Raw genomic sequence first — 57,671 nt, forward strand, 5'->3', positions numbered from 1 at the left:
TTTGCCATTTGCTTCCTTCAGATTTCACCTCACGATGAACACCCTTGCATAGGCTAACGGTTCCCGCTCGACTGAGCCCGTAGAGGACTTTCACCTCCTAGATCAACGCCATGCTCGGCGCACAAACGCAAAAAGCTGGCCTGAGCCAGCTTTTGTAGACTATGTAGGATTTAAGCGCTAACTGGCTCAGCGACCACCGCCGCTTTACGCTTAGCACCAATCGGTAATACGGTTCGGCCATATTCATTATTGATCACTTGCGCCATGGCAAAATAAATCGCGCTCGCACCGCAGAAAATACCTTCAAAACCAGCAATCGTACCAATCAGCTCACTACCGGTAAAATCACGCAGCGCCAGTAAAGCAAACAAGATAGTTAACGAACCAAACACCACTTGTTTAGCGACTGGGTAGCACAGTGAACCAATAAACATAAAGCCAGTAAAAATGCCCCACAACGTTAAATACCAGCCCATAAAATGAGCCGGGCTGGCTGGCAGTCCCATATATGGCATCACCAATAAACCCACTAAGGTTAACCAAAATAAACCGTATGAGGTAAACGCAGTGGTACCAAAAGTATCGCCGCGTTTAAAGCACATGATGCCAACAATCACTTGGCTAAGGCCACCATAAAAGATCCCCATTGCCAAAATCATTGAATCAATAGGAAAGAAACCAGCATTATGGATATTAAGTAGAATTGTTGTCATACCAAAACCCATCAAGCCAAGCGGCGCAGGGTTAGCAAGTTGCGTCGACATTCACATTACCTTCAAAAATGTTAATAAAAAATTACGCGCGAAGTTTAGTGAACAAGTCGTCAAAAAGGAAAAACCATTAATGAAAACTTAGATTACACTTATACACTTTTTGTTACATGTAAAAATAGATAGCCAAAGTCCTTGAAATAAAAGGTTATTGGGTAAGTAAGTGCGTTTCCATGAACATAGCTATACGATGTGATGTGTGATGTGTGATGTGTGATGTGATAAGTACCAACGAACGTAGCCACTTCAAGTAGTAAGGGATGATATCCCTGATTTCCCTGATTACTCAGAGACGGGCAGTCAAGGATGGAGCTGACGTCTAATCATCGACCAGTCTCCGTCCTCAATTCATGACCGAGAATAACTCAGCTTAAGTCATTTTAGCCCTCTGGTTCGGCGGCTTGAGCTGAGGATGAGCCGCGAGTTAGCAAGGTAAAGCAAGCTTGTGCAATTAATACAAACGTAAACGGCAGTGCCCCTGCGATGGCAATCTGTTTATTGAGATCAACATCGTTAATCGTAACCAAGGCAATCGCTAAAGTGACCACAATCACTGACCAACTGATCTTACTGGTCAAACGTTGATCATTGGTCAGCATGCCAGCGGCATAGATAGCCGAATCAGCACTTGAAATAACAAACGTTAGTAACAATACCAGCGCCACTATCGCTAATAGATTGCTCGCAGGAAGATGAGAGAAAAACACGAATAAGCCTTTGGTGTAATCATCACTCACTGCTGTGATGACTTCTTGTAGATAAAGACTATCGAATATTGCACCAGCAAAGCCAGAGAACCACAAAACAGAAGCAAGTGTAGGGATCAGCACGGTACAACACAAAAATTGTCGAATACTTCGTCCGCGGCTAATGCGAGCAATAAATGGCCCAACAAACGGCGTCCACGCTATCCACCAAACCAGATAAATCACCGTCCAATTTTGACTCCAGCTTTTATTTTCTCCCAGAGCACCGAACGAGACTTGCGGTAGAATGTTGATATAAGTGACTAAAGAACTCAATAGACGCTGGATAACCGCTAAGGTATCAACATAAACAAACACCACGGCAAATAAAACCAACATGAGCAAGACGTTAAAACGGCTGAGTTGCTTAATGCCTTTTTGTAAGCCTAACGCACTTGATGCAGTAAATAACACGCCAAGTAACACCGTCAAACCAATCCGCAATACGGTTAAATCCCCTTGATAACCACTAACACTACGTATCCCTTGCTCAACCAGTGCCATGGTATTAGCCAACACACCAGCAATCCCAAATAAAATCGCCAATACTGCAATTAGGTCAATGTTGGATAACCACCCCGCTTTATTGTGACCAACAAATGACGCACTGACTCGCATCGGTCTTTTTTGTACATAAGCTAGCCACGCCATCATCAAGCCAGCGAGGGCATACAAACTCCAAGCATGAATTCCCCAGTGAAAATAAGTTAAGGCTAAAGCGAGATCTTTTTGATCGCCTTGATAATCGATACTTGGCAGATGATTAAAATGGAAAATCGGCTCCGCAACGCCCCAAAAAATTAACCCCGAACCCATCCCGGTGGTAAAGAGCATGATTAACCACGTCGTAAAAGAAAACTCTGGCTGACCATCACCGAGTGTTTTTTTACCGATTGGACTAAAACAAAGTACGACGCACAAGACAACAGCCAAGCTGGAAAGAAGGATAATTTGATCGTCAAACTGCTCAATACTCCATTGGGTTAATTGAGCAAGTTTAGCCACGCTGATGCTAGGAAAAGCGACAAAAAAAACCGCAATCAAAGCGGCAAAAAAATCAGGCGGTGGGAAGGTTGTGGTAAAAAAGTCATGAATATCAGGTATCAGTCAGTCAATCGGCATGACCTAATACGCAATTAATCCGCTAATAGGTCATCAGAAACCATTGTTAAGTACGATCCCAAAACCATGCTGAGAATATACAAAAACCGTGGCATATGTTGACCTAGCTTAACACAATTTATTTTCATTTTTGCAACCTTGATGCTCCTCTCCTGCCTTTTATCGAGAAAAGCAGCAGGCAATATGAGTTAATCTATATCGCCTGTTACTTTAAAGATAACGCTATTTATCTAGGGCTGTGTAATCGCCATCCAAGGATCACCCGCTGTTGGTACATCACCTTGCGACCACCATTTCACCTGATACACCACTCCTTGATAGGTCACACGATCACCAGCATAGTAAACCTTACTGGCTTGCCATAGCTCAGTTCCTTCAACCGGTGGTTCATCTGGCTGTTCAGGCTCGGTTGACTCTAATTGTTCTACCACCCGCACTTTAGGCCAACTGGCGTGAGACTGATAATAGTTGGTCACACACTTTTCATAATCGCCTTCAACCAGAGCTGAATAGGCGGTTTGAAAGCCGACTAAATTACACTCAAAAGAGTAACCACCGGGACGATCAGGATAATAACGCCAATTGCCGTCCCAATTGGTGTAAAGGACATCCGTTGCACCATTCAAATTTAAACTGCCATAAGGCGTTTGTTGCCAACAAGTATTCAGCTCATCAGTTTCAATCGGGATCTGATAATGCTCAGCCAAACCTTCCCAATAACGAATCCGGTTAACCGGCTGACCTTTATCTTTATTTTGCTCGCCACACTCAATTCCACCATTAATGACATTGATGGTGGTACCAAATCCATAACCAATTCCTGCATCGATTTCACGTTGAGAAGGCGTCCAAGTACGGTCGATAACGTGCAACATTGCTGGTTTAGGTGCTTGAGGGGTTAAAAAGAACCAAATCGCAGAAGCAAGGTTAAGCCAAGAGTCCGCGACTAATCCGGGATTATTCAATAATACAGAAGCATCCCCATCAAACATCACTTCTGAAAAAGCACCGTAGTTAAAATGATAAGAAAGCTGTTTGGCACCGCGACCAAAATAACCTTGTCCATCACCACACGGCCATTTCCGGTTTTGCCAGTCATTTTGTCCACATCCTGTGGTATAACCAAGTTGCCCTTCCGACCAGCCCATTTCCCGAACATGGACAAGCGCTTGCTGCCACTCTTCCAGTCCGAGTGGATTATCAGAAATATTATCTTTCGCAATATGGCCCCCGGTCTCTTGAGCAAAATGTGCAAAAGCCGTGATCACCGACTTTTTACAAATAGCATCGGCATCACGTCCATCATCATAATCACCACAAAAGGCGGGGAACTTGCCGATGGCTCTTAAAAATCGGGTATAGGTGTATTCAGGTGCGGCCATATGAGTGAGGAAATTCCACTCATGTTCAGGAAAAACCCTTTCCACCCGTTTTACATTGTCTGGATTACTCACCAACCCCGGCTCAATACTGTCGACTAAACTATTAGGTGCTGTTCGTAAAGCCTGTGACCAAATCGCATACATAGGATCCGCCGCTTTTTGCTGTTCAATGGCTTGTAACTCCACGCGAGATACCACGTATCCGGAGCTGTCGAGAGGATCGACTTGAATCGTCATTGCATAGCTTGGGAGTGCACAAATAAGACTCACCCAACAGGCCGTTTTATTGAGTATGAACATGAAAAAAATACCTCTTATTGATAAACGCCACTTTAGGATAGAGGCCATTCATCTGCTTTTAAGCAAAAACAAACGATGATAAGACGGTTTTGCGAGGCATTAGCGATCATCCTACACCTATGTTGCATGGTGACATTTTTCTTGGAAGCACCACGACAAATGTGGCCCAATAAAAAACCTCAGGCAGAACCTGAGGTTTGATAAACAGTAAACTCAAAAAACCAATACTGGGAAATCATTCCCACTCGAATATCAATGAGCAGAAAATAAATCTATATAACAGCTAGTTAGAAAGGAGACTATTAACGATACCATCATCTGTACCATGCGCAGAATTTTTTTGATTTTTTGCTGATCGTCGACGTATTTTATAACATTCCAAACTTATACCATAGTAGCTTGTTCCGTAGCCCCTTTACGACTACCAACCATCAAAGCAAGACTTAGCAGCGTAATTAATGAAGCAGATAAATAAAGCGTACTAATATTCCAATGGTCTAAAATTCCTGCTCCTAATACGGCCCCCATACCAAGAGCGCCATTGAAAATAGCAGCATAAATAGCTGAAGCTGGTAATGCATCGTCTTTAGCTAATCGGATGATCCATGTTTGAAGACCAACGAATAGTATCGCAACACCAAGGCCCCATCCGGAGACGATCAGTAGTGTAATTATTTTACTGTTAACAGTCGGAAGACTAATTAACATCAAACACAACGAAATAAGTAGAAGCCCTGTGCTAAGGACTCTCTTTAAGTAGTTGTCTATATACATTCCACACATGAAGTTACCAACTATACCAGCAACACCAAATGTCAACAGACAGATAGAGATCCAACTGTTTGGCAGGGCAATCACTGAAGAAAGTAACACCTCAATATAAGTAAATGCAGCAAAGTGTGAAACGATACCACAAACCGCAATGAGGTAGACGATTCTCAACTTCGAATTTCGAAACACAGAGAAGAGTTGACCCCTTCCCAAACGCGGTGTACCTGATACATGCGGAAGGCTTAGAGCCAGAGTTAATGCCGTAACAACAGATAATATTGCTAAAAGTAAAAATGATGATCGCCAGCCAGCATCAGAGCTTATCCAATTAATCAGTGGGACACCTAAAACACTCGCGGTTGAAACGCCGCCGAAAATAATGGCAGTGGCTTTCCCCACGCTACTTTCTGAGACCAGCTGTGCGCCCAAAGTGCCAATCATTGCCCAGAAAGCACCATGAGCAAGAGCACCGACAAGCCTGGCAGCTAGCAATACGCTAAAACTATGACTGACAGCTGCCACACCATTAGACAGCCCCAATAATAGCATCAGTCCGACTAACAATGGTCGACGGGGTAAATGGCTAATCATCATGACTGAAATTAAAGCGGCAGCGGCACCAAGCCATGCATACAAAGTAACCACTAACCCTGTAGAACTAGCACTCTGCTGCATATCCTGTGCAATCGAAGACAACATACCTATTGGTGCTAACTCAGTAGCAACAACCGTAAATGACGCAATACCAAGCATAAAAACAGCGACCCAGCTGCGCCAATTTGTGTGGTTTAACGGGCTCAAGCGTTCACTCCTTTCATACCTTCAGTTGTATAACGCTCCCCTGCGGGCTGAAATTCTCGCACTGCTGATTCAATGCGGGCCAAATCGGCTGCCGTTAATACGACATCAGGAGCTCCCAAATTATCAATCAAATGCTTCATTTTCTTTGTACCCGGAATAGGTACGATGTCAGGTCCCTGTGCTAATAACCATGCCAATGCAATTTGTGCCGAAGAGCATGACTTACTACTGGCCATGCTAGCAACCACCTCTGTTAGCGGCCGATTTGCTCTTAGGTTATCAGGCGTGAATCTCGGTAATGATTGTCTTGCATCTTCAGGAGTAAAGTCACTGTCAGGCGTAATATTCCCTGTCAAAAAACCACGCCCTAATGGAGAATAAGGAACAAAACCAATACCTAATTCTCTACAAGTTGGCAAAACATCTTGCTCCACATCACGGGTCCACAGTGAATACTCGGTCTGCACGGCACTAATTGGATGAACAGCATGCGCTTTTCTCAGTGTACTTGCGCTGACCTCAGATAAGCCAATATTTGCAACTTTCCCCTCCTTAACCAATTGAGACAACGTAAAAACGGTTGTTTCTATAGGCACATTAGGATCTAATCGATGGATATAGTATAAGTCGATGCATTCAACACCTAAGCGGCGTAGTGAACTCTCGCAAGCACGACGAATATAATCTGGACTATTATCAATTACTCGTTGGTACTCCCCAGGACGACGCACAATTCCACACTTAGTCGCAACTTTAATTTCAGCACGGCTTTCTTTCAAAAACTCCCCAAGTAGCTGCTCGTTATGATAATGGCCATAAGTATCTGCGGTATCTAAAAAAGTGCAGCCAAGATCAATAGCTTTATGGAGTACCGACTTGGATTCGGCGTCATTTCTGGGCCCATAAAATTCACTCATGCCCATACAGCCTAACCCTATCTCGGAGACTTCAAGACTTTGACCTAATACACGTTTCTTCATAATTAATATCCCTTGGTTTACGTTGAGATATTCATTATGCTTTCCGAAAGTGGAGATTTATATGCACACAAACTGCAATCAGTTTTCCGAAAATGGAAACAAGAACACCCCCCCGTCTTTGAATTGGGATGATGCCAGGATATTTCTCGCCATCGCTAGAGAAGGCACATTAAGTCGCGCAGCAAAACGATTAAATTTGGGGATTGCCACCACTTCTCGACGTTTAGAACGTCTGGAGTCTGCTCTACAGACTCGCTTATTTACGCGTGATCAACAGGGCTATACATTAACCGATGAAGGCAGAGATCTGATTTCACCGGCTGAAGCCCTAGAGCAAGCTGGCTTTGCTTTTGGAGATGCTACGTATCGTAATAATGATGAAGTGATGGGTCATGTACGCCTGGCAACAGCGCAAGGATTGGCCGATTATCTAATTATTCCAGCCATGCCAAAACTTATTGCGGCTCATCCAAATTTAACCATGGAGATAGTCACGGGCGTGTCCACAGTTAACCTACACCGACGCGATGCTGACATTGCCTTGCGTATGGTAAGACCGGAACGGGGTAATGTGAGTATCCGCCGACTAGGCACACTAGGGTTTGGGCTTTACGCCTCACAAGACTACGTAAACAATAGAAAGCGCTCAGACACCACTAGCTTATCTTTCGAACATGATGATTTCATAGGGTGGTCTGAAATGCAGCAAAATTTGCCAGCAGCACAATGGTTAACAAAAATGTTAAGAGGAAAACCTTGTCGCTTAATCACAACCAGTCTGTCAGCACAAATGAGCGCTGTAGAAGCAGGAATTGGAATGGCTATACTCCCTCATTTTATTTCTAAGAAAAAAAACTTGGTTTGTGTCCAAGGTGATGTGGGTTGTGATCAGCCTATTTGGTTGGCTATTCACTCAGATTTGGCACACTCACGTAGAGTTAGGGCTGTTGTCGATTTCCTAGATATGCTTATCTCTGAAAACCAACTATCATTATCCCTATAAAAAAATGCCAGTCAGTAATACTGACTGGCATTTTTATTTTATAAGGACTTGGTTAGTTTTTACAACTAAGCCTATTCCCACTCAATAGTCGCGGGTGGCTTACCGGAGATGTCATACACCACGCGAGAAATACCACTCACTTCATTGATAATACGGTTGGAAACCTTACCCAAAAATTCATAAGGTAAGTGAGCCCAATGGGCAGTCATGAAATCGATCGTTTCTACTGCGCGTAGTGACACAACCCAGTCGTATTTACGGCCATCACCCATTACACCAACAGAGCGTACTGGTAAGAAAACGGTAAACGCTTGCGATACTTTATTGTACAAATCCGCATTGTGCAGCTCTTCAATAAAGATAGCGTCAGCACGACGTAGCAAATCGCAATACTCTTTCTTCACTTCACCGAGGACTCGCACACCAAGACCTGGACCTGGGAATGGGTGGCGGTATAGCATGTCGTAAGGTAGACCTAACTCAAGACCAATTTTACGTACTTCGTCTTTAAACAGTTCACGTAATGGTTCCACTAAGCCCATTTCCATATCATCCGGTAAACCACCGACGTTATGGTGTGATTTAATCACATGCGCTTTACCAGTCTTAGAGGCGGCTGACTCAATCACATCCGGATAAATCGTGCCTTGCGCTAACCATTTAGCGTTTTTCAATTTCTTGGCTTGCTCATCAAAAACATCAACAAACACATGTCCGATCGTCTTACGCTTTTCTTCTGGATCGGCTTTGCCTTCTAAGGCGGCGAGGAAACGCTCTTCAGCATCGACTTTGATGATGTTTAGGCCAAATTTATTGCCAAACATATCCATCACTTGCTGACCTTCGTTCAAGCGCAGTAAGCCATTATCGACAAACACACAAGTCAGACGTTCACCAATCGCGCGGTGTACCAGCATAGCGACAACCGATGAGTCAACGCCACCAGATAAGCCAAGGATCACTTCATCATCACCGACTTGCTCTTTAATCCGAGCAATCGCATCTTCAATGATCGATTCAGACGTCCATAAACGTTCACAACCACAAATATCGAGTACGAAATTCTCGAGCATTTTGAGGCCATGTTTGGTGTGCGTCACTTCTGGATGGAACTGAACTCCGTAGTATTTTTTCTCTTCATTGGCCATGGCTGCGTATGGGCAGGTCTCGGTTTCACCAATTTTTACGAAGTCGGCTGGAATTTCCACCACTTTATCACCGTGGCTCATCCACACATCTTGAATCGCTTCAAGATCGTTAAATAACGCCGATTGACCAGAAACCGTAACTTGCGCATAGCCAAACTCGCGCTCGGTAGAGGTAGCTACGCGGCCACCCAACTGCTCAGCCATCGTTTGCATGCCATAGCACACACCGAATACCGGCACGCCTGAGTCAAATACATATTGAGGCGCGCGTGGCGAATTAAGCTCAGTTACGCTTTCAGGACCACCAGACAGAATAATGCCGTCTGGGTTAAATTCGCGAATGTCCGCTTCTTCGACATCCCAGCTCCACAACTCACAGTAAACACCAATTTCACGTACACGGCGTGCAACTAATTGAGTGTATTGTGAACCAAAGTCTAAAATAAGGATTCGTTGATCATGAATGTTCTTGGTCATAGTTAAGCAGTCTTATCAGCTAAATTAAGAAACGGAGGCGAGTCTACTCGCCTCTCAGAATGGCATCAAGGAAAAAAGCAAACGTTTACGTTTAGCTCATTCGATAGTTAGGTGCTTCTTTAGAAATTTGTACGTCATGGACATGAGACTCTTTCATGCCAGCTCCAGAGATACGAACAAATTGTGCTTGAGTACGCAAGGTTTCAATATCTGGTGAGCCAGTTAAGCCCATGCATGAACGTAACCCGCCCATCTGCTGATGAACAATCTCTTTTAATAGACCTTTGTAAGCGATACGACCTTCAATACCCTCAGGGACTAATTTGTCTGCCGCATTATCGGTTTGGAAATAACGATCAGAAGAGCCTTTTGACATCGCACCTAAAGAACCCATGCCACGATAAGCTTTGTAAGAACGGCCTTGATAGAGGATAACCTCTCCTGGGGCTTCTTCGGTGCCAGCAAACATTGAACCCACCATGACACAAGATGCGCCTGCAGCAATCGCTTTAGAAATATCGCCCGAGAAGCGAATACCACCATCAGCAATCACAGGAATGCCATATTGATTAGCGACTTCTGCAGCATCAGCAATGGCGGTGACTTGCGGAACACCCACACCAGTGACGATACGCGTAGTACAGATAGAACCTGGGCCAATACCAACTTTAACGGCACTAACACCCGCTTCAATCAGTGCTCGGGCACCTTCGGCGGTCGCCACGTTGCCACCAATAATACCAAGATCAGGGTAAGCGGCGCGTGTTTCACGAATCCGTTGCAATACGCCTTCTGAATGGCCATGAGACGAGTCAATCAGCAGTACATCAACACCGGCTTCAACTAAGGCTTTAACGCGCTCTTCATTTCCCGGAGCAGCGCCAACGGCAGCGCCGACTCGTAGACGTCCTTGAGAATCTTTGCATGCATGAGGTTTACTTTCTGCTTTGTGGAAATCTTTGGCGGTGATCATGCCTTTTAATTGAAACTCATCATTAACCACCAGAATTTTCTCAACGCGCGCTTTATGCATCCGCTCTTGAACTTCTTGGCCTGAAGCACCCTCTTTCACCGTCGCCAGACGATCTTTCGGAGTCATCACATCAGAGACTAACTTAGTTAAATCGGTTACAAAGCGCACGTCACGCCCAGTAATGATCCCAACCAGTTCGTTGTTCTCAGAGACAACAGGGAAGCCGGCAAAACCGTGTTTCTCGGTCAATGCCATGACATCAGCAATCGTTGCTTGAGGACGAACGGTGACAGGATGAGTAACCACGCCGGCTTCAAAGATTTTTACTTGGTGAACTTGTTCCGCTTGCTGTTCTATCGACATATTTTTATGGATAAAACCAAGGCCACCTTCTTGTGCAAGTGCGATTGCTAGGCGAGCTTCTGTTACTGTATCCATAGACGCAGAAATCATAGGGATGTTGAGCGTAATGTTTTTGGTAAGTCGAGTGCGAAGATCGGCTGTATTGGGGAGGACAGTAGAGTGTGCAGGGACGAGGAGAACATCGTCGAAGGTCAGAGCTTCTTTAGCAATTCTTAGCATTTGCAATATCTCACAACGTGAAGGTTAAGAGTAATAAATCGCTTTATCGTTTCGCATAATAAAGAGATTTAGATTTGATATTGCGGACGGATTATACGCCCAGAGCAATCGCTTGACCACTCATTTTTTAATTTTTTATTTGCAATTACCCCCTTGATATGTATTATATTGCCGCTAATTTCCATACTTATGTCTGGCCAAATTAGCGGTGCCCTCCTTGACTAATCCAAATATCTACACGGTTTCTCGTCTTAATGCTGAAGTCAGATTGTTACTTGAAAATGAAATGGGCATCGTCTGGCTGATCGGTGAGATCTCTAACTTCTCTGCGCCCGTATCCGGTCATTGGTACTTGACCCTGAAAGACAGTCGCGCTCAAGTCAAATGCGCGATGTTCAAAGGTAATAACCGTTCCGTTTCTTTTAAGCCCCAAAATGGCCAACAAGTGTTAGTCAAAGCTAGGCTCTCTTTGTATGAGCCTCGTGGTGATTATCAAATTATCATTGAAAGTATGCAGCCTGAAGGCGACGGACGGCTACAACAAGAGTTTGAACAACTCAAAATGCAACTGGCCGCAGAAGGGTTATTTGCGCAATCACTCAAAAAACCACTTCCCGAACACCCGCGCTGTGTGGGCGTGATCACCTCAAAAACCGGAGCTGCTCTGCACGATATTTTGCAGGTGCTGAAACGCCGCGATCCAAGTCTGCCAATCATTATTTACCCGACCATCGTCCAAGGCAATGAAGCGGCGATAAGTATCGCTCAAGCGATTGGTTGTGCGAATTCTCGCGCAGAATGTGATGTGTTGATCGTCGGCCGCGGCGGCGGTTCACTGGAAGATCTCTGGTGTTTTAACCATGAAATTGTGGCGAGAACGATAGCGGCAAGTCAAATCCCGATCATCAGTGCAGTCGGCCATGAAGTGGATGTCACTATTGCTGATTTTGTTGCCGATATGCGCGCGCCAACGCCGTCTGCTGCAGCTGAACTGGTAAGTCGAGACAATAGCAATAAAAAACAGTCATTTAATCAAAAACAACACCAACTCACCAATAGCATTCGCTATTACTTTGCCCAGCAAAAAAATCAGTTACAACAGTTGCAACACCGATTGGATAAACAACACCCAGCTCACCGTTTGCAGCGACAGCGTCAACAATTGGATGAACTCACCTTACAATTGACACAAGCGATGCAACGGCGTTTGATGTTATTAGCCAAAGGCGTCAGCCAACAGCAGTATCGCTTACAGCTTCGCTCTCCAGAAAAACAACTCAGTGCACAAAAGCATCAGTTGATGATGAGCCAACATCAGTTGCGTAAAGCAATGGAGCGTCAATTACTCGACGCACAGCATCGTTATGCCCGCTTAGTGGATAAACTCAATACCGTCAGTCCACTCGCCACCCTCTCTCGTGGCTACTCAATTACCCAAAATGAACGCGGTGAAGTGATCCACAGTAAAGACCAAGTCCAAACTGGTGAAGTGATTGTTACCCGCTTAGCACAGGGTGACATTCGTTCTACTGTTAATTAATCACCATCAACAACCAGCGAGCTTGTTACTTTAGCTTTGCGAATTCAATCTGAACACGTGATTTAGACTTAAGTTCGTTGCACGAATGACAAAAATAATTCGCCGCACCACAAGCCTGAAGCTTTTCTAACTCTGCGCTACAATCTGGGCAGTGAGCTATTTTTGTATAATTTACATCACACGACGCACAGTAATAACGACCATTCCAGACCAATTCATGCGAGCATTGTGGACAACATGTTTCCATTGCAGGTTTCCTTACTGATAACGATTACTTTACCAAGACGCTACATCACCGGCAGAGCCGAAGCCGTCGATTAATCCAACACGATACTCCGACTGGTTGACAAAAAAGGTCAACAAAGGCGGCACACATCACTGCGGCTTCAAGTAGAAAAAGGGATGGCCTAGAACAGTATAAGGCAAAAAGACACCGAGCCCCTCTTCTTCAAATCGCAAGGCCCTAGCGATCATACCGCCAAGTACTCGATAGAACAAATGGGCCATTGGTGATTTCAGCCGATCTGTCTATTTACATAAAATCACGTGAATCGTTCCACTTGCTGTGCTTTGGGATCTATCATGGATCTTTTGCTTTATCTACCTTGATCAGCGATCTACCGTAAAAAGAACATTTATATCACCACACACCGAAAGCATAAGTTACATATTCTGCATTTGGATTTTAAACAGATTAAAAATCTAAATTAAAATTCACAAACCTAAATTCACAATATTTAATAAAATGATCATTATCACTAATTCTTCCTTATAAGATCCTATTTTAAGCATAGTATAACGCCATACTCAAAGAGGAAGCGTTAACTCATCCATCAAAAACCGACAAAATACAATGACGAAAAGGGATAAAAAAAGCCCAAGCTAACAGCTTGGGCTTTTTATAATATATCGACCTAGGTCTATTTTCGACGATCTTTCACCATGGTCATTAAACGCTTACGTTTACGTTCTTGAGATAACGTCAACTTGCTCACTTTGTTCTCAAATGGGTTTTCACTACTTTGGAACTGAATACGAATTGGCGTACCCATGATTTCTAATGATTTACGGTAATAGTTCATTAGATAGCGTTTATAGGAATGGGGCAGTTCATTAACCTGGTTACCATGAATAACAATGATCGGTGGGTTATAACCACCTGCGTGAGCGTACTTCAGTTTAACGCGTCGACCACGAATCAGTGGTGGCTGGTGATCATCGGTTGCCATTTTCATGATACGAGTTAATACCGAGGTTCCCACTCGTGTCGTGGCAGAACGATACGCTTCTTGTACCGACTCAAAAAGGTGACCAACTCCGGTACCATGCAGCGCCGAGATAAAGTGAATACGAGCAAAATCAACAAATCCTAAGCGGCGATCCAACTCTTTTTTCACACGCTCTTTGATATCATTGCTCAAGCCATCCCATTTGTTGATCGCAATGACCACCGAACGTCCAGCATTTAAAGTAAAACCGAGTAGGCTTAAATCTTGATCAGAGATATTTTCACGAGCATCGATCACTAATAGCACAACGTTAGCATCTTCTATCGCTTTAAGCGTTTTAACAACAGAAAATTTTTCTACCGTTTCATTGATACTTTTACGACGACGCACACCCGCGGTATCGATCAAGACATACTCACGATCGTCACGCTGCATTGGAATATAAATCGAGTCACGTGTGGTGCCGGGCATATCATAAACCACAACCCGTTCTTCACCTAAAATACGGTTAGTGAGCGTTGATTTACCTACATTAGGTCGACCGATAATGGCCAGTTTAATCGGTTGATCTTGTAACCTTTTAAATTCTGCTTCCGCTTCTTCTTCAGTGTATTCCAACTGCTCGGGCTCATCAGTATCAACAAACTCCGTCAGATCTTCTAGATTCTGTAGATCTTCGTTCATCTGCTCTGCGAGCGGATTCAACGCGCGATCGATAAGAACAGCAACGCCTCGACCATGGGCTGCGGCAATTTGGTACATCTGCGATCCCATCCCGAGCTGCCAAAATTCAGCGCAAGCCGCATCAGCATCAATACCATCGACTTTATTCACAACCAAAATCGCGTTTTTCTCAATACGACGCAAATGCTGAGCAATGGCTTCATCGGCAGAAGTTAACCCAGCACGACCATCAACCATGAACAAGACGACGTCCGCTTCGTCGATCGCCGCCAATGATTGCTGAGCCATTTTAGTTTCAACGCCTTCTTCTGTGCCATCAATACCACCGGTATCAATCACGATGAATTCGTTTTCACCTAATTTTGCTTGGCCATATTTTCTGTCGCGGGTTAAACCGGGGAAGTCCGCTACCAGTGCATCTCGTGTACGGGTGAGTCGGTTAAATAGCGTCGATTTACCTACATTTGGACGCCCAACAAGAGCAACAACAGGTATCATAACAACCTCAATAATAATTCTTTCTTATGTAATTATACTCAAATGATTTTGCTACTCGGTACAAAAGTTTAGTATGACAAACACATTTGGGTATACAAACTCAAGGTTTATTGCAGCAAAACGGCCCCTAGCTGTATACAGCCAGGAGCCGAATGTGAATTATATCACGATTTATTGAGTGATAGTCAGTTTCTTTATTTTACCATCTCGCGAGACAATCAAGTAGCCATCGTCAAGTGCAAGGGGACCGACTGCAAAACCGCTTTTACTGACGAATTGCTGAGCCACAAATTCGCCGCTATTGCGATCCAACCAGTGAAGGTATCCCTCACTATCACCAACAACTAGGTAACCATCAATCAATTTAGGCGCCGTTAACAGTCGGTGCTGTAGCTGATTATTCTGCCATAGTTCCGTCCCGCTACGTGCATCAACGGCAACGACATGATCTTTATCAGTAACTAAAAACAGACGGCGGCCATCGCTGACCATATCCGTCGTTGACGAATAATTGCGTTTCCATACCGCACTACCTGAACGCAAATCAATTGAAATTAACTGCCCATTAAAACCGATGGCGTACAAGTTAGCTCCAATGATCAATGGCGCAGCATCAACATCAACTAAGCGATCAATTTCGGTTGCGCCTTGCGGTTGACCTATCGGCTGTTGCCAAATTAATTGACCACGTTCAATAATTGCGGCGGCAAGACGACCGTTAGAGGTTCCCCAAAAAACACCACCAGAAGCGGTAACAGGCCGACTATCACCACGTAGGGTTAAGCTGGGTACTTCGGTACTGATGGTCCATTTTTGAGCGCCATTAGTACTGTCTAACGCAAGCAATATGCCTCGACTGGTATTCACAATCACTAAGTTACTGTCTGTGGCAACCGAAGCCAGTACTTCACCGGCTACATCGACACGCCAATTCAGCTCGCCCGTTTCGGCATCTAAAGCCAGGACTTGACCGTTTTCACTGCCGATAAACAGCTGATTGTAAGCGGCAACAATGCCCCCAGATAAACGCGCTGGCATATCTTGTCTTACATTAACACGCCATAATGTTTTCCCGTCATTGGGATCAAGGGCTTTGACTTCGCCATCACGACTAGCAACAAACACTTTACCATAAGCGTATTCAGGAGTCAGATTAGAGAAAAAATGACCGACTCCCCGACCAACCGAGTTACTCCAAATGGGTTGCGGTGTAAACTCACTACTCACACTAGGTAGCGGAGCCATAATGATATTTTCTTCTTCCCCAGCACATCCGCCTAACAAACCGATTACGGCCGCAGACAAAAGCACTTTGTTGAATATTTTTTTCATCAACAGATGCCCTTATCTGGCTAGATCATCGAGTTTCAGCTGTAATGTTTGGCTAGCATTACTCGATTGTTGAGCTTGTGAATAGGCTGCATAAGCCGCGTCTTTATCTCCTTTACGGAGTGCAATATCACCACGTAATTCAGCAACACGTGCAGCCCAACTTGCCTCAGTAATCGTTGTTAATTCAGCCAGCGCGGCATCAAATTGCTGCTGCTCAGCCTGCAAACGTGCAATACGAAATGCAATGACTGGGGTTAATGCTGCGTCTTTCGTCGACTTCTTAGCCCATTCAAGTTGCGCTAACGCCTCATCTAACTGCCCGGCATCGGCTTGTGCTTTAGCAAGCTGCATCGCCGCTAAAACAGCGTATTCTGATTTCTGATGATTATCGATAAAATGCTGTAAATCTGACTCAGCTTGCGCCCCTTTAGCTGAAAAGTTAGCGATAGCTTTGCTATACGTTTCAGACGTTGTTTCTTGACCCGTCGTAGTTGAATGCTGGTAATAACGCCATCCAAACAAACCGCCAAGACCAAGTACCGCACCAAGGAGAACGGCTTTACCATTCTCTTTCCACCAATCTTTTATCGCTTCAACTTGTTGTTCTTCGGTATCGTAGAGTTCCACTTCCTGTCCTCTTAAATAAGAAATCTCAAAAACATGCGTTTAAACGAGATGAGCCAATTGGCTAGCAATATCAGTTTGAGATAACGTGGTTTGCTGACCACCAAGTAAATCTTTTAGTACTACCGTCTTTTCAGCGATCTCGTTTTCACCAAGTACCAGAGCGACCGCAGCACCAACTTTATCTGCACGTTTAAATTGTTTTTTGAAGTTACCACCACCACAGTGGTTCATCACACGTAAACCCGGAACTTGCTCACGCAGTTGCTCAGCGAGTTTCATTCCAGCCATGGTGGTACCTTCACCCGCCGTGACAATATAAACGTCTACGCTACGCCGCACCTCTGTATTACCTAAGGTTTCCATCATCAATACCAGACGCTCAAGTCCCATCGCAAAACCAACTGCCGGAGTCGCTTTCCCTCCGAGCTGTTCAACTAAACCATCATAGCGGCCACCGCCACACACAGTGCCCTGAGAGCCTAAGCTTTCTGTTATCCATTCAAAAACCGTTCGATTGTAATAATCTAATCCACGCACTAAACGTTGATTAACGGTGTATTCGATACCTGCCGCGTCAAGAAGTTCACACAAACCGCTAAAATGTTGTTTCGATTCGGCATCTAAGTAATCAGCCAATTCGGGCGCATCGCCAAGTATCGCTTGAACGTCTGGATTTTTACTGTCAAGTACACGCAATGGATTGGTATACATGCGGCGTTTACAATCTTCATCCAATACGTCTTGATGTTGTTCTAAATACTCAATCAACGCGCTGCGATAATCCGCGCGAGCCGCTAATGAACCAATCGAATTCAGCTCTAGTCGCACATGCTCAGCAATACCAAGTTCACGCCATAGACGTGCTGTCATCATGATAAGCTCGGCATCAACATCTGGGCCATCGATACCAAATACTTCAACGCCACATTGGTGGAACTGACGATAGCGACCTTTCTGAGGACGCTCATGACGGAACATTGGTCCGATATACCATAAACGCTGCTCTTGGTTATACAGCAGGCCATGTTCAATTCCTGCACGAACGCAACCGGCTGTTCCTTCAGGACGAAGGCTTAAGCTATCGCCATTACGGTCAGCAAAGGTGTACATCTCTTTTTCAACCACATCGGTCACTTCACCAATAGCGCGGCTAAAAAGTGGCGTCATTTCCACGATGGGCATACGCACTTCGCTATAGCCATAGGCACTAACGACATTTTTAACTGCGTTCTCCACTTTTTGCCAAATTGGAGATTGAGTCGGGAGGCAGTCGTTCATGCCTCGAATTGCTTGAATAGTCTTTGCCAAAATATTTACCGTAATATCGTGAGGTTAATCTTGCTCGATTTGCTGAATAGCAATACGATTTCTCGTGTCTAACTGAGCTGCTTTTGAACGGATTCTAGCTTCGAGCTGAGCAACGAGATCGTCATTATCAAAGCGCTCTTTCTGACGAACACCATCTTCATAGAAGGCACTTTTTTTATTACTGCCAGCCAATCCTAAGTGGGAGACTTCTGCCTCACCAGGGCCGTTGACGACACAACCAATGATCGAGACATCCATTGGGGTTAACACATCTTCCAAACGCTGCTCAAGTGCGTTAACCGTACTGATCACATCAAATTCCTGACGAGAACAACTTGGACAAGCGATAAAGTTGATCCCACGAGAGCGAATGCGCAGTGATTTCAGAATATCAAAACCGACTTTAATCTCTTCAACAGGATCGGCCGCTAAAGAAATCCGTAGCGTATCACCGATACCTTCAGCCAACAGCATCCCTAAACCAACTGCCGATTTAACTGAACCAGCTCGGGCACCACCCGCTTCGGTGATCCCTAAATGAAGAGGTTGATCGATTTGTTTAGCCAATAACCGATAGGAATCTACTGCTAGAAAAACATCCGAAGCTTTAACACTGACTTTGAACTGATCGAAGTTTAGCCTGTCGAGAATATCGACATGGCGCATCGCAGATTCAACCAGAGCTTCAGGTGTCGGTTCACCATATTTAAGCTGAAGGTCTTTTTCTAATGAACCACCATTAACGCCGATTCGAATCGGAATGCCTTTATCACGGGCGCAATCGACTACCGAGCGGATCCGAGCTTCATTACCGATATTACCAGGGTTAATCCGTAAACAATCAACACCATACTCGGCCACTTTTAAAGCGATTCGATAGTCAAAATGAATATCTGCCACTAAAGGAATCGAGACCTGTTGCTTAATTAACTTAAATGCTTCGGCAGCATCCATAGTAGGAACCGAGACACGGACAATATCGGCCCCGACTTTCTCCAACGCTTTTATTTGAGCGACGGTCGCAGCCACATCTGTGGTTCTGGTGTTAGTCATGGATTGTACGGCGATAGGCGCGCCATCGCCAATAGGTACGTTACCCACATAAATACGTGTAGAGGGGCGACGCTTAATAGGAGACTTGTGTTGCATAATTTCGTCTAAGGTAAGGTGAATCTAGCTACTCTGCCTGAAGTATACCCAGAAAGGTCGACAGGTTCACTCGCAAATGTGACAGAAACACCTTCTGGTGCTCCAAGAATGACACTAATCGGGGTTTCACCACGCACATTGATTGATTGACCGGCTTTTTTAACGCCGGTAGACAGCGTTTTGCCAGTGGCATCTTTAACTTGAATCCAACAATCAGCGCTAAAAGTCATGCTGAGCAAATTACTCTCGTCAGCGTTGACCGGCGTATTTTCGGTGGTAGCTGGTGTGATGGATGGCTCCGCTTCTAAGATAGGCTCAACCCGACTATCGTTGACGGGGGACTCTTCCTCTTCTGCTTGCTCAACCGCTGATACCTCATTACCAACAGTCAGGTCACTCACCGTCGGTAGCTGATCCAAAATAGGGTCGGCCAACGCAGACTGCGGATTGGTTTGCTCAGTAATCAATGAACTGAGCTCACTCGATGAAGTGAGATTATTGTGTTGGTTATTCTGCCACCACCACAGTGATGACATACCAATAATCACCAATACAATAACCCAAGTGATCAACATGATACGACTATCGTGCTGATCACGTTTCGTTTTTTTAGAAAAGCTTTGCATCTTCTGCTCTTGAGGCTCAATCACATAGTGCAACTCATAAGCTTCGACGACTTCAGCAGCCGAGAGTCCGACGGCTTTAGCATAAGAACGCAGATAACCACGAGTAAAGGTTGCCACCAAATCAGAATCAAATTGGTTATCTTCAATGTTACGAATAATCGCCACCCGCAACCGTAAGCGATCAGCCACTTGCTTTTGACTCAATCCTAAAGCTTCTCGTTTGAGCTTAAGCAGTGTGCCGGGTTGTTGAACGTTCGGCGTTTCTTCAACGATGGTCTCTTGTTGTGTATTCATCCGCGCTATCAATCTCTTTTATTCGTGTTCGAGCCGAAGCCTACGCTGTTATTTTTGTCTCTATTCATTAGTCGCGTTTAGGTTCTCAGGGCTCCAACAGGGAAAATGGTTTCATCCAATTCACTTAAGTTTCGATAATACTAACTTCCAGACTAATTTTGCTTATACAGCGAGGAAATTGCATTATCACTCATCAAGTAAGTTGGATATCACGTTTGTTCGATTCGACCGCTACATCGAATGGGCTCTAATTAAATCATTCTAATGGATCTTAGGCGGTAAACAACATTGATTTGAAAAAGAAATTACAGCTAGGTCAAGATTTTTCGTTAAATTGACATAAAAAAGCCATAATTTGCCACTGTGAGCTAAGAATCCTACTATGCATCAAAACACCTTACGCAGCCTGTTTCAGTTAATAGCATGATTCTATCAAGGTGCTCGATGACCGATAAAAACTGAGCATCTATTGGCTTATAAACTCAAAATGTAATTCGACTTGTTTAGCCGTTTTCTCTTAACAATAACGCCAGCGAAAAGGCTGGCGTTATTAAAAAGGTTTATAAGGTTTTTACGGGAATAATCTGCTCAGGCTGCTGCTTTAATTTCGTCCGTTTGGTTCTGTCTATTACATCACCAACTAACTGACCGCAGGCAGCGTCAATATCATCACCACGCGTTTTACGTATTGTCACAGTATGCTCATATTGCATTAAGGTTTTCTGAAAACGATCAATGCGTGAATTACTGGGTTTTTTATACGGTGAACCTGGATAAGGATTAAACGGGATCAGGTTAATTTTACAAGGCGTCCCTTTCATCAACTGAGCCAGTTCATGCGCATGTTCAGTGCCATCATTCACATGATCCAACAAAACATATTCGACGGTTACTTTACCGCGATTGGCGTTAGAAGAGGCAATATAGCGGCGCACTGAAGCAAGAAAATCTTGAATATCCCAGCGATCATTAATCGGCATAATTTCGCTGCGTAGTTTATCGTTAGGTGCATGAAGTGAAATCGCTAAAGCAACGTCAATTTGCCCGGTCATTTGATCTAAACCAGAAACGACACCTGAAGTAGAGACCGTCACACGACGTTTCGACAAACCAAAACCGAGGTCATCAAGCATAAGTTCTAACGCAGGAATGAGGTTTTTCATATTGAGCAACGGCTCACCCATGCCCATCATTACCACATTGGTGATCGGACGGCGGCCTGTTTCTTTTTCCAAACCAATTTCACGTGCTGCACGCCAAACCTGACCAATAATTTCCGAAACGCGTAAATTACGGTTAAACCCTTGCTGAGCGGTTGAACAAAACTTACATTCCAGCGCACAACCAACTTGTGAAGAGACACACAATGTGGCGCGATCTTCCTCGGGAATATAGACGGTTTCGACATCTTGATCTCCGACTCGCATTGCCCATTTAATCGTGCCATCACTGGAGTATTGAGCATCGGAAACGTAAGGCGCTCGAATCTCACAGTGAGTCTGTAATTTCTCACGCAGGTTTTTGTTAATGTTGGTCATTTTTTCGAAGTCATCACAACCGAAGTGATAAATCCACTTCATGATTTGATCAGCTCGAAACGCTTTTTCACCCAATTCTTCTGCGAAATAAGTACGTAAGCCTTTGCGATCAAAATCGAGCAGATTGACTTTTTCAGTGGTCATGTGGCCTCTCCAAGATGGAACTAGAATTAAGGGCGCGAATTGTACAGCCTTTATTCAATGACAACAAGCACAGTAAAACCCTGAATTTTTTGCGACATTGTTGGGATAGGAAAGCGGTTCTAGTCGATGATTAATCCCTGATGAGGCAGGACTCATCAGGGGTCACCAATAAACACGGTGATTAACTATTTACCTTCAGCTTAACGCTTACTTTATACCGTGGTAAAAACCATAAACCATCCAGCGCTGAGTCTTGATGGTGCCATTTGGGTTCTACGGCAACTCACTCACTGCGTGGGCAAATTTCAGCGTCGGGAAAAAAGAACTCAATTTCACGAGCTGCCGAAATAGGACTATCGCTGCCGTGTACAGAATTATAACGCATACTCAGCGCGTAATCAGCGCGTATCGTGCCACATGCCGCTTCTTCCGGATTAGTTTTACCCATTAATTCACGGTAACGAGCAATCGCATTTTCTCCCTCTAACACTTGGACCATGATCGGACCTGATGTCATAAAGGCTTTTAGATCATTAAAGAACGCTTTTCCTTCATGCTCAGCATAAAAACCGCTCGCTTGATCTTCGGTTAAATGAACCATTTTTGCCGCGATAATTCTCAATCCCGCTTTTTCTATACGATGGTAAATCTCGCCGATTAAGTTACGCTTTACCGCGTCAGGTTTGATAATTGAAAATGTTCTTTCAAGAGCCATAAGATGTCCTTTTTGGATTTTGATAGTAAATAGTAAGGCTAATTGATACGTACTCCAATCGCTTGCTGCTACCTTTAGCGACAGATGAGTCTCTCCCTAACCACATAGATAACCATGTCATAGGAGCTACTCAACGACGTCAATACCGCTGTAATAGCAAAAAAGAGTACAAAACGGGGCAATCAACACTGCCCCTTGGTTACTTATTATTTGGCCTGATCTAATAAAATACGCGCAACGGTCTTAACGCCCATCGCTGTTGCCCCAGCGGCCCATTTATCACTGGCGGATTTACGATACGTTCCCGCGCAATCGACATGTAGCCAGCCTTGCTGGTAATCGTCAACAAAGTAGGATAAGAAAGCCGCTGCCGTACTTGCACCCGGTGAATAATCACCAGAACAAATATTGGAGAGATCAGCAAAGTTCGAGGGCAACATATCACGGTGAAAATCAGCTAATGGCAGAGCCCATAATCCTTCATGCTCTTCTTGAGCTGCATTGAGCGCTTGTTGACTCAAAGCTTGGTCGAAGCTCAGTAATGCGTGGTAATCATTACCTAACGCATTTTTTGCAGCTCCCGTTAACGTTGCACAATCGATGATCAATTGTGGTTTTTGCTCTGAAGCGTAAATCAAACCATCAGCTAAGACTAACCGCCCTTCTGCGTCAGTATTCATAATTTCAACGGTTTTGCCGTTTTTATAGGTGATCACATCACCCAATTTTAATGCACGGCCAGATACCATGTTCTCAGCACAGCACAAAATGAGCTTAACGCGTTTATTCAAACCGCGCATGATAGCCAGACCAAGTGCTCCGGTGATGGTTCCTGCTCCACCCATATCCGCTTTCATCGAAGACATAAAATTAGACGGTTTTAAACTATAGCCACCAGAGTCAAAGGTAATGCCTTTGCCAACTAAGCAGGCAAATACAGGAGCATTATCATCGCCCGTTGGGTTGTAGTCTAATTGCAACATGGCAGAAGTGCGCTCAGAACCTCGACCTACCGCATAAATGCCTTCCCAATTTTCCGTCAATAGGTCTTTATCTTTTACAATTCGATAAGAGACGTGATCCGGAGCTAGTGACTTAATAAACTCGGCAGCCATGGTCGCTAATTGACGAGGAGCCACTTCTTCAGCACTTTTATTGATAATATCGCGTGTCCAATCCGCCGCTTTAATCCGTGCTTCAAGTTCAGTTTGATCAGCGCTGGCTAACGACTCCCACTGTAAGGTATTTTTCTTTTTAGGATCACGATAACCTTGGTGAAATGCCCAAATCGTTTCTAAGGTCCATGCTGAACCAGATAAATGTAACGAACGCAATCCTTGGCCATCTAATTTACGTGCTGCACGCTGAATGGCATTGAGATCATTCTCTTTCGATAAATGAATGGTCGCGCCCTGCTCTGAGAATGAGACGAGGGCTTTTTCTCCCCACTGAGGCTGGGCTGACTCTAGACTAATAAATACAGGCATCTGTGTAGACATGGTTTCTCCTTGTCCTATATGGTGTGGCCCTAATAGATATATTCCTTTGTTCCGTTACACTACCGCGCGATTACCGCTCTTGTAACGAGTTGAGAATAACTACTCTCGGATATATCTGAATCACAACGAATAATCAACCTAACGATGTTAACATTTTGTCGCGTAAAAATACCCACTGGATAAAAAAACGGACCATGAGGTCCGCTTATTTTGCTTAAAATTGTTAACTCAACACTGATTTGATGGCTCGCTGCCGACTATATTATTGAGCTTTCTTTATGCATTTGCCACAAAGGCGACATATTACGCAATTGAGTCACTGCGCTACGAATATGTTCAATCGCATAATCTATTTCATCTTCGGTCGTAAAACGGCCAAATGAAAAACGAAGCGAGCTGTGTGCTAATTCATCATCCAAACCCAGCGCACGCAATACATAAGAAGGCTCTAAGCTAGCCGAGGTACAAGCACTGCCTGAAGAAACCGCAAGATCTTTCAGGGCCATTAACAACGATTCGCCTTCGACAAAAGCAAAACCGAGATTAAGGTTATGAGGAACACGCTGCTCTAAATCACCGTTGATACTCACAGCTTCGATATCTTGTATGCCATTAAGTAAACGGTCACGTAAAGTTTTAGCATGTTGATAATCATGCTCCATCTCTTGTTTAGCGATGTTAAACGCTTCTCCCATCCCAACAATTTGATGGGTCGCCAGTGTTCCTGAGCGGAAACCGCGCTCATGACCACCACCATGCATCTGTGCTTCAAGATAAATACGCGGCTTGCGACGCACAAAGAGAGCCCCAATACCTTTAGGGCCATAAATTTTATGCGCTGAGAGTGAGATAAGATCGACTTTCATTGCTTGTACATCGATCTCAACTTTGCCCGCGGATTGAGCCGCATCAACGTGAAAGATGATATTTCGATCACGACACAGCTCACCAATCGCAGTGATATCCTGAATCACACCAATTTCATTGTTGACATGCATCACCGACACTAGCACGGTATCATCACGCATGGCGGCTTGTAATTGATTTATATCGATCAATCCACGACGGTCAGGCTGAAGATACGTCACCTCAAAACCTTCCTGTTCTAGCTGGCGAGTAGTATCTAATACTGCTTTATGCTCAGTTTGACAGGTGATGATGTGCTTACCTTGTTTAGCATAAAAGTGCGCCGCACCTTTAATCGCCAAGTTATTCGACTCTGTTGCCCCTGAAGTAAAAACAATTTCACGCGGATCGGCATTAATAAGTTCAGCAACTTGTTCACGCGCCGTATCCACCGCTTCTTCTGCCTGCCAGCCATAACGATGCGATCGAGAAGCAGGATTACCAAACGTCCCATCCATCGTCATATGCTGAATCATCTTTTCGGCCACGCGCGGATCAACCGGACAGGTGGCCGAATAGTCTAAATAAATAGGCAGTTTCATTTTTTATTTTACTCCAGTGTAAACATTGCCGCTATGAGCGAACGTTAAGACCAAAGGAGGCTGCACCAATAGTGACAGATTGAGAATGCTTATTGCCATTCCCTTGGTTCGCCGCAAGGTTCATACCTTGACGGTCAGAAATTTGTAAGACTTCGTTATCAACCATCAACTCACCGAGTGTGATGTTATTTAAGAAGTCGCTAATACGTGAGCTGAGGTCACACCATAACGTGTGAGTAAGACAACGAGTGCCACCTTGGCAATCACCTTTACCATGGCATTTCGTCGCATCGACAGATTCATCCACCGCCGCGATAACCGTACCAATAGAAATGGTACTCGCTTCTGCGCCTAAACGATAACCACCGCCAGGACCACGAACACTAGCAACTAAGCCAGCTTTACGTAATTTAGAAAATAGCTGCTCTAGATAAGACAGAGAAATACCTTGTCGCTCTGAAATATCCGCTAGAGGTACTGGGTTTTGCTGCGAATTTAGCGCCACATCTAACATGGCGGTTACCGCGTATCTTCCTTTAGATGTTAATCTCATATTACACCATATCCACATCGATTATGTGGTTGAGATTCTTCCATACCCGACTAATTCAGTCAAGTATTTAATTGACTGAATTAGTCGGGTATTTAACCTTAAATTAATCAGGTGATTAGCGACAATTAAGGCAGGCGCATTTTTTTCTCTACTGCAGTCAATACGCCACGTAAGATATTAATTTCTTGCGCTTCAGGGCGAGCTCGGCTGAATAATCGGCGGAGCTTGTTCATTACCTGCCCTGGCTGTGAAGGAGAGATAAACTCACTTTCCAACAACACTCGCTCTAGATGCTGATAAAATCGGTCCAGTTCTTGATGACGAGGATAGTCCACCACTGTCGGTGATGAAAACTCACTCTGTTGATGTGTTAAATGAGCAACGCGAATCTCGTAACATAACGTTTGCACGGCCATCGCTAAGTTTAATGAGCTGTATTCGGGGTTAGCAGGAATGCATACATGATAATGACAAAGCTGTAACTCTTCATTGGTTAAGCCTGTTCTTTCACGACCAAATACTACCGCAACAGGATGGGTTTGACCTTCAATAGCAAACTGTTCGCCACACTGACGAGGATCAAGCATCGGCCACTCTAATGTACGTGAACGGGCGCTGCTACCAACGACTAACCCACACTCAGCAACCGCTTCACTCAGCGTGCTGACGATCTGCGCATTTAACGCAATATCACTGGCACCCGCAGCTAACGCGATTGCTTGAGCATCTACTGCGCATTCAGGTGCGACTAATACCATCTGACTTAGGCCCATCACTTTCATCGCTCTAGCCGCTGAACCAATGTTTCCTGAATGTGATGTGCCCACTAAAACGATTTTAACATTGTCTAACATGACGTTAATTTACCATCAATCTATCGCTAATCTCGCCGTCGATGATGACACTCACTCGTTGATTCGCGTTGACGAGCGAGTCCATCTTAACTTTAACGGTATTAAATTGGCTTGAAGGGTTGGCTAAGTAACTCGAGAATAATCCATACAAAAACGGTTACTTGGCGTTCGTTGTTCGATAATAACATAAAGAAAAATGAAATGATCAGGCCCGTTGTCGGCCGAACCATTAAGCGAGCAAAAAATAACCACTTCCTTTTTGGTATGATTTTGCTATAATCCGCTCCGCTTTTTTCGTTCTTTAACATCCGTTGGGAAACTCGTATGCATCCAATGCTAAACATTGCTATTCGCGCTGCGCGAAAAGCAGGTAATCATATTGCTAAATCTCTAGAAAACGCTGACAAAATTGAATCCTTTCAAAAAGGAAGCAATGACTTTGTTACTAATGTCGACAAAGAAGCGGAAGCGCTAATCATTGCTACCATCCAAAGCTCTTACCCTGAGCACTGCATTATTGCCGAAGAAGGCGGTCTTATCGAAGGTAAAGATAAAGACGTACAATGGATCATCGACCCACTGGATGGAACCAATAACTTCGTGAAAGGTATCCCTCATTTTGCGGTATCGATTGCCGTAAGAATGAACGGTCGCACCGAAGTTGCCTGTGTTTATGACCCAATGTTAAATGAACTATTTACCGCACAACGTGGCTCTGGCGCTCAATTAAACAATAGTCGTATTCGCGTTAAACCATTGAAAGATCTACAAGGGGCTATCCTTGCGACTGGTTTCCCATTTAAGCAAAAACAACATTCTGAATCTTACCTAAAAATTATTTCTTCTTTGTTTGTTGAGTGCGCTGATTTTCGTCGTACTGGCTCAGCCGCCTTAGATTTATGTTATTTAGCGTCTAACCGTGTCGATGGCTACTTTGAGTTAGGTCTTAAACCATGGGATATGGCGGCAGGCGAACTGATCGCTCGTGAAGCAGGCGCAATTCTGGCCGATTTTGCTGGCGGTACTAATTACATGCAATCAGGCAATATTGTCGGCTCAAGCCCACGTGGTGTAAAAGCGATTTTGCAACACATCCGTGAAAACGGAAACAGTGCGATTTTTAAATAACCGTTCTATTGTCAAACAATCAGCATGGCACCAATCATCCATGCTCGCTTGATAAAAAAAACCGCTGAATATTCAGCGGTTTTTTTGTTACTGGTGAAGACGAATCTCACTGTCACCTGTCAACCTTAAGCTAAGGCAACTCATCCAACTCAGCACCCTCTTTTTCTATAGGTGCTGGAATAAGATGCTCACGGGTAATACCAAGCTTTAACGCTAACGCCGAAGCAACGTAGATAGAAGAGTAAGTACCTACCGTGATCCCCAGCAGTAATGCGGTAGCAAAACCATGGATATTCGCACCACCTTGGACAAATAATGCGATCACCACAAACAACGTCGTGCCTGAAGTAATTAACGTCCGACTCAGCGTTTGCGTAATGGAGCTATTCATTACTTCCGCTGAATCGCCTTTACGCAACTTACGGAAATTCTCACGAATACGGTCAAAGACCACTATCGTATCGTTCAACGAATAGCCGACCACCGTTAGTAAAGCGGCCACGATCGTTAAATCAATTTCGATTTGCAGTAACGAGAAAATACCTAGGGTGATGATTACGTCGTGAGCTAGAGATAATACGGCCCCAGAGGCTAAACGCCATTCAAAACGCATTGAAACGTAAAGCAAAATACAGATCAGTGAGGCTAAAATTGCTAAGCCTCCCGCTTCTGCCAGCTCATCACCAACGTTAGGACCAACAAACTCGATCCGGCGCATCTCAACGCTTTCACCCGTTCCCTCTTTGATGGCATTCAGAATTTGGTTACCGAGCGTTTCTCCAGCGACCCCTTCACGAGGGCGCAAACGGACCATTACATCACGTGCTGAACCAAAGTTTTGTACTGTTGCATCACCAAATCCACGCTCATCAAGAGCATGGCGAATTTTCTCCAGATTCGCAGGCTCGGCAAAACCCACTTCTATCAGTGTTCCGCCAGTGAAGTCCAATCCCCAGTTTAACCATTTTGTGGATAAGGTAAAAATTGACGCGCCAATCATCAATAGCGATAAGACAAACGTAAACTTTGACCAACGCATAAAGTCGATCGTTTTCTCTGCTTTCAGAATTTGATACATAATGATTCCTAGCCTTAGATCGACAATTTATTAATACGTTTCCCGCCATACAGCAGGTTAACCACACAACGCGTACCGATAATCGCGGTAAACATCGACGTTAAGATACCAATCGATAAAGTAACGGCGAAGCCTTTGATCGCACCAGTACCCACCGCAAACAAAATAATCGCCGTGATCAGCGTCGTGATATTCGCATCAGCAATGGTACTAAACGCATTGGCGTAACCTTGGTGGATCGCTTGTTGCGGATTACGACCTTCACGTAGCTCTTCACGAATACGTTCAAAAATCAGCACGTTAGCATCTACCGCCATACCAACCGTTAACACAATACCGGCAATGCCGGGTAAGGTCATGGTTGCTCCGGGAATCATCGACATAATGCCGATAATCAACACTAAGTTGGTCAACAAGGCTAAGTTAGCAATCAAGCCAAACGTACGATAGTAGAGTGCAGTAAAGATCATCACCGCAAACAAACCCCAGATACAAGCTTGAATACCCATGTCGATATTCTGTTGTCCCATTGACGGGCCAATCGTCCGCTCTTCAACGATCGAAATCGGTGCGATTAATGCGCCTGCACGTAGTAATAACGCTAAATTTTGAGCCTCAGCCGCCGAGTTGATGCCGGTGATTCGGAAATTACGCCCCAATGCTGACTGAATCGTCGCTTGGTTGATGACTTCTTCATGCTTTTCTAAAATCACTCGGCCATCGTCGGTTCTTTCACCACTGTCTCGATATTCAGCAAATACCGTTGCCATCAGCTTACCAATATTATTTCTTGAGAAAGCCGACATCTTACTGCCACCTTCACTATCAAGAGAAATATTGACCTGTGGGCGACCGTATTCGTCGGCACTTGAACTGGCGTCAGTAATACTTGAACCACCCAAAATGACTCGACGTTTTAAAACAACAGGACGACCATCGCGATCCAGTTTAATTTCACTACCTGCAGGCACTCGACCTGCCGCTGCGGCAGCCAGATCAGCCGTAGCGTCGACTTCACGAAACTCAAGGGTTGCCGTCGCACCTAAAATTTCTTTCGCACGTGCAGTATCCTGTACGCCAGGTAATTCAACCACAATCCGACTCGCACCTTGACGCTGAACTAAAGGTTCTGCAACCCCTAATTCATTGACACGATTGCGTAAAATAGTGATATTTTGCTCAACCGCGTAGTTGCGAATCTCTTGTAAACGGGCGTCTGTAAATTTGGCTACCAAGAGGAAGCGCCCATCACGATCAGAAGCGGTAAAATTCATATCACGATGATTCGCCTCTAATAGACGGCGAGTTTCTTCAAGCTGAGCGGCATCGCGTAAAATGATCTCGACGGAATCCGCTTGACTGCGGATCGCACGGTAGCGGATCTTCTCATCGCGCAATTCACTACGAAAAGCTTCTTCTTGTTGGCTGACTAATCGCTCCATTGCCGCGTCCATGTCCACTTCCATTAAAAAGTGAACTCCGCCGCGTAAATCAAGGCCAAGTTTCATCGGCGCTGCGCCAATGGATTCTAGCCAACGAGGAGTGGAAGGCGCTAAGTTCAGCGCAACAATGGTGTCATTGCCTAAAGCTTCATTAATGATGTCACGAGCACTGATTTGGGTATCAGTGTCATTAAAACGCACCAAAATGGAGCCATTTTCGAAAGCAATGGATTTATGAGAGAGTTGCGCTTTATCGAGCGCTTCAGTGACAGCATCCAGCGTTGACATATCTACAGAGGCGCCACGCGCCCCTGTAACTTGAATAGCCGGATCTTCACCGTAAAGATTAGGAAGTGCGTATAAAGCAGAAATGGTAATGGCAAACACAACCATTAAGTACTTCCATAACGGATAACGGTTTAGCACAGCGAGGATCCTCTAGCTGTTTTACAAAGATTTAAGTGTACCTTTTGGTAACACGGCAGAAACGAAGTCTTTTTTGATCACAACTTCATTATTGTTGTTCAATTCAACAGAGATAAAATCGTTATCATCAGCGATTTTAGTGATTCTTCCCACTAAACCACCACTGGTTAAGACTTCATCACCTTTCGCCATTGAGGCCATTAGACTTTTATGCTCTTTCACTCGTTTAGACTGTGGGCGGTAAATCATAAAATAGAAAATTACCGCAAACATGCCAAGCATGATCAGCATTTCGAAACCACCACCCTGTGATGCACCTTCACCTGCTGCGTGCGCTACAGAAATTAGACTCATTGAGAAACGTCCTCTAAGTTATTGTTTGTAATATTTGTAGGTATTGGGCCGCACTAAGACAAATTCAAGCCATGAATAGACCCTTCAGGATAAATCCATCTCAGTGCTTGCCATTACGCTTGTTCGATTTGTAGCGGCGGCACTTCGCGTTGACGGCGTGCGTAAAACGCTTCTACAAATTGATCAAAGCGATCTTCGTCTATCGCTTTACGAATACTTTCCATCAATCGTTGGTAATAACGTAGATTGTGAATAGTATTCAGACGAGCGCCAAGGATCTCATTACAACGATCCAAATGGTGCAAGTACGACTTAGAATAATTTTTGCAAGTGTAACAGTCACAGTGCGGATCCAGTGGTGTTGTATCTGTTTTATGTACTGCATTACGGATCTTGATCACACCACCGGTCACAAATAGGTGTCCGTTACGAGCATTTCGTGTTGGCATCACACAGTCAAACATATCGACGCCACGACGCACACCTTCTACCAAATCTTCTGGCTTACCCACGCCCATTAAGTAGCGAGGCTTATCTTCAGGCAGCTGAGGGCAGGTGTGTTCTAAAATACGATGCATATCGGGCTTGGGCTCTCCAACCGCAAGGCCACCGACCGCATAACCATCAAAACCGATTTGTGTTAGTCCTTTCACTGACTCATCACGTAAATCTTCGTATACGCCACCCTGAACAATGCCAAAAAGTGAATTGGTATTGTTGAGCTTATCAAAATGGTCACGAGAGCGCTGCGCCCAACGTAATGACATTTGCATCGATTTTTTTGCTTCTTCATGCGTCGCAGGGTAAGGCGTACATTCATCGAAAATCATTACGATATCTGAACCTAAATCTTTTTGGATTTCCATCGATTTTTCAGCATCCATAAAGATTTTGTCACCATTTACAGGGTTGCGAAAATGCACGCCCTCTTCGGTGATTTTGCGAATTTCGCCCAAACTGAAGACCTGGAAACCACCAGAGTCCGTCAGAATCGGGCCTTGCCAATTCATAAAGTCGTGCAAATCACCATGCATTTTCATCACTTCTTGGCCTGGACGTAGCCAAAGATGGAAGGTGTTACCCAGCAAAATTTCAGCACCCGTTTCTTTAACTTCTTCCGGAGTCATGCCCTTTACTGTGCCATAAGTACCAACAGGCATAAAGGCCGGGGTTTGTACGGTGCCACGTTCAAAGGTCAACTGACCTCGACGCGCATTGCCATTTTTCTTTTTCAGTTCAAACGTTAACTTCACAAAGCCTCCAATGTCAGAGAAACAGTCTGACGATATTAAGGGATCAAGCTTAAGCCTGATTTTTTTCAATAAACATCGCATCACCATAGCTGAAGAAGCGATATTTCTGCTCTACCGCATGCTGATAAGCAGCCATAGTGTGCTCATAACCAGCAAAGGCACTGACTAACATAATCAGCGTCGACTCTGGTAGATGAAAATTGGTGATCAATGCATCAATCAATTGATATTGATAACCAGGGAAAATAAAAATATCCGTGTCACCAAAAAAAGGCGCTAACGCTGTGCCTTTCGCAAGTGCATCTTGCGCTGCACTCTCTAAAGAACGCACCGAGGTTGTCCCAACCGCAATCACTCTGCCATCACGAGCCTTGGTCGCTGCAATTGCCGCAACCACTTCTTCTGGTACTTCAACGTATTCAGCATGCATATGGTGATCATGAATATTTTCCACGCGCACAGGTTGGAAAGTACCCGCGCCGACATGCAAAGTCACATAGGCAAACTCAACGCCTTTAGCTTGAATTTGATCCAATAATGCTTGGTCAAAATGTAGCCCTGCTGTTGGTGCGGCAACGGCGCCCGGCTTTTGATTATAAACCGTTTGATAACGCTCTTTATCGGTTTCTTCATCGGGGCGATCAATGTATGGCGGCAAAGGCATATGACCAATATGGTTTAAGATTTCCAAAACCGTTTGCTGGGCATTAAATCGAATCTCAAACAAGGCATCATGGCGTGCAACCATGGTCGCTAAATATTGGTCCTGCTCACCCAGATACAGTTCCGTCCCCGGCTTAGGCGGCTTGGAACAACGAACGTGCGCTAAAATAGAGCGCTCATCGAGCATACGCTCAACCAACACTTCTAATTTACCACCACTGGCTTTACGACCAAATAAACGAGCTGGGATAACACGAGTATTGTTAAAGACTAATAAGTCTCCTGGCTCAATATAATGCAACACATCGGTAAATGTGCCATCAACCCGTTCACCGGTGGTGCCATTTAATCGCAGTAACCGACTATCAGTGCGCTGCGCTTTCGGGTAACGAGCGATTAGCTCATCTGGGAGGTCAAAGTGAAAATCTGAAACTTGCATGGCTCTTTCTTAGTTATTGATAAGGTTAGCGACGGTTCATTTCGCGGCGCAACAGTATATACCCAAGCTCCGGCAAGATACAGGATTGTCAGCAGCTAGGATACGTTCCATCGATTAAGGATTGTAATCAAAAGTGACTTAGCGGCTTCTCTGTTGCGATTACCAGTAAAAGCTGACTTAACTCTCAGATATTAACCACAAACAAACCTATACTAAATATCAACAGACCGCGCGCTACGTCACGTTCATTGGCCAGTTAAACTTGGTTACCGATCATCGAAAGGAAAAGGAGTTGGTTATGATCAAAGTTGAAGACATGATGACTCGCAACCCACATACTTTGTTGCGTACCCACACAATAGCCGACGCCCGAAATATGATGGAAGCATTAGATATTCGTCATATTCCTATTGTCGATGCCAATCGCCGGTTATTAGGCATTATTACTCATCGCGATGTATTGGCAGCACAAGAGTCGAGTCTATACAACAAAATTACCGATACCTCACATACCGAAACGACCCCTTTGTATGAGGTCATGCACACGGGCGTCATGTCGGTCGCTCCACAAGCCGGCCTAAAAGAAAGTGCTATCTACATGCAACGGCATAAAGTTGGCTGTTTACCGGTAGTCAACAAAGGCGAGTTGGTCGGGATCATTACCGATAGCGACTTCGTCGCTATTGCGATCAACTTGCTAGAATTACAAGAAAACAGCGAGCCCGACGAAGTCGATACGGATAACGACTTTGAGCAAGACGTTTTGTAGCTGGTCAATAGAATAGATAAATAAAAAGAGCATGGTAATCAATACCCTTGCTCTTTTTAGTTTTGAGATAACTTGCTATCACTCAGACAATTAATTGATGCGATAAATTTATTAAAGTTGCAGTTGTCCCCTGCAACTTTGCGTCATCAGATTATCACCATGCAGAAGTTAGAACTGCTCTTCTTCGGTTGAACCGGTTAGCGCAGTGACTGACGATTGACCACCTTGAATCGTATTGGTCATTTTATCAAAATAACCCGTGCCCACTTCTTGTTGGTGAGCCACAAACGTATAGCCTTTCTCGGCGGCGGCAAACTCTTTACGCTGAACCATTTCAACATAATGACGCATGCCTTCACCTTGAGCATAGGCATGAGCAAGTTCAAACATGTTAAACCACATGTTATGAATGCCAGCTAAAGTGATAAATTGGTATTTGTAGCCCATATTCGCTAATTCTTGCTGGAATTTGGCGATCGTTTCGGCATCCAGGTTTTTCTCCCAGTTAAACGATGGCGAGCAGTTATAAGCCAAGAGTTGATCAGGGTACTGAGCATGAATCGCTTCAGCAAACTGTCGCGCTTCTTCTAAATCGGGTTTAGCGGTTTCACACCAGATTAAGTCGGCGTAAGGAGCGTAAGCCAAACCACGAGAAATCGCTTGATCGATCCCAGCACGAACACGATAGAAGCCTTCAGCGGTACGCTCACCAACAATAAAATCGGCATCATATGGATCACAATCCGACGTTAATAGATCCGCGGCGTTAGCATCGGTTCGAGCAATCACCAGCGTAGTTGTTCCAGCAACATCAGCAGCCAGACGCGCAGCGACCAATTTTTGCACCGCTTCTTGAGAAGGAACCAGTACCTTGCCGCCCATATGGCCACATTTTTTCACCGACGCCAATTGGTCTTCAAAATGAACCCCTGCCGCACCGGCTTCAATCATCGATTTCATCAGTTCATAAGCATTCAGTACGCCGCCAAACCCCGCCTCTGCGTCAGCGACTATTGGTAAAAAGTAATCGATACCCCCTTCATCTTGTGGAGATTTGCCATTTGACCATTGAATTTGATCAGCGCGACGAAACGCATTATTGATGCGTTTAATAACGCTAGGAACCGAATCGACCGGATAGAGCGATTGATCAGGATACATCGTCCCAGCGGTATTATTGTCCGCCGCGACTTGCCAACCTGAAAGGTAAATCGCTTCGATACCAGCCTTAGCTTGTTGAACGGCTTGTCCTCCCGTCAAAGCACCAAGACAGTTAACGTAGCCTTTTTTAGCACTACCGTTTACCAGTTCCCATAATTTATCTGCACCACGCTGGGCTATGGTATTGGCTGGGGTGACTGAGCCCCGTAAATTAACGACATCTTCTGCACTGTATGTCCGCTTAACGTGTTTCCAACGTGGATTCGTTGCCCAATCTTTTTCTAGTGCTTCGATTTGCTGGCGGCGAGTTAATGTCATGTTCTGTCCCTCTTATCATTGGTTTCGCGTGGCTGATGGCACACGCCGATATCGTCCTTTTCGCCACTCACTTCGATTCAGTGAGCTTTGAAGTTCGGTTTCACGTTACTGTTATTTATTATTGGTTAAGACCGTTCTACGCCAAATAGTCGTAGCCCGGGATGGTTAAAAAGTTACCGAGGTCGTCACTGGTGGTGAGACGTTCAATCAATTCAGCTGCTTCGGTAAACCGTCCCTGATCAAAGCGTGCTTGCCCAACTTCAGCTTTAACGACTTCAATTTCTTGAGCTAAGTAATCACGAAATAACGTTTTCGTGACTACTTGTCCGTTATCTAAGGTTTTACCGTGCTGAATCCATTGCCAAATTGAAGCGCGAGAGATCTCTGCGGTCGCTGCATCTTCCATCAAACCATAAATTGGTACACAGCCATTACCAGAAATCCACGCTTCGACGTATTGCAAAGCAACACGAATATTGTGTCGCATGCCTTGCTCGCTCCGTGGGCCATCACAAGGAGCAAGCAGCGCTTCTGCAAGGATTGGCGCATCCGATAAACGAGTCACATCCAATTGATTACGACGCTCACCCAGCACTTGATTGAAGACCTCCATAGCGGTATCCGCTAATCCGGGATGAGCGACCCAAGTTCCATCATGGCCATTCATCGCTTCCAGCATTTTGTCATGACGGATTTTTTCCAGTACTTGAGCGTTAAGCGCAGGATCTTTGGCAGGAATAAAGGCCGCCATGCCTCCCATGGCAAATGCGCCGCGTCGGTGGCAGGTATAGATCAATAAACGTGAGTAAGCATTCAAAAATGGCTTATCCATCGTCACGACTTGACGGTCAGGCAACACGCGATCAGGGTGTTTTTTCAACGTTTTAATGTAGCTAAAGATATAATCCCAGCGGCCACAGTTGAGCCCCACAATGTGTTCTTTAAGAGCAAAGAGGATTTCATCCATCTGAAACACCGCAGGCAGAGTCTCAATCAATACCGTCGCTTTTATCGTCCCGGTCTCTAAACCAAAATAATCTTCGGTAAAATGGAAGACATCACTCCACCATTGCGCTTCTTGATAAGCTTGGAGTTTTGGTAAATAGAAATAAGGACCACTGCCTTTTTTCAATAACGCTTTATAGTTATTGAAAAAATACAAAGCGAAATCAAATAAAGCCCCGGGAATCGCTTGCTCAGCAAATAGGACATGCTTCTCTTGTAAATGCAGCCCTCGAACTCGACAAATCAACACGGCTGGATCTTCTTTAAGTTGATAGACCTTATCGTTATCTGGATTACGATAACTGATGGTGCCATTCACCGCATCGCGCAAATTCACTTGTCCATCGAGCAGCTTATCCCAAGCGGGTGACATCGAATCTTCAAAATCGGCCATGAAGACTTTAACGTTGGCATTGAGTGCATTGATGACCATTTTACGATCCGTTGGACCGGTAATTTCTACTCTTCGATCTTGCAGATCATTAGGAATACCAAGGATTTTCCAACTGCCTTCACGAATATCGATGGTTTGCTCTAAAAAATCAGGCAGGTGACCTTGATCAATACGCTGCTGTTGCTGTTCGCGCTCATTGAGTAACGTATTCACTCGCGATGCAAAATGACGACACAGCTCAGCTAAAAAGGTTTGGGCTTCAACAGGGAAAATGGTGCTATGTTCCGAGGATAGAGCCCCATTAACAACTAATTGATCGTGATGCTTAGCGTTTTCAATGGCTGATGACGATTTATCGGGGGTTTGAGCAAGCATGGCATCCTTCCTTAGAGAGTATCTTTATCTGTCATTTGTAAATTTAGAACTACAAAAAACACAGTAAGCGTATAACAATAATATTGGCGAGTTGTGCTTATAAGCCTGACTTAATCCATCAATGAGTCAAAGGTAAGTCAGCACGATATAACCCAACAAACTCAAGACAAACATTACCCTATAAGCCATTACAATTAAAGAGTGAAAGTTAACGCATCGTTAAATTCAACGTTTTATTCCGTTTCAAACTATCGTTTATTACTGGCCTAAAAAATGTAATTTATTACGTAATTAAATTACATTAAAAATTAACCGTGAAAGTCGTTTAAAACAGTCGTTCGATAATTAAATCGATCAGCGATATCGTATTTTCAGGGTTCAAGCAGGATAGATAACCGAATGTTGAAACAATGGAATGGGGAAAAGATGTAAAATTAACCATGTGAAGTTTTACTATTTTATGAAAGCTTCAAAACTTTATGGCTGTAAAATTTGACAAAAAAAGATTCACTAGCAGAGTTAAACTCTATTTAATTAATAAAAAATGGCAAATAAAACTAGAAAAACCGCAAATATATAGAACAGCCAAACGGCTTAACATCATTATGCTCTCCAAACGACTTGGCGCTATTAACCGCTAGCAAGCAAGTCACTGGCAAATTTATCTGGAAAAAACGTCACCAATGCCAATGAGAGCCAAAACTCGCTCTCACTGGCTCCATGAACATAGATAAATGATGGAGTTAGAGTAAACAAACGTCGCTAATATCACAGCAACTTCCAAAACGAAGAGTGTATCGCTGTCATCGTCCCTCCCTTATTTTGTCCTGAGAGGGCGTTATAATAGCTGCGCCACAACTTCGGCAAGCTGTTCGAAAGTTGGCTGGCGAGATGAACCGGGACGCCATACCACACCAATTTCTCGATAAGCCTGCTGACCGGGAGGATCAATAATCACTAAGTTTTGATTGTCTAACAGACCATGTTCAATCGCCATTTGCGGAATAAAGGTCATACCTAATCCGTTGGCAACCATTTGTACTAAGGTATGTAAACTGGTTGCCATAAAAGGATTGATTTTTTCTTTATCGGTTAACTTACAGGCAGATACCGCATGTTCAGTTAAGCAGTGCTCATGCTCTAATAAAAATACCGATTCATTAGGCAGATCATCATAAGTGATAGGTACTCGAATACGGTCCGCCTGCTGACGGCTAATCACCATCCTAAAAGGATCTCGACCAACGATTCGACTCATCATCTGACCAATGTCCATCGGTAAGGCGAGAATTAACACATCGAGCTCTCCGACTCGCAAGGCGTTTAATAGATTAGCGGTCGTATCTTCGCGTAATAATAAGTGTAACTTAGGATAACGTTGGTTAAGCTCTTGCACCAAATCACACAATAAAAAAGGCGCGATCGTCGGAATGCAGCCTAGTTTAAGCTGTCCTTCCATTGGCCCATTTTGACACTGCTGACCTAACTCCAGCAGATCTTTACCTTTCGCCAGTAATTCACGCCCTCCCTTTACCACTTGTTCTCCGGCATAAGTAAAAACCAACGGGCTTTTTTTGTCCGATTTCTCATATAAAGGGCAACCAATCAGAGTCTGCAAATTTTGAATGCCTTTACTCAGTGTCGATTGGCTAACAAAACACCGTTCAGCCGCTTCACTAAAATGCCGTGTTTCATATAACGTAATCAAATAATGTAGCTGCTTTAAGCTTGGCCATTTATTCATCGTATTCTCTTTATTCTCCACTCAAATAGCTTAAAGCGCGATTTCTCGTACCGAGTAAATTCAGCCACCAATTCTTATCGCTTTTTTCGATTAACTTAATCTATTTAATTCGCTTTTTTCTATGCTACATGGTGTACTATAGTTTGTCTCGTTTAAATGGACTTGATAAAACATGCTGTTTTATCAAGCATTAACCATCATCTTAGGAGCAAAAAAATGGTACTCGTAGGTCGTCAAGCCCCTGATTTTACTGCTGCAGCTGTTCTTGGTAACGGTGAAATCGTTGAAAACTTCAACTTTGCACAGTTTACAAAAGGTAAGAAAGCCGTTGTTTTCTTCTACCCTCTTGATTTCACTTTCGTTTGTCCTTCAGAGCTTATCGCTTTTGACAAGCGTTTTGAAGATTTCCAAGCTAAAGGCGTTGAAGTGATCGGTATTTCTATCGATTCACAATTCTCACACAACGCATGGCGTAATACTCCGGTAGAAAACGGCGGTATCGGCCAAGTTAAATACCCATTGGTTGCAGATATCAAGCACGAAATCGTTAAAGCTTACGATGTCGAGCATCCAGAAGCGGGTGTTGCATTCCGTGGTTCATTCCTGATTGATGAAGAAGGCCTAGTTCGTCACCAAGTGGTTAACGATCTGCCTCTTGGTCGTAACATCGATGAAATGCTACGTATGGTAGATGCGCTTAACTTCCACCAAAAGCACGGTGAAGTTTGCCCTGCGCAATGGGAAGAAGGTAAAGCAGGCATGAAAGCCTCTAGTGAAGGCGTAGCTGCATTCCTATCTGAGCATGCTGGTGAGCTAGGTAAGAAATAAGTTAATAGGCCACTACCGGCCTATTAATGGCTCGCGCTCAACTCGAGCCACACGGATAAAGGTTGGACACAATAAAAAGCGTTTAACGCATAAGCCAATCAGTCATAAGTAAAGTCATCAAAGCCCAAAGCCACTGGTTTTGGGCTTTTTTCATTCATGCCATCCTCAATAAACGCCAATTCCTAGGCACTCTAAATCACTCACTCACACTATTTAAGGAAAGGTAAAAAGCTTAACTTTACCTCTATTTCAGACCTTAGGTTAACAGACGCTATCGCGGCAGACTGATAAAATCAGCATCAACAACTCAAACCGTTTAAGTGAGAGATCATCATGAATTATGAACTTGAAGTCTGCATTGATAATATCGAATCGCTGCATTATGCCATTCAAGGAGGCGCGACGCGTATCGAACTTTGCTCAGCGTTAGCGTTAGGAGGGCTAACCCCCAGCTATGGCATGATGAAGCAAAGTGCTCGCCTATCAACCATTCCGGTGTATGCCATGATACGCCCACGCCAAGGCGATTTTTTGTATGACCACGATGACATCGCCATGATGTTAGATGACATTGATGCTGCAGCCGAAGCTAAGCTCCAAGGTGTCGTCATTGGGGCCTTAACCGCACAGGGGGAGATAGACGAATCACAGGTCAAGCAACTGGTTACCCGTGCTCAGCAACATGGTTTAGGTGTGACGTTCCATCGAGCAATTGATCAATGTCGGGATTTTCGTCAGGCGCTTGAACTCTTAATTGATTTAGGATGTGAGCGAGTACTTACCTCAGGACAAGCACCTCAAGTAGAACAAGGTATCTCTACATTGGCAGACATGGTCTCCCTTGCCAAAGGCAGAATTCGCATTATGGCAGGTGCAGGATTAACCGCGAATAATGTGACGCGGATTATTCAACAAACTGGGGTACAGGAAGTCCACTTATCAGGTAAAAGCGTACGGCCCAGTCACATGCAGCTCAAATCCGCTGCCGCAAAAATGGGCCAAGCGGACGTGGATGATTTTATGATCCCGGTAACGAATCCAACCGCGATTGCTCAAGTCGCTGAACTATTGAGGGGCTTGGTTTAGCGCAACGCATCGTCTATCGATTGTTTGCCTAAGTGACGAACATCTTTACCTTTTACAAAGTAAATAATGTATTCACAAATATTTTGGCAGCGATCACCGACCCGTTCAATAGCACGAGCCGACCACATCACTTGCAAAATGTGCGGTATATTTTTCGGGTCTTCCATCATATAGGTCATTAACTGACGGATCACCGCTTCGTATTCTTGGTCTAATTTATCATCTTGTTTATGCAAAGCCGCCGCCGCGACCACATCCATGCGAGCAAAAGCATCTAAGACTTGATGCAGCATGGCGATAGCTTGACGGCAGAGTGGCTCTAATGAGACTTGAAAGCGACGTTCTTTATCGGCAGGGCTTTCTATTACGATATAGGCCATTTTAGTCGCGACGTCACCAATGCGTTCTAAATCGGTAATGGTTTTAATGATGGCCATAATCAAACGCAAATCTTTGGCCGTCGGCTGGCGCTTAGCGATGATTCGCGTGCACGCTTCATCGATTGACACTTCCATTTCATTGACTTGATGGTCATCTCGAACCACTTTGCGTGCTAGCTCGATATCTTCTTTGTGCAGCGCCTGCATCGCCAAAGAGAGTTGCTGTTCCACCAACCCTCCCATGGTCAGTACATGGGTTCGAATCGATTCAAGTTCGACATTAAATTGTCCTGAAATATGTCGGCCTAACTGCATCATGCCATCCTATTTTTTGCTATTTGATTAGCCATATCGACCAGTAATGTAGTCTTCGGTCTGTTTTTTCAATGGAGAAGTAAAAATAGAATCTGTATCTGCATATTCGATCAACTTTCCCATATGAATAAAAGCCGTATGGTCACTGACTCGTGCCGCTTGCTGCATATTGTGCGTCACTATCACCACGGTATATTGTTTTTTTAACTCATGAATCAATTCTTCAATGGTTAAGGTTGAAATAGGGTCCAACGCAGAGGTAGGTTCATCCAACAACAATACCTCGGGTTCAATCGCTATCGCTCTCGCAATAACCAAGCGTTGCTGCTGTCCACCGGATAATCCAAATGCATTTTCGTGCAAACGATGTTTTACCTCATCCCACAAGGCCGCCGCTCGTAATGAATACTCTGCCGCGTCATCGAGTGTCCGACTGTTTTTTATACCTTGTAAGCGTAGACCATAGACCACATTCTCATAAATGGATTTAGGAAAAGGATTGGGGCGCTGAAAGACCATCCCGACTCGGCGTCGCAACGTCGGCACATCGACATCACTGTCATAGACATTTTTACCATGCAATTTCACAGCGCCTTCAACTCGACAACCATCGACTAAATCGTTCATTCGATTAATACAGCGTAATAACGTCGACTTACCACAACCTGAAGGACCAATAAATGCCGTCACCTGCCCTTTGGGAATACGCATCGAAATTCCATTTAAAGCACGAGTCTGTTGGTAATACAAACTGAGTTCTTCAATAGTAATCGCGGTTTGCTGATCCGTTAAATGATGAACATCTAAGGGAGGCTGATAACCTAATGTTTGCTCAACAGAAAACATATTTAATCTTGTCCTAAGGTTCGGTATTTTTCACGCAAGTTATTGCGAATATGAATGGCGGTTAAGTTCAACATCACGACCACGGTCACCAGTAAAAAGGCCGTGGCATACACTAAGGGGCGAGCAGCTTCAATATTGGTGGTTTGAAAACCAACATCGTAAATGTGAAATCCCAAATGCATAAACTTGCGCTCTAGATGTACAAAAGGAAACTCGCTATCGACAGGTAAATTCGAGGCTAGCTTAACTGCACCGACTAACATCAAAGGAGCCACTTCGCCAGCGGCGCGAGCAATCGCAAGAATCAGCCCAGTAATCATCGCTGGACTGGCCATCGGCAGCACTATCCGCCAAATGGTTTCAAACTGCGTTGCCCCTAACGCTAATGAACCATAACGCACTGATGGCGGAATGCGTGTTAACCCCTCTTCGGTGGTCACGATCACCACCGGTAAGGTAAGCACCGCTAACGTTAATGCCGCCCACAATAATCCCGGCGTACCAAAGGTGGGGGCTGGTAAACTATCGGCATAAAACACATTATCAATACTTGCGCCAATCGTATACACAAAAAAGCCCAGCCCAAATACCCCATAAACAATCGATGGCACACCCGCTAGGTTGATCACCGCAACGCGAATTAAACGCGTAAAAGCATTGTCTTTGGCATATTCATGAAGGTAAACCGCAGCAATAACACCCAGTGGCATCACAATCACCGACATGATCAATACCAACAATACGGTGCCAAAAATGGCGGGAAAGACCCCACCTTCAGAATTCGAGTCGCGAGGCGAGTCGGATAAAAAATCCCACAAATGCTTCAGCCAGCGAATCACTTTCTCGGCATGGGTCATTTCATTGGGATACCAATAATCGAGCACCTGACTCATTGGGATACCAATCATATCACCAGCCATATCTTGCAATAAGAGTCGCTGATCATCCAATATTGCCCTTAAGCTTTCTAATCGTTGCTCAGCTTCGGCCAGCTCACTCACCCATTGCTGCTCTTTTTGCTGGCGCTCTGTACGCTGGTTAGGGGTTTGTTTTAAAGAACTGGGATCTGAGAGACGAAGCGTCGTTAACTGATGAGCCAGTTCACGAATGCGCGGTCGAACTTGCTGCTCGATCTCCGCTCTTATCTGCTGAGTCTGCCCAAAAACGGTTGCTAACCACTGAGAGGGACTTAAAGGCTGCTCTTGACTGATGAGTGTCGATTCAAAACCAATCGGCTTACCATAAAACTGCCCGTCATGGGTTCGTTGCAAGACGACCCAACCATGAGCAAGGGTCGCCGGTGACAATTTAATATCAAGAATCGACAAAAAATCAGCCTGATAAATGTCTCGATTAGCCACCTTAATGTTTAATCGTTGCACGTGGCCTTGCGCAATCGCGTCTTCAGGTAGGCTTATTCCCATCTCAAGAAGATGATTGACCGTCACCTTTTCTCGAGCATAGAGCTGCCCAACTAAAGTATGACCATCTTCAGTTTGCCATTGATAGAGCGGCGCTGGCCAAAAATAAATTAATCCTTTCCAGCCAATTAATAACAATAAGCCTAATACTGAGATCAAACTGATGCTAACGGCGCCAGCCGTTAGCCAAATCCAAGGAGAGCCAGATTGAAATTGCTGGGTCAGTTTCATTTACGTGCTCCCGATTATAATGAACGATATTTGGCGCGTAAGCGCTGACGCACCCACTCAGCAAAGGAGTTAACGATAAAAGTAAAGACAAACAACAATAACGCCGCTAAAAACAGCACTCGATAATGAGAGCTCCCCACCGCAGACTCAGGTAGTTCAATCGCAATATTGGCTGAAATGGTGCGCATGCCTTGTAAAATATTCCAATCGAGAATAGGCGTATTCCCTGTTGCCATCAGTACGATCATGGTTTCGCCAACGGCTCGCCCCAACCCCATCATGATTGCCGAAAAAATTCCTGGGCTGGCGGTCAATAACACGACGTGGGTTAAGGTTTGCCATCCAGTCGCCCCAAGAGCCAATGAACCATCCGATAAATGCTTCGGAACCGAGAAAATCGCATCTTCAGCAATGGTAAAAATCGTTGGGATCACGGCAAATCCCATCGCAATCCCCACAATTAACGCATTACGCTGATCAAAACCAATGCCTCTTTGATCCAAAAAGAGCAGTACATCTCCGGCAAACAAGACTTGTTCGATGAGATGACTAAAAGAGAGCGTCAATGCCATGATAACGATCATTAATGGCACTAAGATCAGTGCTTGCCAACCGGAAATGTCATACCCCAAATAACGTTTAGGTAACCAAGACCAGATAACACCAATGATTAACGTCGAGATGGGTAAACCGATTAAAAGTGTGACTACCGCTGCTAAATTGTTTTCTACGATAGGTGCAAACCATAGCCCAGCGAGAAAGCCAATGATCACCGTCGGAAGCGCCTCCATCAATTCAATGGTCGGCTTCACCACTCGACGCATCGCGGGTTTCATAAAATAAGCGGTATAAATAGCGGCAAACACCGCTATCGGCACGGCAAATAGCATGGCATAGAAAGCCGCTTTCAATGTACCAAACGCAATCGGCACTAAACTTAATTTAGGTTCAAACTGCTCATTCGCCGCGGTTGACTGCCACACAAACTGCGGCTCTGGATAGCCTTCATACCAGACTTTTTTCCATAGTGCCGAAAAGGAAATCTCAGGATGAGGATTATCCAATTCAATGACCTGAACGATTCCATCGTCCCAAGTGGCAATATAACGCTCGTTATTCGACATCACCGCTAGCGTCGGCGCTTTAGGAAAAACCCGCTCAAACAACACCAGCTTTTCACTGGTGGTATAATGACTTTGTAGCGTGCCATTAGGATAAAAAGTATAAAAACCTTTACGCTGAGTATCCGTGAGCAAAAGCTGAATAGACGGTGCCAGCTGAAAATCACGAATCGACTGCAACTGGCGTTGACCTTGCTGTAAAACATCAAACCATTGGCTAACAACGCCATTCTCGTAAGTAATCAGCAGCGAGTAAGCGCCGGATAACAAGGTCATATTCGTTACTAAACGCTGCGGCTGACCGCGACTAAGATCCACTTGTTCACGCAGACGATACGCTTCACCATCACGCTGAATAACCGCCAATTGCGAGCCGGTACGTAAGTAAATCGTCTGGCCATCTGGAGTAATAAGCAGTTGATCCAGTTGCGCGTACCGAGTCGGTAATACCGTTTCTGCCATGGCTAAAGGCGCTTGTCGCGCCAGCCAACGAATCATTACCCGTTGGTCAGCCAAATAACTGACCGTATAAAGATAGTCAGCCGTTAGCGCAAAGTTGAACTGCTCAATCACCGCTTCCTCTGGTGCTGCAACCAGCGTAGATTCGGTGCTTAATGACTCCAGCACAGGGGTAAACTCTCGTCGCTGTTGAGTTATTGAATAATCAAACCGAGGACGAAAAAGATGCACCTGATGCGCAGCATCCAAAACCGCATACCACCCGTCTTGTGCCGTACTGGCTTCTATTTTAACAGGAACAAAAGACAAAGGCTGTCGCCATAACGGCTGATCACTCGGTTGCTTTAGCGCCCAAAATTCCGCTTCACCATATTGATCGACCACGAACAGATGCTCACCATAATCATCCATCGCCAGTACCTGAGGCTGCACAGAAGAAATCGGCTGTTTAGCAAAGTTGGCATCAAGCTTGGCATCTGCAAAAAGTGGTAGGGTGACCAACGCCAAATAAACAAAAATTAAAATCAGAGCCGCTAAGACTCCAACCCCACCACAGGTTACCGCAAAGCGAACGCAACGATCTTTCAAGCGTCGTTTATGATCTCGTTGCTGTAATGAAAATTCACTGTGGGGCATCAATTCACTCTATCCTTGTTATCTTGAGGGGGCGGCCGAGCTTAGAAAGCGGTAGTGACCAACAGCACGGAGAGTAAGAATAAGATCGCGAGCGCAAGAAGCGCATCAGAATAACCAGCCGCTTAACTATGTGAAGCGTTTCATACTTTATGGTGCTACAGGGTATACTATTTCAAATACGTGACGGTTATATTACAGCGCAGATAAGCAACTGAAAACAAAACCACTCTATATCAACTCAATTTGTAATAATTATGTCATATCATCGCTTTAGTTTGCACAATGATCATTGCGATTGGCTTATCTACAAATAACGTCGATCGTCAGATAGACGGCAGTCCGTCGCCATGAGTATAGATAAACGATGTGATTGAGATGACGTAAATTATAAACTAGGCAACAGATAAGCATGGCGGAAACCGACGCATCATCTCGTCAAGGTTTTCGAGCTTAAGCAAAAGAAAGGAATCCATGAGTACCGAAAAGTTGTACATCGACAAAGAATTAAGTTGGCTTTCGTTTAATGAGCGTGTGTTGCAAGAAGCGGCAGATAAAACGGTACCATTGATTGAAAGAATTCGTTTTTTAGGTATTTTTTCTAATAACTTAGATGAATTCTATAAAGTCCGTTTTGCCGATGTCAAACGGCGAATTTTAATCAACCGTGAACAAGGCGTAAAAGATAGCTCCAAGCATCTACTGAGTAAAATGCAGAGCAAAGCGTTTAAACTGAACCAAGATTTTGATCGTCTATACAGTGAATTGATTGTCGAAATGGCCCGGCGGCGGATTTTTTTAGTCAATGAGACCCAACTCGATCCCTTACAGCAAAAGTGGATCAGTAAATATTTTCATAAAGAGGTGTTACCCCATATTACTCCGCTATTGCTGCGTGATGATATTGATGTATTGCAATTTCTTAAAGATGAGTACGCTTACATTGCCGTTGAGCTTAAAAAAGACCAGCAATCAAGCTATGCCCTGCTCGAGATCCCAACCGATCACTTACCTCGCTTTGTCATGTTACCTGAGCAAAAAGGCAAAGGACGCAAGACCATTATTTTGCTCGATAATATTATTCGTTACTGTTTAGATGATATTTTCCGTGGCTTTTTTGATTACGACACGCTTCACGGCTACGCAATAAAAATGACTCGAGATGCAGAGTACGATTTACGCCGCGAAGTTGAGTACAGTTTACTCGAACAATTATCAGAAGGCTTAAGTCAGCGACTGACCGCGATGCCCGTGCGTTTTATCTACGAACATGATATGCCTGAAGCCATGCTGACGTTTTTATGTGAAAAACTCAAAATTTCTTATTATGATAGTCTGCTTCCCGGTGGTCGTTATCACAACTTTAAAGACTTTATCGCGTTTCCCAATGTTGGGCGCGATTACTTAGAAAACCGTACATTACCACCTCTCAAATGTGCTGATTTCGATGGTTACTTAAACGCGTTTGATGCCATTCGTAGCCAAGACATCTTACTCCACTACCCTTACCATCGCTTTGAGCATATCACCGAGTTAGTGCGCCAAGCCTCGTTTGATCCCAAAGTGATCAGTATTAAAATCAACATTTATCGGGTAGCTAAAAACTCTAAATTGATGAATTCGTTGATCGATGCAGTGCATAACGGTAAACGTGTCGTCGTGGTCGTCGAGCTGCAAGCGCGTTTTGATGAAGAAGCCAATATCGAATGGTCCCGGATCCTCACTGAAGCGGGCGTTGACGTGATTTTTGGTATCCCAGGAATGAAAATTCATGCCAAGTTACTGTTGATTACTCGTCGAGAAGAGAGTGAATTAGTGCGCTATGCACATATTGGTACCGGGAATTTCCATGAAAAAACCGCACGGATTTATACTGACTTTTCTTTACTCACCGCCGATCATGAACTCACCAATGAAGTGCGTAGTGTGTTTGCGTATATTGAAAATCCATTTCGCCCGATTAAATTTACTCACTTACTGGTTTCACCGCGAAATAGCCGTACCCAGTTGTATCGGTTAATTGATAGTGAAATTGCCAATGCCCGTAACGGTAAGAAGGCTGAAATCATGGTTAAAGTGAATAATTTGGTTGATAAAGGATTGATCAATAAACTCTATGGTGCGAGCAGCGCGGGCGTTAAAATAAAAATGATCATTCGCGGTATGTGTTCATTAGTTCCCGGTGTTGCAGGAGTCAGTGATAACATTAGTATTATTAGTATTGTTGATCGTTTCTTAGAGCATCCACGAGTACTGATCACCCATAACGATGGCGACCCTTTAGTCTATATCTCTTCGGCTGACTGGATGACACGTAACCTCGATCATCGGATTGAAGTAACCACACCCATTCGTAGCCCACGTTTAAAACAACGGATCATCGATATCATTAATCTCCAGTTTACCGATACCGTCAAAGCTCGAGTTATCGATAAAGAGATGAGTAACCGTTACGTCAAACGCGGCAATCGGAAAAAAATACGTTCACAATTGGCTATTTACGACTACCTTAAACAAATAGAAAAAGAAACACGCAAACCCAAAGGAAACCTTGAGCCACATGAAAACCCACTCTGAGATCTCTTCTCCAGACAGTAGCGAATCGACCAGCCGAGAAATCGCGGCGATTGATCTTGGCTCAAATAGCTTCCATATGGTGGTCGCAAAAGTCGTTGAACAAGATTTACAACTGATCAGCCGCCATAAACAACGGGTGCATTTGGCATTAGGCTTAGATGAACAAAAAAATCTGGATCACGCCTCCATTGAGCGAGGGTTAGCCTGTTTAGCCATGTTTGCCGAGCGGCTCCAAGGGTTCAAAGTCGAGAATGTCCGTATCGCGGCCACCCACACCTTACGTCAAGCTAATAACGCTCACCTTTTCTTACAACGAGCGTTAGAGGTGATGCCTTTTCCTATCGAAATTATTCCTGGCAGTGAAGAGGCGCGATTGATTTATCTTGGTGTAGCTCATACTCAACCGCAAGCAGACTCTATGCTGGTCGTCGATATTGGCGGTGGAAGTACGGAGCTGATCATCGGTAAAGGCTTTGAAGCTGAATTGGTTAACAGCAAACAGATGGGCTGTGTCAGTTACACTGAACGCTTTTTTACCAATGATAAACTGTCCAAGAAAAAGTTTGCTCAAGCGATTTTATCGGCGGAACAAAAACTCGAGTCCATGGCCAGTAAATATCGTAAAAAAGGCTGGCAGCGTGCGTTTGGCTCATCCGGTACCGTCAAAGCTATCCATGAAGTATTGATTGGCTTAGGCTACGACGATGGCGTGATCACCCAAGAACGGCTACATAAATTAGTCGATAAGCTGTGTGAGTCTAATCAAATTGCGGATATTCAATTAACCGGACTGACTGATGATCGTAAACCGGTCTTTCCTGCCGGAGTTGCCATCTTAACCGGTGTCTTTAATGCATTAAAGATCAAGGAAATGCATTTTTCCGATGGCGCATTGCGCGAAGGCTTACTGTATGAAATGGAAGATAGGTTCAAGTACGACGATGTCCGTTTACGCACGACAGAAAACTTAGCGGTCAAACACTTCGTTGATTTAGAGCACGCGGCAAAAGTTAAGGGCTACGCTAAAGAGTTTTTGAGTCAAGTTAATGACGAATTAGGACTCAAAGCCAACAGTGATTTATTTGCGCTACTAGAATGGGCTGCGCTACTCCACGAAGTTGGCCTTAGCATCAGCTTACAAGCCTTTCATCGTCACTCCGCTTACATCTTACAGCACACCAATATGCCAGGGTTTAACAGTGAACAACAAAGGGTGCTCGCCACGCTGGTTCGCTTTCAACGTAAAGCTCTTAAGCTTGGTGAAATGAGCGATTTCTATCTCTATAAGAAAAAACACATCATCGGCCTTATCCGCGTGTTACGGTTAGCGATTGTCCTAAATGGACAGCGCAATGATGATCCACTTCCCGAGATTCGCTTAAGTGCCAAAGAAGATCGGTGGCAATTAACATGCAGTGATCCGGCTTGGCTTGAAAACAACAAACTGCTGCACATCGATTTACTCAGTGAACAAGCCTATTGGCATAAAGTTGGTTGGACGTTAACGTTTTAAATCAAGCGGGTCAAAGCCTAGATTTTACTGCTGGCATGCGCGGTAAACACGGATCACTGAATCCCCACTTTGGCCAATTCTTGCTGCGCGACCTCAGCAGAAATGGCTAAGTAACCTTCTTTGCTAACCAGATCTTGTCCCTGCTTAGAAAAGATAAAACGCACAAATTCTCTTTCCAGCGGCATTAATGGCCGCCCTGGGTGTTTGTTAACGTACAAATACAGATAACGAGATAAAGGGTATTCACCAGACAAAATATTATCGTGTGAGGGATAAACGTAATCTCGTCCTTGGCGAGCAATCGGGACCAGTTTCACTCCAGAAACACGATAGCCTACCCCAGAATAGCCTAATGCATTAATCGATGAAGCGACCGACTGCACCACAGAGGCTGAACCCGGCTGTTGATTGACATGGGCTTTAAAATCACCGCCACACAACGCGGTTTGCTTAAAATAGCCGTACGTTCCCGATACCGAATTACGTCCAAACAACTGCATGCGTCGCTGTGCCCACGAGTAATCTAGACCTAATTGTGACCAACGGTTGATCGATTCTGTGGCTCCGCAACGTAACGTTACTGAAAAAATCTGATCGAGCTCGGTAAAATTCAACCCCTCGATGGGATTATCTCGATGAGCAAACACACCAATCGCATCAATCGCAATCCGTAACTCAGTCGGCTTGTAGCCATGGGTGCGTTCAAACGCTTCAATCTCACGTAGACGCATTGGTCGACTCATCGGTCCAAATTGCGCTGTTTCTTCCGTTAAGGCTGGAGGTGCCGTCGATGAGCCTGATGCTTGTACTTGAGCATTAACATTAGGATACAGCTCATTAAACGCTTCTGCCCAAAGTGTTGTCAGCCCGGCAAGAGTATCCGAGCCCACAGAAAGGACACTCCCCGATATACCCGGTACGCGATGATAATCGGTGAGTGATTGCGCTGCTCCTGAACTGAACGGAAAACTCGCCATCATCACCATCAACCAACGTCTTAATTGCATTTCACCACCAAACGTTTCGGTAACACAAACGAGAAACAGCTCCCAACGCCAACCTCACTGCGAATATCTAAATGGCTATCGTGATGGGAAAGCGCATGTTTGACAATCGCCAACCCCAGACCACTACCACCGGTATCGCGTGATCGCGCTTTATCCACTCGATAAAAACGCTCGGTTAAGCGATGCAAATGCTGAGCCGCAATCCCTTCACCACGGTCTTCCACTTCAAACAACGCCCCTTGTTCAGTATTTTGCCAGCGAACCTGAATCTCTGCGCCCGCTGGGGTATATTTCACGGCGTTATAAACTAAATTAGAAATAGCGCTACGCAGTTGGTCTTCATCGGCTAAGACTTTAAGCTGTTTATCCACAGTAAAACGAATCTGATGAGCCTGTTCACCACTTAAACTTAACGCTTCTTTTTCTAACACCTCAAGCATCGCTGGGACATCAACTTCTTCATCCAACTCATGAATGGGCGAAGCCTCAATTTTCGATAAGGTGAGCAATTGATTAACTAAACTCGACATCCGATTCAACTGCTCGGTCATCACTCCGTGGGCTTTCGGCCACATTGGACCGAGTAGCAGATCTGGGTCTTCCGTCATTTCTAAGTAACCTTGCAGTACCGTCATTGGCGTGCGTAACTCATGCGATACATTAGCAAAAAAGTTTCGTCTCATGCCTTCAAGCTGCTTCACCTGAGTCACATCACGTACGACCATTAAATGTTCACCTTCGGTATACGGCACGATACGTAGCTCTAAAGATCGCTCAACATTCAATGGCGAGTGCATGGTCAACGGTTCTGAAAAATCATTTTTCTGCAGATAATTGATAAAACCTGGCGTGCGGATCAAATTGGAAATCGGCTGTCCAGCATCATCGGGCCAACGAAATCCCAACAAATGCTGCGCTAAGCGGTTGCACCACACAATATTGCCTTCTGCACGAAACACCACCACCGCATCAGGTAACGATTCTGCACCATTACGAAAACGGCGAATTAAATTGGTGAGCTCTTTGCGCTTTTTGCGTTGCCGCTGCTGCAAACGATAAATACCATTAAACAGCGACTCCCAATTCCCTGAACCAGAAGGGGGTGTTAAGCGCTTTTCATCCCACAACCAAGCCGAAAATCGCACTTGATTATGCAAATGCCAAACCAGCTGTAATGCCGTTGCCGCTAACAGCAACCAAGGCATATGCCCAAATACCCAGCCAACAATCAGCCAGGGAAGGTAAAAAAAAGCCAGCTCCCAGGCCAGCTTTTTCCAAGTTAATCGTTCAACCATAATACTCCACAACGGGCCGACTTAAGCTTTGGTTGAAAACCGGTAGCCAGCGCCACGCACGGTTTGAATCAGCTTATCATGCCCGGCATCTTCTAAAGCTTTACGCAAGCGGCGAATGTGCACATCCACCGTACGATCTTCAACATAGACATTGGTGCCCCAGATGTTATTCAGCAGTTGCTCTCGACTGTATACGCGCTCTTGGTGAGTCATAAAAAAGTGCAGCATCTTAAACTCGGTCGGTCCCATCTCTAGCGCCATATCATCAGCGGTCACTCGGTGAGACACCGGATCCAATTTTAAACCTTGCACATCAATGACATCTTCTAATGAGGTAGGAGTAACACGGCGAATAACCGCTTTTAAACGCGCAATCAACTCTTTCGGTGAAAACGGTTTGGTAATGTAATCATCCGCTCCTACTTCTAAACCACGAACTTTATCTTCTTCTTCACCCCGAGCGGTCAGCATGACAACCGGAATGTTACGTGTTAACTCTTCACGTTTCATGTGTTTGATAAAGTTAATCCCGCTACCGCCGGGTAGCATCCAATCGAGCAGAACAAGATCGGGGAAAGGTTCAGCGAGCTTAGTCACCGCGCTATCATAATCTTCAGCTTCCACTGCTTGATAGCCTTTTTGTTCAAGCACAAAACACAACATTTCACGAATGGGTGCTTCATCCTCAACAACCAGAATCCTTCTAGACATAATTGAATAACCTTTGTTATTAATCAACGCTATGCATTATGGGAAATGATTATGACACTTTTGTGACCTTTGCAAACTAATTTTCATATAAAGTTCACGCTTGTGTACGGTTTACGAGATGATTAGCATGACCAAACTCCGCTAACCAATCGTCATTTCGTGTCGTAAGAGTATAAGACATTAATCGTCAATTCCCCTATCATAGACGAATTGTGAACAACCAAAAGAAGCGCACTATGTGGTTTAAAAATTGTATGGTGTATCGCGTCAATCGTGATATTCCCTTTAATGCGGATCAACTGGAAACTCAACTAACGGAATTTCGTTTTAGCCCTTGCTCTAGTCAAGACAAACAGAAGTTTGGCTGGGTGCATGCCCTTGGTAAACATGGCGATATGATGACGCACGTTAGTGATGGACGAATACTGATTTGCGCCAAAAAAGAAGAAAAAATGCTCCCAGCGTCGGTGATCAAAGAGTCTTTGAATGCCAAAGTCGACACCATTGAGACGCAAGAAGGTCGACCACTCAAGAAAAAAGAGAAAGAGACCTTAAAAGAAGAAGTCATGATTGATTTGCTGCCGCGAGCCTTCACTCGTAGCCATTATACCTACGTACTCATCATGCCTAAAGAAGGGTTAATTCTGGTCGATGCTAGCAGCTATAAAAAAGCCGAAGATGTTCTGGCTCTGCTGCGCAAAACCATGGGCAGCTTACCCGTTGTACCAGCAATTCCTGAAGTCGCGGTCGAAACCACATTGACTCAATGGGTCAAGGATGGCAACGTACCACAAGGCTTTACGCTCTTAGAAGAAGCAGAGTTAAAATCCACCTTAGAAGATGGCGCAACCATCCGTTGTAAAAAGCAAGAGCTGACCAGTGATGAAATCATCAGTCATATTGCCGCTAATAAAGTGGTGACTAAGTTAGCGCTCAACTGGCAAGAGCGGATCAGTTTTATTCTGGCCGACGATTGCAGCTTAAAGCGTTTGGTATTTAGTGATGAGCTCAAAGATCAAAACGAAGATATTCCAAGAGAAGACCAAGCGGCGCGATTCGATGCGGATTTATCGTTAATGTGTGGTGAATTTTCTGCTCTATTACCTAACTTATTTGATGTATTAGGCGGCTTACCGTCAAACGACGCCTAACGGCCTATTCAGGCTGGTATCTCCAGCCTGAATCCTTTCTCTTCATCCTTCCACGACAAGACCAAGACGCCAAGGGATAATAACCTGAAAAAGAGTATGGTCACCGCTTACCTTTTGACGTAAAATTTGCGCCCTTTCCAATACCATGAGGTGGTATTGGCCTGACTTGAAATCAGATTGAGAAGCTAATAATGAGTACAACATCCCCTTTCGTTCCTGAGCTACTGTCACCTGCCGGTAGTCTAAAAAATATGCGTTATGCCTTTGCTTACGGCGCAGATGCTGTTTATGCCGGCCAACCGCGTTACAGCCTACGCGTACGTAATAACGAGTTTAACCACGAAAATCTGCAAATCGGCATTAACGAAGCGCATGCACTGGGTAAAAAATTCTATGTGGTGTGTAATATTCAGCCACACAACTCAAAATTAAAAACCTTTATTCGCGATCTAAAACCGGTTATCGACATGGGACCGGATGCATTAATTATGTCCGATCCCGGCCTGATCATGATGGTACGTGAAGCGTTTCCTGAGATGGCGATTCATTTGTCAGTACAAGCTAATGCGGTTAACTGGGCAACGGTTAAGTTTTGGTCAACCCAAGGTGTCGAACGCGTAATATTATCTCGCGAGCTGTCACTAGAAGAGATCGAAGAAATTCGCCAACAATGCCCAGAGACTGAGCTAGAAATCTTTGTTCATGGCGCACTGTGCATGGCCTATTCGGGCCGCTGTTTATTATCAGGCTACATGAATAAACGAGACCCGAACCAAGGTACTTGCACCAACGCTTGCCGTTGGGAGTACAAAGTTGAAAAAGGCCAAGAAGATGCCTCAGGGCAAATTGTCGAACAGTTCGATCCAAGCGCCGCCCAAGCGATTGAAGTACAAACAGAGCGTCCCGATAACACCTTAGGATTAGGTAAACCGATTGATGATGTCGTGCTGTTGTCTGAAAGCCACCGCCCTGAAGAAAAAATGGCCGCGTTTGAAGATGAACATGGTACCTATATCATGAACTCAAAAGACTTACGCGCCGTTCAGCACGTTGAACGTTTAACCAAAATGGGCGTTCACTCGCTCAAAATTGAAGGTCGTACTAAGTCATTCTATTACTGCGCCCGAACGGCTCAAGTTTATCGTAAAGCGATTGATGATGCCGTCGCTGGCAGACCGTTTGATGACAGCCTAATGGGCACCTTAGAAAGCCTCGCGCATCGCGGCTATACCGAAGGTTTCCTACGTCGTCATACTCATGATAGCTACCAAAACTATGACTATGGTTACTCTGTCTCCGATAGTCAGCAATTTGTCGGTGAGTTTACCGGTAAACGCCGTGGTGATTTAGTTGAAGTGGAAGTGAAGAACAAGTTCTGTGTCGGTGACAGTCTTGAGTTGATGACCCCTAAAGGCAATATCATTTTTACTCTTGAAATGATGGAAAACCGCAAGTCGCAAGTTATTGATGATGCAAAAGGTAATGGACACTTCGTGTTTATTCCTATGCCTGAAGACTTAGATCTTGAGTACGCGTTATTAATGCGTAACCTCAATGCCGGTCAAGATACTCGCAACCCAACAGGCAAATAATCATGGCACTATTGATCACAGACAAATGCACCAACTGTGATATGTGTGAACCAGAGTGTCCAAACGGCGCCATTTCGATGGGTGAATACGTTTATGAGATTAACCCAGATTTATGTACCGAGTGCAAAGGACACTATGATCAACCGACCTGTCAGTCGGTGTGTCCGATCAATAACTGTATTATTACGGATCCTCAACACATTGAAAGCGAAGAACAACTGCTAGAAAAATTTGTTATCCTTCAAGGATTAGCTTAGCTATTTTTTTAGTGGTTGCTTGATAAAAAAATCCGCCAGTGAAGGCGGATTTTTATTACTGATTAATTCAACTTATTTACTTAGCGACGGCGACGGAACCACCCTGCCAAGCCGATTAACATCAATCCAAACAAGCCCGCGCTTCCTGCTGAACCGCCAGTACGGTCATACTCAGGGATAACGCGCTCTGGTTGTAGCCCTTGTTGACGACGAACTTCAACTGGGAAGCTAACACGGCTATTGTCTACTACCTGATTAGCTTCACCACGAACTAAATGCATATGTAATGCATAATCGTCACCAGCAGGGATACCAAACAAGCTAACGTCTACGACTTGTTGACCATCTTTACTTAGCGTTGGCTGTGGAATACGAGCCAGTTGTGGTTCACGTAAACCATCGAACTGAATCATTACTTTATCGCCTTCTTTAGCTGTTTCAGGCATTAATAAAGGCACATCAATTCGGCTGTTGTTGATGGTTAATAGTACCGGACGCTGCTGACCACGTAAACTTTCACGTTCTGCCACTTTATAATCAAGAACCAGCAACACTGGATCATGATCCGATGAGCGATAATGAGTTACCGTCATTTGACCATTATTA

47 protein-coding genes (1 of these 47 running past the window's edge) are annotated in these 57,671 nt (G+C 44.6%); 11 read left to right on the forward strand and 36 right to left on the reverse strand.

What is annotated here, in order from left to right:
* Positions 1-170: 170 nt before the first annotated feature.
* From FKQ60_RS14800 to FKQ60_RS14820, 5 genes are all read right to left on the reverse strand, one after another.
* Complete coding sequence (locus tag FKQ60_RS14800) at positions 171-764, reverse strand: GPR1/FUN34/YaaH family transporter (RefSeq protein WP_154168954.1); 594 nt, start codon at positions 762-764, stop codon at positions 171-173.
* A gap of 386 nt (positions 765-1,150) precedes the next feature.
* Positions 1,151-2,560 (reverse strand): BCCT family transporter, encoded by a 1,410-nt coding sequence (locus FKQ60_RS14805; protein WP_170906683.1) that lies wholly within the window; start codon positions 2,558-2,560, stop codon positions 1,151-1,153.
* A 308-nt stretch (positions 2,561-2,868) separates the two neighbouring features.
* A complete protein-coding gene (locus tag FKQ60_RS14810; RefSeq protein WP_170906684.1) occupies positions 2,869-4,320 on the reverse strand; it encodes a chitinase in 1,452 nt (483 codons plus the stop codon).
* Between the two features lie 384 nt (positions 4,321-4,704).
* Positions 4,705-5,892 carry an MFS transporter gene (locus FKQ60_RS14815; RefSeq protein WP_170905249.1) on the reverse strand — a complete coding sequence of 396 codons (1,188 nt, stop codon included), beginning with the start codon at positions 5,890-5,892 and terminating at the stop codon, positions 4,705-4,707.
* Positions 5,889-6,872 carry an aldo/keto reductase gene (locus tag FKQ60_RS14820; RefSeq protein ID WP_158137958.1) on the reverse strand — a complete coding sequence of 328 codons (984 nt, stop codon included), beginning with the start codon at positions 6,870-6,872 and terminating at the stop codon, positions 5,889-5,891. Before FKQ60_RS14820 ends, FKQ60_RS14815 begins: the two co-directional genes overlap by 4 nt.
* Positions 6,873-6,933: 61 nt before the next feature.
* On the opposite strand from FKQ60_RS14820, the gene FKQ60_RS14825 reads away from it, so the two are divergent.
* Entirely contained in the window at positions 6,934-7,875 is a 942-nt protein-coding gene (locus FKQ60_RS14825; protein WP_170905248.1) for a LysR family transcriptional regulator, read from the forward strand.
* Between the two features lie 71 nt (positions 7,876-7,946).
* Here FKQ60_RS14825 and guaA read toward each other — a convergent pair whose 3' ends face one another.
* Both guaA and guaB read right to left on the reverse strand, forming a co-directional pair.
* Entirely contained in the window at positions 7,947-9,500 is a 1,554-nt protein-coding gene (gene guaA / locus FKQ60_RS14830) for a glutamine-hydrolyzing GMP synthase (RefSeq protein ID WP_004395834.1), read from the reverse strand.
* Positions 9,501-9,591: 91 nt separating this feature from the next.
* On the reverse strand, positions 9,592-11,055 hold the full coding sequence (gene guaB, locus FKQ60_RS14835) for an IMP dehydrogenase (protein ID WP_170905247.1): 1,464 nt from the start codon (positions 11,053-11,055) through the stop codon (positions 9,592-9,594).
* A 208-nt stretch (positions 11,056-11,263) separates the two neighbouring features.
* Here guaB and xseA point away from each other — a divergent pair, with 208 nt between their 5' ends.
* Positions 11,264-12,595, forward strand: a complete 1,332-nt coding sequence (gene xseA / locus FKQ60_RS14840; protein WP_158137955.1) for an exodeoxyribonuclease VII large subunit — start codon at positions 11,264-11,266, stop codon at positions 12,593-12,595.
* A gap of 25 nt (positions 12,596-12,620) precedes the next feature.
* Here xseA and FKQ60_RS14845 read toward each other — a convergent pair whose 3' ends face one another.
* From FKQ60_RS14845 to trmJ, 13 genes are all read right to left on the reverse strand, one after another.
* On the reverse strand, positions 12,621-12,842 hold the full coding sequence (locus FKQ60_RS14845) for a zinc ribbon domain-containing protein (protein ID WP_158137954.1): 222 nt from the start codon (positions 12,840-12,842) through the stop codon (positions 12,621-12,623).
* 673 nt (positions 12,843-13,515) lie between these two features.
* Positions 13,516-15,006 carry a ribosome biogenesis GTPase Der gene (gene der, locus FKQ60_RS14850; RefSeq protein ID WP_158137952.1) on the reverse strand — a complete coding sequence of 497 codons (1,491 nt, stop codon included), beginning with the start codon at positions 15,004-15,006 and terminating at the stop codon, positions 13,516-13,518.
* Between the two features lie 171 nt (positions 15,007-15,177).
* Positions 15,178-16,338 (reverse strand): outer membrane protein assembly factor BamB, encoded by a 1,161-nt coding sequence (bamB, locus tag FKQ60_RS14855; protein WP_158137950.1) that lies wholly within the window; start codon positions 16,336-16,338, stop codon positions 15,178-15,180.
* 12 nt (positions 16,339-16,350) lie between these two features.
* Positions 16,351-16,965, reverse strand: a complete 615-nt coding sequence (locus FKQ60_RS14860; protein WP_004395839.1) for a tetratricopeptide repeat protein — start codon at positions 16,963-16,965, stop codon at positions 16,351-16,353.
* Between the two features lie 39 nt (positions 16,966-17,004).
* Positions 17,005-18,273 carry a histidine--tRNA ligase gene (gene hisS / locus FKQ60_RS14865; RefSeq protein WP_170905246.1) on the reverse strand — a complete coding sequence of 423 codons (1,269 nt, stop codon included), beginning with the start codon at positions 18,271-18,273 and terminating at the stop codon, positions 17,005-17,007.
* 24 nt (positions 18,274-18,297) lie between these two features.
* Complete coding sequence (ispG, locus tag FKQ60_RS14870; RefSeq protein ID WP_170905245.1) at positions 18,298-19,422, reverse strand: flavodoxin-dependent (E)-4-hydroxy-3-methylbut-2-enyl-diphosphate synthase; 1,125 nt, start codon at positions 19,420-19,422, stop codon at positions 18,298-18,300.
* Between the two features lie 8 nt (positions 19,423-19,430).
* A complete protein-coding gene (locus FKQ60_RS14875) occupies positions 19,431-20,342 on the reverse strand; it encodes a RodZ domain-containing protein (protein ID WP_170905244.1) in 912 nt (303 codons plus the stop codon).
* Between the two features lie 560 nt (positions 20,343-20,902).
* Entirely contained in the window at positions 20,903-22,024 is a 1,122-nt protein-coding gene (locus FKQ60_RS14880) for a bifunctional tRNA (adenosine(37)-C2)-methyltransferase TrmG/ribosomal RNA large subunit methyltransferase RlmN (RefSeq protein ID WP_004395843.1), read from the reverse strand.
* Between the two features lie 283 nt (positions 22,025-22,307).
* Positions 22,308-22,739 (reverse strand): nucleoside-diphosphate kinase, encoded by a 432-nt coding sequence (ndk, locus tag FKQ60_RS14885; RefSeq protein ID WP_154168978.1) that lies wholly within the window; start codon positions 22,737-22,739, stop codon positions 22,308-22,310.
* Positions 22,740-22,945: 206 nt separating this feature from the next.
* Positions 22,946-24,238 carry an aminopeptidase PepB gene (gene pepB, locus FKQ60_RS14890; protein WP_004395845.1) on the reverse strand — a complete coding sequence of 431 codons (1,293 nt, stop codon included), beginning with the start codon at positions 24,236-24,238 and terminating at the stop codon, positions 22,946-22,948.
* 257 nt (positions 24,239-24,495) lie between these two features.
* Positions 24,496-25,686 (reverse strand): IscS subfamily cysteine desulfurase, encoded by a 1,191-nt coding sequence (locus FKQ60_RS14895; RefSeq protein WP_161438684.1) that lies wholly within the window; start codon positions 25,684-25,686, stop codon positions 24,496-24,498.
* 31 nt (positions 25,687-25,717) lie between these two features.
* Positions 25,718-26,239, reverse strand: coding sequence for a Fe-S cluster assembly transcriptional regulator IscR (iscR, locus tag FKQ60_RS14900; protein WP_154168984.1), 522 nt, complete (start codon positions 26,237-26,239; stop codon positions 25,718-25,720).
* A gap of 125 nt (positions 26,240-26,364) precedes the next feature.
* Positions 26,365-27,093 carry a tRNA (cytosine(32)/uridine(32)-2'-O)-methyltransferase TrmJ gene (gene trmJ, locus FKQ60_RS14905; protein ID WP_154168985.1) on the reverse strand — a complete coding sequence of 243 codons (729 nt, stop codon included), beginning with the start codon at positions 27,091-27,093 and terminating at the stop codon, positions 26,365-26,367.
* Positions 27,094-27,417: 324 nt separating this feature from the next.
* Here trmJ and suhB point away from each other — a divergent pair, with 324 nt between their 5' ends.
* Positions 27,418-28,221 carry an inositol-1-monophosphatase gene (gene suhB, locus FKQ60_RS14910; RefSeq protein WP_170905243.1) on the forward strand — a complete coding sequence of 268 codons (804 nt, stop codon included), beginning with the start codon at positions 27,418-27,420 and terminating at the stop codon, positions 28,219-28,221.
* Positions 28,222-28,351: 130 nt separating this feature from the next.
* Here the strand turns inward: suhB and secF are convergent, their stop codons facing one another.
* The 5 genes from secF to queA form a co-directional block, all read right to left on the reverse strand.
* Complete coding sequence (secF, locus tag FKQ60_RS14915; protein WP_154168987.1) at positions 28,352-29,299, reverse strand: protein translocase subunit SecF; 948 nt, start codon at positions 29,297-29,299, stop codon at positions 28,352-28,354.
* A gap of 14 nt (positions 29,300-29,313) precedes the next feature.
* Positions 29,314-31,167, reverse strand: a complete 1,854-nt coding sequence (secD, locus tag FKQ60_RS14920; protein ID WP_083797767.1) for a protein translocase subunit SecD — start codon at positions 31,165-31,167, stop codon at positions 29,314-29,316.
* Between the two features lie 21 nt (positions 31,168-31,188).
* Positions 31,189-31,521, reverse strand: coding sequence for a preprotein translocase subunit YajC (gene yajC, locus FKQ60_RS14925; protein ID WP_072668776.1), 333 nt, complete (start codon positions 31,519-31,521; stop codon positions 31,189-31,191).
* 113 nt (positions 31,522-31,634) lie between these two features.
* Entirely contained in the window at positions 31,635-32,774 is a 1,140-nt protein-coding gene (gene tgt / locus FKQ60_RS14930) for a tRNA guanosine(34) transglycosylase Tgt (protein ID WP_154168989.1), read from the reverse strand.
* Positions 32,775-32,823: 49 nt separating this feature from the next.
* Positions 32,824-33,876: a tRNA preQ1(34) S-adenosylmethionine ribosyltransferase-isomerase QueA gene (gene queA / locus FKQ60_RS14935; RefSeq protein ID WP_170906685.1), complete on the reverse strand. Its 1,053-nt coding sequence runs from the start codon at positions 33,874-33,876 to the stop codon at positions 32,824-32,826.
* A 298-nt stretch (positions 33,877-34,174) separates the two neighbouring features.
* Between queA and FKQ60_RS14940 the strand changes: the two genes are divergently transcribed.
* Positions 34,175-34,645 carry a CBS domain-containing protein gene (locus tag FKQ60_RS14940; protein ID WP_154168993.1) on the forward strand — a complete coding sequence of 157 codons (471 nt, stop codon included), beginning with the start codon at positions 34,175-34,177 and terminating at the stop codon, positions 34,643-34,645.
* A gap of 168 nt (positions 34,646-34,813) precedes the next feature.
* On the opposite strand, the gene aceA is transcribed toward FKQ60_RS14940, so the two are convergent.
* From aceA to FKQ60_RS14955, 3 genes are all read right to left on the reverse strand, one after another.
* Positions 34,814-36,124, reverse strand: a complete 1,311-nt coding sequence (gene aceA / locus FKQ60_RS14945; RefSeq protein ID WP_154168995.1) for an isocitrate lyase — start codon at positions 36,122-36,124, stop codon at positions 34,814-34,816.
* 136 nt (positions 36,125-36,260) lie between these two features.
* A complete protein-coding gene (gene aceB / locus FKQ60_RS14950; protein ID WP_170906686.1) occupies positions 36,261-37,898 on the reverse strand; it encodes a malate synthase A in 1,638 nt (545 codons plus the stop codon).
* An 838-nt stretch (positions 37,899-38,736) separates the two neighbouring features.
* Positions 38,737-39,642, reverse strand: a complete 906-nt coding sequence (locus tag FKQ60_RS14955; protein WP_154168999.1) for a hydrogen peroxide-inducible genes activator — start codon at positions 39,640-39,642, stop codon at positions 38,737-38,739.
* 216 nt (positions 39,643-39,858) lie between these two features.
* Here FKQ60_RS14955 and FKQ60_RS14960 point away from each other — a divergent pair, with 216 nt between their 5' ends.
* Together FKQ60_RS14960 and FKQ60_RS14965 are read left to right on the forward strand one after the other, a co-directional pair.
* On the forward strand, positions 39,859-40,470 hold the full coding sequence (locus tag FKQ60_RS14960; protein WP_170906687.1) for a peroxiredoxin C: 612 nt from the start codon (positions 39,859-39,861) through the stop codon (positions 40,468-40,470).
* Positions 40,471-40,803: 333 nt separating this feature from the next.
* Entirely contained in the window at positions 40,804-41,556 is a 753-nt protein-coding gene (locus tag FKQ60_RS14965) for a copper homeostasis protein CutC (protein ID WP_170906688.1), read from the forward strand.
* On the opposite strand, the gene phoU is transcribed toward FKQ60_RS14965, so the two are convergent.
* Genes phoU through FKQ60_RS14985 form a run of 4 tightly spaced genes read right to left on the reverse strand, consistent with a single transcriptional unit; the run spans position 41,553 to position 46,965 of the window.
* Positions 41,553-42,251 carry a phosphate signaling complex protein PhoU gene (phoU, locus tag FKQ60_RS14970; RefSeq protein WP_170906689.1) on the reverse strand — a complete coding sequence of 233 codons (699 nt, stop codon included), beginning with the start codon at positions 42,249-42,251 and terminating at the stop codon, positions 41,553-41,555. The two genes, FKQ60_RS14965 and phoU, sit on opposite strands and share 4 nt — an antisense overlap.
* Positions 42,252-42,278: 27 nt before the next feature.
* On the reverse strand, positions 42,279-43,097 hold the full coding sequence (pstB, locus tag FKQ60_RS14975) for a phosphate ABC transporter ATP-binding protein PstB (protein WP_004395863.1): 819 nt from the start codon (positions 43,095-43,097) through the stop codon (positions 42,279-42,281).
* A 2-nt stretch (positions 43,098-43,099) separates the two neighbouring features.
* Positions 43,100-44,743: a phosphate ABC transporter permease PstA gene (gene pstA / locus FKQ60_RS14980; RefSeq protein WP_170906694.1), complete on the reverse strand. Its 1,644-nt coding sequence runs from the start codon at positions 44,741-44,743 to the stop codon at positions 43,100-43,102.
* Positions 44,744-44,763: 20 nt separating this feature from the next.
* On the reverse strand, positions 44,764-46,965 hold the full coding sequence (locus FKQ60_RS14985) for an ABC transporter permease subunit (RefSeq protein ID WP_170906690.1): 2,202 nt from the start codon (positions 46,963-46,965) through the stop codon (positions 44,764-44,766).
* A 471-nt stretch (positions 46,966-47,436) separates the two neighbouring features.
* On the opposite strand from FKQ60_RS14985, the gene ppk1 reads away from it, so the two are divergent.
* Positions 47,437-49,539, forward strand: a complete 2,103-nt coding sequence (gene ppk1 / locus FKQ60_RS14990; protein WP_170905239.1) for a polyphosphate kinase 1 — start codon at positions 47,437-47,439, stop codon at positions 49,537-49,539.
* A complete protein-coding gene (gene ppx, locus FKQ60_RS14995) occupies positions 49,523-51,052 on the forward strand; it encodes an exopolyphosphatase (RefSeq protein ID WP_170905238.1) in 1,530 nt (509 codons plus the stop codon). The genes ppk1 and ppx overlap by 17 nt, the downstream gene beginning before the upstream one ends.
* Before the next feature lie 53 nt (positions 51,053-51,105).
* On the opposite strand, the gene FKQ60_RS15000 is transcribed toward ppx, so the two are convergent.
* Genes FKQ60_RS15000 through phoB form a run of 3 tightly spaced genes read right to left on the reverse strand, consistent with a single transcriptional unit; the run spans position 51,106 to position 54,065 of the window.
* The gene (locus tag FKQ60_RS15000) at positions 51,106-52,038 is read right to left on the reverse strand and encodes a phosphate ABC transporter substrate-binding protein (RefSeq protein ID WP_249374180.1); all 933 of its coding nucleotides are present in this window, start codon (positions 52,036-52,038) and stop codon (positions 51,106-51,108) included.
* An 11-nt stretch (positions 52,039-52,049) separates the two neighbouring features.
* Complete coding sequence (gene phoR / locus FKQ60_RS15005; RefSeq protein WP_154169011.1) at positions 52,050-53,354, reverse strand: phosphate regulon sensor histidine kinase PhoR; 1,305 nt, start codon at positions 53,352-53,354, stop codon at positions 52,050-52,052.
* A gap of 21 nt (positions 53,355-53,375) precedes the next feature.
* Positions 53,376-54,065 carry a phosphate regulon transcriptional regulator PhoB gene (phoB, locus tag FKQ60_RS15010; protein WP_158137929.1) on the reverse strand — a complete coding sequence of 230 codons (690 nt, stop codon included), beginning with the start codon at positions 54,063-54,065 and terminating at the stop codon, positions 53,376-53,378.
* A 236-nt stretch (positions 54,066-54,301) separates the two neighbouring features.
* On the opposite strand from phoB, the gene rdgC reads away from it, so the two are divergent.
* The 3 genes from rdgC to FKQ60_RS15025 all read left to right on the forward strand — a co-directional run bounded on the left by rdgC (position 54,302) and on the right by FKQ60_RS15025 (position 57,065).
* Entirely contained in the window at positions 54,302-55,216 is a 915-nt protein-coding gene (gene rdgC, locus FKQ60_RS15015; RefSeq protein WP_158144209.1) for a recombination-associated protein RdgC, read from the forward strand.
* 191 nt (positions 55,217-55,407) lie between these two features.
* Positions 55,408-56,808 carry a tRNA 5-hydroxyuridine modification protein YegQ gene (yegQ, locus tag FKQ60_RS15020; protein ID WP_170906691.1) on the forward strand — a complete coding sequence of 467 codons (1,401 nt, stop codon included), beginning with the start codon at positions 55,408-55,410 and terminating at the stop codon, positions 56,806-56,808.
* A 2-nt stretch (positions 56,809-56,810) separates the two neighbouring features.
* Positions 56,811-57,065, forward strand: a complete 255-nt coding sequence (locus FKQ60_RS15025) for a YfhL family 4Fe-4S dicluster ferredoxin (RefSeq protein ID WP_040904656.1) — start codon at positions 56,811-56,813, stop codon at positions 57,063-57,065.
* An 80-nt stretch (positions 57,066-57,145) separates the two neighbouring features.
* Here FKQ60_RS15025 and FKQ60_RS15030 read toward each other — a convergent pair whose 3' ends face one another.
* A protein-coding gene (locus tag FKQ60_RS15030) for an ExeM/NucH family extracellular endonuclease (RefSeq protein WP_170906692.1) crosses the window boundary here: on the reverse strand, positions 57,146-57,671 show its final stretch. Its footprint extends 2,846 nt past the window's final position; 526 of the gene's 3,372 nt are visible here — the last part of the coding sequence; its start codon lies beyond the right edge, outside the window; its stop codon occupies positions 57,146-57,148.

Source organism: Vibrio sp. A11, assembly GCF_013048705.1.
GTDB classification, from domain to species: Bacteria; Pseudomonadota; Gammaproteobacteria; order Enterobacterales; family Vibrionaceae; genus Vibrio; species Vibrio metschnikovii.

Coding starts and splice junctions, on each gene's coding strand:
- FKQ60_RS14800 (WP_154168954.1), bottom strand. CDS start 764: ATGTCGACGCAACTTGCTAACCCTGCGCCGCTTGGCTTGATGGGTTTT.
- FKQ60_RS14825 (WP_170905248.1), top strand. CDS start 6,934: ATGCACACAAACTGCAATCAGTTTTCCGAAAATGGAAACAAGAACACC.
- aceB (WP_170906686.1), bottom strand. CDS start 37,898: ATGCTTGCTCAAACCCCCGATAAATCGTCATCAGCCATTGAAAACGCT.
- FKQ60_RS14960 (WP_170906687.1), top strand. CDS start 39,859: ATGGTACTCGTAGGTCGTCAAGCCCCTGATTTTACTGCTGCAGCTGTT.
- phoR (WP_154169011.1), bottom strand. CDS start 53,354: ATGGTTGAACGATTAACTTGGAAAAAGCTGGCCTGGGAGCTGGCTTTT.
- suhB (WP_170905243.1), top strand. CDS start 27,418: ATGCATCCAATGCTAAACATTGCTATTCGCGCTGCGCGAAAAGCAGGT.
- aceA (WP_154168995.1), bottom strand. CDS start 36,124: ATGACATTAACTCGCCGCCAGCAAATCGAAGCACTAGAAAAAGATTGG.
- rdgC (WP_158144209.1), top strand. CDS start 54,302: ATGTGGTTTAAAAATTGTATGGTGTATCGCGTCAATCGTGATATTCCC.
- phoB (WP_158137929.1), bottom strand. CDS start 54,065: ATGTCTAGAAGGATTCTGGTTGTTGAGGATGAAGCACCCATTCGTGAA.
- guaB (WP_170905247.1), bottom strand. CDS start 11,055: ATGCTAAGAATTGCTAAAGAAGCTCTGACCTTCGACGATGTTCTCCTC.
- queA (WP_170906685.1), bottom strand. CDS start 33,876: ATGCAAGTTTCAGATTTTCACTTTGACCTCCCAGATGAGCTAATCGCT.
- der (WP_158137952.1), bottom strand. CDS start 15,006: ATGATACCTGTTGTTGCTCTTGTTGGGCGTCCAAATGTAGGTAAATCG.
- FKQ60_RS14985 (WP_170906690.1), bottom strand. CDS start 46,965: ATGCCCCACAGTGAATTTTCATTACAGCAACGAGATCATAAACGACGC.
- FKQ60_RS14820 (WP_158137958.1), bottom strand. CDS start 6,872: ATGAAGAAACGTGTATTAGGTCAAAGTCTTGAAGTCTCCGAGATAGGG.
- ppx (WP_170905238.1), top strand. CDS start 49,523: ATGAAAACCCACTCTGAGATCTCTTCTCCAGACAGTAGCGAATCGACC.
- yajC (WP_072668776.1), bottom strand. CDS start 31,521: ATGAGTCTAATTTCTGTAGCGCACGCAGCAGGTGAAGGTGCATCACAG.
- ppk1 (WP_170905239.1), top strand. CDS start 47,437: ATGAGTACCGAAAAGTTGTACATCGACAAAGAATTAAGTTGGCTTTCG.
- FKQ60_RS15000 (WP_249374180.1), bottom strand. CDS start 52,038: ATGGTGATGATGGCGAGTTTTCCGTTCAGTTCAGGAGCAGCGCAATCA.
- iscR (WP_154168984.1), bottom strand. CDS start 26,239: ATGAGATTAACATCTAAAGGAAGATACGCGGTAACCGCCATGTTAGAT.
- FKQ60_RS14880 (WP_004395843.1), bottom strand. CDS start 22,024: ATGACCACTGAAAAAGTCAATCTGCTCGATTTTGATCGCAAAGGCTTA.
- bamB (WP_158137950.1), bottom strand. CDS start 16,338: ATGAAAAAAATATTCAACAAAGTGCTTTTGTCTGCGGCCGTAATCGGT.
- FKQ60_RS14965 (WP_170906688.1), top strand. CDS start 40,804: ATGAATTATGAACTTGAAGTCTGCATTGATAATATCGAATCGCTGCAT.
- FKQ60_RS14845 (WP_158137954.1), bottom strand. CDS start 12,842: ATGGAAACATGTTGTCCACAATGCTCGCATGAATTGGTCTGGAATGGT.
- FKQ60_RS15025 (WP_040904656.1), top strand. CDS start 56,811: ATGGCACTATTGATCACAGACAAATGCACCAACTGTGATATGTGTGAA.
- trmJ (WP_154168985.1), bottom strand. CDS start 27,093: ATGTTAGACAATGTTAAAATCGTTTTAGTGGGCACATCACATTCAGGA.
- secF (WP_154168987.1), bottom strand. CDS start 29,299: ATGTATCAAATTCTGAAAGCAGAGAAAACGATCGACTTTATGCGTTGG.
- yegQ (WP_170906691.1), top strand. CDS start 55,408: ATGAGTACAACATCCCCTTTCGTTCCTGAGCTACTGTCACCTGCCGGT.
- ispG (WP_170905245.1), bottom strand. CDS start 19,422: ATGCAACACAAGTCTCCTATTAAGCGTCGCCCCTCTACACGTATTTAT.
- FKQ60_RS14895 (WP_161438684.1), bottom strand. CDS start 25,686: ATGAAACTGCCTATTTATTTAGACTATTCGGCCACCTGTCCGGTTGAT.
- pepB (WP_004395845.1), bottom strand. CDS start 24,238: ATGTCTACACAGATGCCTGTATTTATTAGTCTAGAGTCAGCCCAGCCT.
- FKQ60_RS14875 (WP_170905244.1), bottom strand. CDS start 20,342: ATGAATACACAACAAGAGACCATCGTTGAAGAAACGCCGAACGTTCAA.
- phoU (WP_170906689.1), bottom strand. CDS start 42,251: ATGCAGTTAGGCCGACATATTTCAGGACAATTTAATGTCGAACTTGAA.
- pstB (WP_004395863.1), bottom strand. CDS start 43,097: ATGTTTTCTGTTGAGCAAACATTAGGTTATCAGCCTCCCTTAGATGTT.
- FKQ60_RS14810 (WP_170906684.1), bottom strand. CDS start 4,320: ATGTTCATACTCAATAAAACGGCCTGTTGGGTGAGTCTTATTTGTGCA.
- FKQ60_RS14955 (WP_154168999.1), bottom strand. CDS start 39,642: ATGAATAAATGGCCAAGCTTAAAGCAGCTACATTATTTGATTACGTTA.
- FKQ60_RS14940 (WP_154168993.1), top strand. CDS start 34,175: ATGATCAAAGTTGAAGACATGATGACTCGCAACCCACATACTTTGTTG.
- ndk (WP_154168978.1), bottom strand. CDS start 22,739: ATGGCTCTTGAAAGAACATTTTCAATTATCAAACCTGACGCGGTAAAG.
- guaA (WP_004395834.1), bottom strand. CDS start 9,500: ATGACCAAGAACATTCATGATCAACGAATCCTTATTTTAGACTTTGGT.